The sequence below is a fragment of the Synergistaceae bacterium genome, assembly GCA_021372895.1.
Lineage (GTDB): Bacteria > Synergistota > Synergistia > Synergistales > Synergistaceae > JAJFTP01.
Genome location: JAJFTP010000054.1, coordinates 1 through 45,481, shown reverse-complemented (window position 1 = coordinate 45,481; position 45,481 = coordinate 1). Strand labels below are relative to the sequence as shown.

49 protein-coding genes are annotated in these 45,481 nt (G+C 50.5%); 27 read left to right on the top strand and 22 right to left on the bottom strand.

Features of this window, described 5'->3' with window-relative positions; all coding sequences use genetic code 11:
- Positions 1–500 (bottom strand): 1-acyl-sn-glycerol-3-phosphate acyltransferase (locus LLF78_04950; protein ID MCE5201842.1); only part of this gene is annotated, 500 nt, incomplete at its 3' end.
- Positions 501–581: 81 nt separating this feature from the next.
- On the opposite strand from LLF78_04950, the gene LLF78_04945 reads away from it, so the two are divergent.
- The 4 genes from LLF78_04945 to LLF78_04930 all read left to right on the top strand — a co-directional run bounded on the left by LLF78_04945 (position 582) and on the right by LLF78_04930 (position 4,311).
- The gene (locus LLF78_04945; protein ID MCE5201841.1) at positions 582–1,199 is read left to right on the top strand and encodes a DUF502 domain-containing protein; all 618 of its coding nucleotides are present in this window, start codon (positions 582–584) and stop codon (positions 1,197–1,199) included.
- Between the two features lie 70 nt (positions 1,200–1,269).
- Complete coding sequence (locus LLF78_04940; protein MCE5201840.1) at positions 1,270–1,518, top strand: iron-only hydrogenase system regulator; 249 nt, start codon at positions 1,270–1,272, stop codon at positions 1,516–1,518.
- 135 nt (positions 1,519–1,653) lie between these two features.
- A complete protein-coding gene (hydF, locus tag LLF78_04935; GenBank protein ID MCE5201839.1) occupies positions 1,654–2,880 on the top strand; it encodes a [FeFe] hydrogenase H-cluster maturation GTPase HydF in 1,227 nt (408 codons plus the stop codon).
- A 144-nt stretch (positions 2,881–3,024) separates the two neighbouring features.
- On the top strand, positions 3,025–4,311 hold the full coding sequence (locus LLF78_04930) for a hemolysin family protein (protein MCE5201838.1): 1,287 nt from the start codon (positions 3,025–3,027) through the stop codon (positions 4,309–4,311).
- Positions 4,312–4,373: 62 nt separating this feature from the next.
- On the opposite strand, the gene LLF78_04925 is transcribed toward LLF78_04930, so the two are convergent.
- The 10 genes from LLF78_04925 to LLF78_04880 all read right to left on the bottom strand — a co-directional run bounded on the left by LLF78_04925 (position 4,374) and on the right by LLF78_04880 (position 14,272).
- Complete coding sequence (locus tag LLF78_04925; GenBank protein ID MCE5201837.1) at positions 4,374–5,441, bottom strand: ATP-binding cassette domain-containing protein; 1,068 nt, start codon at positions 5,439–5,441, stop codon at positions 4,374–4,376.
- Between the two features lie 12 nt (positions 5,442–5,453).
- A complete protein-coding gene (gene modB / locus LLF78_04920; protein ID MCE5201836.1) occupies positions 5,454–6,242 on the bottom strand; it encodes a molybdate ABC transporter permease subunit in 789 nt (262 codons plus the stop codon).
- A 41-nt stretch (positions 6,243–6,283) separates the two neighbouring features.
- A complete protein-coding gene (modA, locus tag LLF78_04915) occupies positions 6,284–7,108 on the bottom strand; it encodes a molybdate ABC transporter substrate-binding protein (protein ID MCE5201835.1) in 825 nt (274 codons plus the stop codon).
- 287 nt (positions 7,109–7,395) lie between these two features.
- Positions 7,396–8,331 carry a DUF4115 domain-containing protein gene (locus LLF78_04910; GenBank protein ID MCE5201834.1) on the bottom strand — a complete coding sequence of 312 codons (936 nt, stop codon included), beginning with the start codon at positions 8,329–8,331 and terminating at the stop codon, positions 7,396–7,398.
- Between the two features lie 6 nt (positions 8,332–8,337).
- The gene (gene rpe / locus LLF78_04905; GenBank protein ID MCE5201833.1) at positions 8,338–9,039 is read right to left on the bottom strand and encodes a ribulose-phosphate 3-epimerase; all 702 of its coding nucleotides are present in this window, start codon (positions 9,037–9,039) and stop codon (positions 8,338–8,340) included.
- Positions 9,018–10,202: a PASTA domain-containing protein gene (locus LLF78_04900; protein MCE5201832.1), complete on the bottom strand. Its 1,185-nt coding sequence runs from the start codon at positions 10,200–10,202 to the stop codon at positions 9,018–9,020. Before LLF78_04900 ends, rpe begins: the two co-directional genes overlap by 22 nt.
- A gap of 18 nt (positions 10,203–10,220) precedes the next feature.
- Positions 10,221–11,540 carry a methyltransferase domain-containing protein gene (locus LLF78_04895; protein MCE5201831.1) on the bottom strand — a complete coding sequence of 440 codons (1,320 nt, stop codon included), beginning with the start codon at positions 11,538–11,540 and terminating at the stop codon, positions 10,221–10,223.
- 106 nt (positions 11,541–11,646) lie between these two features.
- On the bottom strand, positions 11,647–12,336 hold the full coding sequence (locus tag LLF78_04890) for a zinc metallopeptidase (protein MCE5201830.1): 690 nt from the start codon (positions 12,334–12,336) through the stop codon (positions 11,647–11,649).
- A 41-nt stretch (positions 12,337–12,377) separates the two neighbouring features.
- Positions 12,378–13,535 carry a DegT/DnrJ/EryC1/StrS family aminotransferase gene (locus tag LLF78_04885; GenBank protein MCE5201829.1) on the bottom strand — a complete coding sequence of 386 codons (1,158 nt, stop codon included), beginning with the start codon at positions 13,533–13,535 and terminating at the stop codon, positions 12,378–12,380.
- A gap of 41 nt (positions 13,536–13,576) precedes the next feature.
- On the bottom strand, positions 13,577–14,272 hold the full coding sequence (locus LLF78_04880) for a GntR family transcriptional regulator (protein MCE5201828.1): 696 nt from the start codon (positions 14,270–14,272) through the stop codon (positions 13,577–13,579).
- Between the two features lie 201 nt (positions 14,273–14,473).
- Here LLF78_04880 and LLF78_04875 point away from each other — a divergent pair, with 201 nt between their 5' ends.
- On the top strand, positions 14,474–14,734 hold the full coding sequence (locus LLF78_04875) for a hypothetical protein (protein ID MCE5201827.1): 261 nt from the start codon (positions 14,474–14,476) through the stop codon (positions 14,732–14,734).
- Here the strand turns inward: LLF78_04875 and LLF78_04870 are convergent.
- Entirely contained in the window at positions 14,731–15,921 is a 1,191-nt protein-coding gene (locus LLF78_04870) for a hypothetical protein (GenBank protein MCE5201826.1), read from the bottom strand. The two genes, LLF78_04875 and LLF78_04870, sit on opposite strands and share 4 nt — an antisense overlap.
- Positions 15,922–16,024: 103 nt before the next feature.
- On the opposite strand from LLF78_04870, the gene LLF78_04865 reads away from it, so the two are divergent.
- The 6 genes from LLF78_04865 to LLF78_04840 all read left to right on the top strand — a co-directional run bounded on the left by LLF78_04865 (position 16,025) and on the right by LLF78_04840 (position 21,365).
- The gene (locus tag LLF78_04865) at positions 16,025–16,216 is read left to right on the top strand and encodes a hypothetical protein (protein MCE5201825.1); all 192 of its coding nucleotides are present in this window, start codon (positions 16,025–16,027) and stop codon (positions 16,214–16,216) included.
- 5 nt (positions 16,217–16,221) lie between these two features.
- Entirely contained in the window at positions 16,222–18,165 is a 1,944-nt protein-coding gene (gene gyrB, locus LLF78_04860) for a DNA topoisomerase (ATP-hydrolyzing) subunit B (protein MCE5201824.1), read from the top strand.
- Positions 18,166–18,284: 119 nt separating this feature from the next.
- The gene (gene gpmA, locus LLF78_04855; GenBank protein MCE5201823.1) at positions 18,285–19,034 is read left to right on the top strand and encodes a 2,3-diphosphoglycerate-dependent phosphoglycerate mutase; all 750 of its coding nucleotides are present in this window, start codon (positions 18,285–18,287) and stop codon (positions 19,032–19,034) included.
- A gap of 194 nt (positions 19,035–19,228) precedes the next feature.
- The gene (gene yqeC / locus LLF78_04850; protein MCE5201822.1) at positions 19,229–20,005 is read left to right on the top strand and encodes a putative selenium-dependent hydroxylase accessory protein YqeC; all 777 of its coding nucleotides are present in this window, start codon (positions 19,229–19,231) and stop codon (positions 20,003–20,005) included.
- A 4-nt stretch (positions 20,006–20,009) separates the two neighbouring features.
- Positions 20,010–20,591 carry a nucleotidyltransferase family protein gene (locus LLF78_04845; GenBank protein ID MCE5201821.1) on the top strand — a complete coding sequence of 194 codons (582 nt, stop codon included), beginning with the start codon at positions 20,010–20,012 and terminating at the stop codon, positions 20,589–20,591.
- Between the two features lie 24 nt (positions 20,592–20,615).
- On the top strand, positions 20,616–21,365 hold the full coding sequence (locus LLF78_04840; GenBank protein ID MCE5201820.1) for a gamma-glutamyl-gamma-aminobutyrate hydrolase family protein: 750 nt from the start codon (positions 20,616–20,618) through the stop codon (positions 21,363–21,365).
- A gap of 128 nt (positions 21,366–21,493) precedes the next feature.
- Here LLF78_04840 and LLF78_04835 read toward each other — a convergent pair whose 3' ends face one another.
- Positions 21,494–22,183: a GntR family transcriptional regulator gene (locus LLF78_04835; protein ID MCE5201819.1), complete on the bottom strand. Its 690-nt coding sequence runs from the start codon at positions 22,181–22,183 to the stop codon at positions 21,494–21,496.
- Positions 22,184–22,378: 195 nt separating this feature from the next.
- On the opposite strand from LLF78_04835, the gene LLF78_04830 reads away from it, so the two are divergent.
- From LLF78_04830 to LLF78_04765, 14 genes are all read left to right on the top strand, one after another.
- On the top strand, positions 22,379–22,648 hold the full coding sequence (locus tag LLF78_04830; GenBank protein ID MCE5201818.1) for a citrate lyase acyl carrier protein: 270 nt from the start codon (positions 22,379–22,381) through the stop codon (positions 22,646–22,648).
- Positions 22,645–23,538 carry a CoA ester lyase gene (locus LLF78_04825; protein ID MCE5201817.1) on the top strand — a complete coding sequence of 298 codons (894 nt, stop codon included), beginning with the start codon at positions 22,645–22,647 and terminating at the stop codon, positions 23,536–23,538. The genes LLF78_04830 and LLF78_04825 overlap by 4 nt, the downstream gene beginning before the upstream one ends.
- Position 23,539: 1 nt before the next feature.
- A complete protein-coding gene (gene citF / locus LLF78_04820) occupies positions 23,540–25,099 on the top strand; it encodes a citrate lyase subunit alpha (protein ID MCE5201816.1) in 1,560 nt (519 codons plus the stop codon).
- Positions 25,100–25,137: 38 nt separating this feature from the next.
- The gene (locus tag LLF78_04815) at positions 25,138–26,124 is read left to right on the top strand and encodes a tripartite tricarboxylate transporter substrate binding protein (GenBank protein ID MCE5201815.1); all 987 of its coding nucleotides are present in this window, start codon (positions 25,138–25,140) and stop codon (positions 26,122–26,124) included.
- Between the two features lie 73 nt (positions 26,125–26,197).
- Entirely contained in the window at positions 26,198–26,638 is a 441-nt protein-coding gene (locus tag LLF78_04810) for a tripartite tricarboxylate transporter TctB family protein (protein ID MCE5201814.1), read from the top strand.
- 14 nt (positions 26,639–26,652) lie between these two features.
- Entirely contained in the window at positions 26,653–28,155 is a 1,503-nt protein-coding gene (locus tag LLF78_04805; GenBank protein MCE5201813.1) for a tripartite tricarboxylate transporter permease, read from the top strand.
- 244 nt (positions 28,156–28,399) lie between these two features.
- Positions 28,400–30,064: a glycosyltransferase family 39 protein gene (locus LLF78_04800; GenBank protein MCE5201812.1), complete on the top strand. Its 1,665-nt coding sequence runs from the start codon at positions 28,400–28,402 to the stop codon at positions 30,062–30,064.
- Positions 30,061–31,230 (top strand): DegT/DnrJ/EryC1/StrS family aminotransferase, encoded by a 1,170-nt coding sequence (locus tag LLF78_04795; GenBank protein ID MCE5201811.1) that lies wholly within the window; start codon positions 30,061–30,063, stop codon positions 31,228–31,230. Before LLF78_04800 ends, LLF78_04795 begins: the two co-directional genes overlap by 4 nt.
- Positions 31,231–31,233: 3 nt before the next feature.
- Positions 31,234–32,166: a glycosyltransferase gene (locus LLF78_04790; GenBank protein MCE5201810.1), complete on the top strand. Its 933-nt coding sequence runs from the start codon at positions 31,234–31,236 to the stop codon at positions 32,164–32,166.
- Positions 32,156–33,031 (top strand): formyltransferase, encoded by an 876-nt coding sequence (locus LLF78_04785; GenBank protein ID MCE5201809.1) that lies wholly within the window; start codon positions 32,156–32,158, stop codon positions 33,029–33,031. The genes LLF78_04790 and LLF78_04785 overlap by 11 nt, the downstream gene beginning before the upstream one ends.
- A gap of 3 nt (positions 33,032–33,034) precedes the next feature.
- Entirely contained in the window at positions 33,035–34,063 is a 1,029-nt protein-coding gene (locus tag LLF78_04780; GenBank protein MCE5201808.1) for a bifunctional UDP-4-keto-pentose/UDP-xylose synthase, read from the top strand.
- The gene (locus LLF78_04775) at positions 34,056–34,940 is read left to right on the top strand and encodes a 4-deoxy-4-formamido-L-arabinose-phosphoundecaprenol deformylase (GenBank protein MCE5201807.1); all 885 of its coding nucleotides are present in this window, start codon (positions 34,056–34,058) and stop codon (positions 34,938–34,940) included. The genes LLF78_04780 and LLF78_04775 overlap by 8 nt, the downstream gene beginning before the upstream one ends.
- Before the next feature lies 1 nt (position 34,941).
- Entirely contained in the window at positions 34,942–35,313 is a 372-nt protein-coding gene (locus LLF78_04770) for a hypothetical protein (protein ID MCE5201806.1), read from the top strand.
- A gap of 14 nt (positions 35,314–35,327) precedes the next feature.
- The gene (locus tag LLF78_04765; protein ID MCE5201805.1) at positions 35,328–36,659 is read left to right on the top strand and encodes a UDP-glucose/GDP-mannose dehydrogenase family protein; all 1,332 of its coding nucleotides are present in this window, start codon (positions 35,328–35,330) and stop codon (positions 36,657–36,659) included.
- Positions 36,660–36,857: 198 nt separating this feature from the next.
- Here the strand turns inward: LLF78_04765 and LLF78_04760 are convergent, their stop codons facing one another.
- Entirely contained in the window at positions 36,858–37,250 is a 393-nt protein-coding gene (locus tag LLF78_04760) for a ribonuclease HI family protein (GenBank protein MCE5201804.1), read from the bottom strand.
- Between the two features lie 77 nt (positions 37,251–37,327).
- On the opposite strand from LLF78_04760, the gene ybaK reads away from it, so the two are divergent.
- Together ybaK and LLF78_04750 are read left to right on the top strand one after the other, a co-directional pair.
- The gene (gene ybaK, locus LLF78_04755; GenBank protein ID MCE5201803.1) at positions 37,328–37,813 is read left to right on the top strand and encodes a Cys-tRNA(Pro) deacylase; all 486 of its coding nucleotides are present in this window, start codon (positions 37,328–37,330) and stop codon (positions 37,811–37,813) included.
- A gap of 109 nt (positions 37,814–37,922) precedes the next feature.
- The gene (locus LLF78_04750) at positions 37,923–38,846 is read left to right on the top strand and encodes an EamA family transporter (protein ID MCE5201802.1); all 924 of its coding nucleotides are present in this window, start codon (positions 37,923–37,925) and stop codon (positions 38,844–38,846) included.
- 165 nt (positions 38,847–39,011) lie between these two features.
- On the opposite strand, the gene LLF78_04745 is transcribed toward LLF78_04750, so the two are convergent.
- From LLF78_04745 to LLF78_04710, 8 genes are all read right to left on the bottom strand, one after another.
- Positions 39,012–39,968 (bottom strand): magnesium transporter CorA family protein, encoded by a 957-nt coding sequence (locus tag LLF78_04745; GenBank protein ID MCE5201801.1) that lies wholly within the window; start codon positions 39,966–39,968, stop codon positions 39,012–39,014.
- A gap of 804 nt (positions 39,969–40,772) precedes the next feature.
- Positions 40,773–41,189, bottom strand: coding sequence for a 30S ribosomal protein S9 (gene rpsI, locus LLF78_04740; GenBank protein MCE5201800.1), 417 nt, complete (start codon positions 41,187–41,189; stop codon positions 40,773–40,775).
- A gap of 18 nt (positions 41,190–41,207) precedes the next feature.
- Positions 41,208–41,642 (bottom strand): 50S ribosomal protein L13, encoded by a 435-nt coding sequence (rplM, locus tag LLF78_04735; protein MCE5201799.1) that lies wholly within the window; start codon positions 41,640–41,642, stop codon positions 41,208–41,210.
- A gap of 154 nt (positions 41,643–41,796) precedes the next feature.
- Complete coding sequence (locus LLF78_04730; GenBank protein ID MCE5201798.1) at positions 41,797–42,840, bottom strand: nicotinate phosphoribosyltransferase; 1,044 nt, start codon at positions 42,838–42,840, stop codon at positions 41,797–41,799.
- Positions 42,841–42,855: 15 nt separating this feature from the next.
- Positions 42,856–43,083 (bottom strand): preprotein translocase subunit SecG, encoded by a 228-nt coding sequence (secG, locus tag LLF78_04725; GenBank protein ID MCE5201797.1) that lies wholly within the window; start codon positions 43,081–43,083, stop codon positions 42,856–42,858.
- 27 nt (positions 43,084–43,110) lie between these two features.
- Positions 43,111–43,758: an RdgB/HAM1 family non-canonical purine NTP pyrophosphatase gene (gene rdgB, locus LLF78_04720; protein MCE5201796.1), complete on the bottom strand. Its 648-nt coding sequence runs from the start codon at positions 43,756–43,758 to the stop codon at positions 43,111–43,113.
- Positions 43,755–44,501 carry a ribonuclease PH gene (gene rph, locus LLF78_04715; protein MCE5201795.1) on the bottom strand — a complete coding sequence of 249 codons (747 nt, stop codon included), beginning with the start codon at positions 44,499–44,501 and terminating at the stop codon, positions 43,755–43,757. Before rph ends, rdgB begins: the two co-directional genes overlap by 4 nt.
- 10 nt (positions 44,502–44,511) lie before the next feature.
- Positions 44,512–45,390, bottom strand: a complete 879-nt coding sequence (locus LLF78_04710; protein ID MCE5201794.1) for a GerMN domain-containing protein — start codon at positions 45,388–45,390, stop codon at positions 44,512–44,514.
- Positions 45,391–45,481 lie beyond the last annotated feature (91 nt).

Below are 45,481 nucleotides of genomic sequence, written 5' to 3'. Positions count from 1 at the left end.
ACGTAAAGCTTGCGCGGACGCGGGAATTTCATATGCGGGGCAAGTGCCCGGAATGTACCTCCGACCCAGGTAGGGATGACAGGGGCTCCTGTCTTGAGGGACATTATTGCAACACCGCCCTCCAGCGGCTGGAGGGTCCCGTCTTCGGTGCGATGACCCTCTGGACAGATAAATACGCTGAAGCCCTGTTCAAGAAATCCCATGACTATTCTGAGGAGAGCTGCAGAGCTGTTCTTGTTATCAGGGGAAACAGGCACTGAACCCATCGCTCGAAGATAAGTGCCAAAGACGGGGACTCGGAAAAGTTTTTCCCATGCCACAAACTTCAGGTGTCCGGGATAAAATGCATAGCCGACAACCGGCGGGTCAAGGTAGCTTGCGTGATTTGACGCAACAATTACAGCCCTGTTTCTTGGAATTTTCTCTTTTCCCGTTACCGTTAAACGATGGTAGAGGTTAAAATATATCATGACAATGTACAAGGTCAGATAATAAAGCAACAAGCATTCCTCCATCTCGGAAGTATCGTGCTTTAAGCATAGCGAAATGTAGTGAAATTGACAAGTTGTGAGGTGTTATTTATGGCTTCGGAAAAAATGAAAAACAACGGCACGGAGGCTGAAAGGAGGACATTCAGATCACTGGCCGGCAGGGTCGGGCGCGATTTCTGCCTCGGCTGTATAACGCTGATACCACTTGCTGTCTTGATCTTCGTCTTCTACTACATAACGCTTCTGTTGGAGTCTGTCGGCGGAATGATATTCGGGCTTACAAAATCTATCCGTTCGACATTTATAATATCTGTAATTATTGTATTCTTGCTCATCTACACAGGAAGAAAACTCAGGCGGCGGGAAAAATGGCTGTTCAGCGTAATCGAACAGTGGATCTCAAGAATACCTGTCGTCGGCGGATGGTATATGACATTCCGCGACATGGTGCAGACCTTTACTTCTGGCGGAGGCGAGCTCGGATACCTCGGAACGGCAAAAGTTCCGTGCGGCAAGGGCTATATAATCGGTTTCGTCACACACAGAGAGATGCGGGACGACGGCATACTCACTACTATCTTTGTGCCCACATCACCAAATCCTACGACAGGCCTGGTCTTCTTCTTTCCCGAAGAATCTGTGGAGTACATAGATATGACACCTGAAAAAGCATTCACGACTATAATATCTCTGGGCATGAAGGGATAGGGATAAGATCGGCAACGGGAATGGTTTATTCGTGGACTCCGCTGTTGAATGGAGAGGGGCGGTATTCTCAATGGAAGATAAGAAGATCGGTGTCGCAGCAATTATCATTGAGGACGCGGCATCAGCTCATGAAGTCAATGATGTGCTGCATAAGTTTGGCAGGCTGATCGTCGGAAGGCTCGGCATCCCGTACAGGGAGCGAGGTGTTAACGTCATCTCTGTCGTGCTCGACGGCACTCCTGATGAGATCAGCGCTCTGACCGGACAGTTGGGGAAAATTGCCGATGTTACAGTTAAGGCAGCTGTATCAAAAAAATAACTGCGCATACATAAAATATAATCTCGATTTAAACAGCCGATCATCCGGACGGGCTGCTTAAAAAAACCGGTGCCGAAACCGCGCAAAGGACTTACAGGCGGCAATCGGTCAAAGTTACATTAAAAGGAGGACAACATGCAGGACACTCCACGTGCAAACAGACTTCACATAGGTTTCTACGGAAGACGCAACGCCGGTAAATCCAGCCTTATCAACCTTGTGACGGGGCAGAACACAGCTCTTGTTTCCGAGCATGCAGGAACCACTACAGATCCTGTCATCAAGAGCATGGAGCTTTTTCCGATAGGCCCCATTGCAGTTATCGATACCGCGGGGCTTGACGATACGGGAGACCTTGGCAAGCTGCGTGTCTCACGCACAAAAGAGATGATGGACAGGACGGACCTTGCCCTGCTGGTAATACCGGCACAGGATGCGGCCGATATAAAAGAAGAAAAGGCATGGCTTGAGGAACTGAGGATCCGAAAGATAGTCACTATAGGTGTCCTGAACCAGACTGACAGGATCGCAGAAGAGATAATCGAGCCGCTGCGCACACGTCTGTCCGACGAGCTTTCTGTCCCGTTTGTCGCCGTGTCCGCTATGGACAGGTCATGCCGTGCGGAACTTCTTTCGGCTATAGTCCGGAGCGCACCGACTGACTTCGAAAGCCCCACTCTTGTGGGGGACCTCTTCAAACCAGGGGCAGCAATTGTTCTCGTTGCACCGCAGGATATACAGGCACCCAAGGGCAGGCTTATTCTGCCGCAGGTGCAGGTCATCCGTGACATTCTGGACAACAGCGGGCTTGCCCTGACAGCTACTGCAGATCAGCTACCGCGCCTGCTCGACTCTTTAAAAGAACCTCCGTCTCTGGTAATAACGGACTCACAGGTCTTTAAGCAGGTAAACGATCTGCTTCCTTCCTCCGTCCCGCTCACTTCGTTTTCTATAATAATGGCTCGCAGCAAGGGAGATCTCACAACTTTTGTGCGGGGCGCACGTGCTATAGAAAATCTTAAGGAGAGCGACAAAGTCCTTATAGCCGAGGCATGCACACACGCGCCTCTCCGCGAGGACATAGGACGCGAGAAACTTCCCAGATGGCTGCGTCAGAAGGTGGGGCCGGGATTGACGGTTGACATTGCAACAGGGCTGGACTTCTCTTCGAATCTCCGGGATTACGCACTGATAATTCACTGCGGCGGCTGCATGTTCACACGTAAACAGCTTATGTCAAGGCTTATCAAGGCTGAAGCCGAGGGTGTGCCGATATCGAACTACGGCATAGCAATCGCACAGTTGAACGGTATATTGGACAGGGTCATAGCGATATTCCCCGATATAGAGAAAAAAGACTAGTTACTTCATATCTTTGCGGTAGTTAAAAATACTTTGGCAATCACCAGTTATATGCATAATACATCAAATTATGCTATGCTACGCTTGCTTGGGTGGATGTATATTTTTGTGGCAGCGCCCAAAAACCAAGGAGGATGATTGTTGGTGAGTTCCGACATAACCGGCAGTATTGTTCTGCTGGCTGTTTTGCTGATCCTGTCCATATATTTCAGCGCGACTGAGACGTCGATAACAGCGGCAGGCAAGGGAAAGTTACGTGCATTATCTGATGAATACCCACATCGCAAGAAAGGTTTCATGTGGCTGGCGAACAACACAGCCAGGGCGGTCAATGTGACCCTTATAGGAAATAATCTTGTAAATATTGCGGCAAGTGCCGTTGCAACATCTGTGGCTATAAAGCTCTTCGGCTCTCTGGGTCCCATGCTGGCTGTAGCGGTCATGAGCATACTTATCGTTGTTTTCTGTGAAATCCTTCCAAAAAATGTAGCAATAGCAAAAAAAGAGAGCGTCCTTCTTTTCAGTCTGCCATTTCTGCAGTTTTTCAGTTTCATAATCGCACCTATAACATGGATTCTGCTTGTGACCCTTCGCGTCATCGGAAAGGTTATCGGAATGGATCTTGTCTCATACAGTTCTCTGATCTCACGGGAAGAAATAGAACAGATCGTCGCGGAAAGCGGCGCGGCAGGGGCACTTGAAGAAGATGAACGCAGGATGATACACAGCGTAATAGCATTTGAGGAGAAGCGGGTATGCGAGGTCATGGAGCCCCGCATAGATATATCTGCGATCGAGGAAAACGGCACTGCGGAGGAAGCTGTCAGGATATTTCTCAAAAGCGGCCATTCACGCATACCGGTTTACAAAGAAGACCTTGACAATATCATAGGCATACTTTACGCAAAAGACCTTCTGGGGCCGCTTTTGAGCGGCGAGCAAAAAATCTCAATACTCAAACTGATGCGCAGCCCGCTATTTGTCCCGGAAACGATGAAAACTGACGAAGCCCTGGACACAATGAAGAAATACAAGACACATCTCGCCATCGTAGTGGACGAGTACGGCGGAACAGCCGGACTTATTACCCTCGAGGACCTGATCGAAGAGATAGTAGGGGATATACAGGACGAATACGACACGGAAACTCCGGAGATAATGAAGGAATCGGAAAACACATACATTGTACAGGGGCAAGTAAATATAGAAGAGCTGTCCGAAGCGCTGGAATATCCCTTCGACACGACTTTCGAGGATGTTGACACTCTGGCCGGAATGGTCCTTGAGCTGTCAGGCAACTTCCCTAAGCAGGGTCAGGTCATTTCTTATGGCTCATGGGACATACAGGTCCTTGAGGTACATAAACACAGGATCCTGCAGGTGCGTATGAAGTATATAAAGGAACGCCAAGAAGAGGCTATAGCGGATTGACGGAAGACCGCTCCAAGGTGTGTAAGCCAAAACAGACTGTATATAGCAGTACGGTCAGCTGCTCAGAAAGACCTCTTCAATAATAATATGTCTTGAGGCGGAATCTTTACAAATATATTATCCCCGGCACAGATATTCTCTGACTGCCGTTTTGGCGTTTCTATGCGGATGTGGGAGAAATTGCAGGAAGGATTTGTATTCTCCGGCTGAAGAATGAATATTGATGAAAAGACATCCTGCGTCACACGCAGTACCCGGCAACGGATGACATTTTCATCCCGACCGTCACAAGGAACGATAAAATGGGAACGCACACCGATGTAACGGATATCATCCGCGACTCTGTCACATTTCAGTTCAACATTCCAGTCAATGGCGCGAACTCTGTTTTCATTAAGACGCTCTATCCTCGAATAGTTCTTACAGCCGGAGAGGATCGCTGCTGCGAGTGTCTGCGGGGCCTCGAAGAGATCCCTTACCGGGCATACGCGCTCCGAATGTCCCATGTTCATGACACAGACCTTCCCGCAAATGCGGTAGACTTCGTCGCGGTTATGCGAGACATAAAGCGTTGTGCCTCTGAAGCTTTCGAGCAACTGCACAAGCTCTTGTTCAAGCTGCCAGCGCAGGTAACTGTCAAGTGCCGAGAGAGGTTCGTCAAGCATTATTATCGACGGATCGCTTGCTAAGATACGCGCCAGTGCGACGCGCTGCTGCTGACCGCCGGATAACTGCACAGGATAGTGGTGTTCCAGTCCGTTTATGTAGAAACTCTCCATAAGTGAGCGCAGACGTTCGCCTTTGTTCCTGCATTTTTTCCCGCGCGCAAGTACCGACATGATATTCTGTTCGACTGTCATGTTCGGAAAGAGCGCATAGTTCTGGAAAAGCAAGCCGACATGCCGGTCCTGCGGAGGTATGTTTATTTTCTTTTTGGAATCGAAGAGAATGGCTCCGTCTACAATGATCCTACCCTCATCAGGGCGCACGACGCCGGATATGCATTTAAGCGTCATACTCTTGCCGCAGCCGGAGGCGCCAAACAGAGCAAGGACATCATTTTCTGCCTCAAATTCCACGTCGAGCGCAAAATCTCCGAATGATTTTTTTATCTTTACATATATCGACATATCTTGTGACTCCTATATCTCTTCCGTGAGGACGTCTTTTACTGTGCCCTTCGGCTGGCGGTAACGGCTCTCAAGCATGTTTACCGCTATAAGCACTATGAAGGATATCACGAGGTTTATGGCGACCCACTTGTAAGCAAGCGCGTCATTGCCCTCGCGCCAGAGCTGATAGACTGTCGTGGATATAGTTGCCGTTCTGCCGGGTATATAACCTGTTACCATGCTCGTTGCCCCATACTCCCCGAGAGCTCGCGCAAAAGCCAGGACTGTACCTGCAAGGATCCCCTGTTTGCAGTTGGGCATGATTACGCGCCAGAAAAGGAAAGTATTGGAGAGGCCCAGTGTCTGCCCGGAATAGAGAAGGGTTTCATCAAACGACTCGAACGCACCGCGGACAGTGCGGTACATGAGCGGGAATGCGACAATAGTGGTAGCGAATATAGCAGAGTACCACGTCATTGTCATTTTAAAGCCATACATCTCAAGTATCCGTGAGCCTATAGGTCCAAGCGGGCCGATGGTCTTGAGCAGAAAGAAACCGACCACGGTGGGAGGCAGTACCATAGGAAGCGTCAGTATACAGTCAAGCACACCCTTAATGAGACGGGGCGTCTTTGCAATGTAGTAAGCTGCGCATATTCCCATAAAGAACGTAATAAACGTCGAGATAGCGGCAACGCGCAGAGAGTTATAAAGCGGGAACCAGTCCATATCCATCATTCCCTTGCCAGTCAGATCGAGCAGGAGACCTCCCATTATTTCACATGCCAGATAGGAAGAGGGACCACGCAGGAAAGCCAAGTGCTCTGCGTCCGGCTTCCCTGCGTGATGAACGGAAAATTTTATTTTGCAGGGATCGCAAAACCAATGCTCTTAAAAATTTTGACACTGGCATCACCCTTTAAGTATTCTATAAATGCCTTGGCCGCTTTTTCATTCTTTGTCCCCTTGAGTATCGCTGCGGGATATGTTATCGGCTTATAGCTGCCTTTCGGTGCTTCGGCCGCTATATCGACACCATTCGAAGTTGCGGCATCAGTACTGTAGACTATACCGCAGTCAACCGCTCCTGCCGCTACCTGTGAAAGGACTTCCTTGACATTGCCGGCATAGCTTATTTTGTTCATTTCCTTGAGTTTGTCCCACAGACCAAGGTTCGTATATACCTCTGCCGCATACTGTCCGGCAGGAACGTCTGAATTGCCGAGTGCGATAAGGCGCACCTTGTCCGTCATAACATCCTTGAAATCATTGATGCCCTTTAAGTTGTGCCCCTTTGGGACAACCATGACGACTTTGTTGGAGACAATGTTGAAACGCGTTCCGTCCATGACAAAGTCAAGCTTCTGCGTATTGACCTTCGGGTCTGCCTTTATATCGATCTGATCCATCTGCTTCTGGCCTGCCGAGATGAAGATGTCACAGTCCGCACCCTGTTCTATCTGCGTCTTAAGCGTTCCGCTTGAGTCAAAATTGTAGATGATCTTAACATCGGGGGCCACCTTTTTATACTGCTCGGCGATCTGTTTCATCGCCTCAGTCATCGATGCCGCGGCAAAAACAGTGAGTTCTGTATCCGCAAAGCCGGCAACCGGATGAGCAATAACAACTGGGGTGCAGAACAGTATAGCAGCAAGGATAAATGCAATACGTTTCATCATTTTCATAATCTGACCACTTCTCCCTTTTATGCAACTGTGTCGCAAATGGGCATATTATAAAACATGGCTAATATTTATGCAACCAAGTTGTATTTTAAAACAGCTGCCTTTTGTACAAAATTTTGCGTGCGGATCGCATGAATTTCGTAAGTTGAGGATCCCGGGCTTCTACGAATGAGTAATGGTACGCGGTGATTTTTCAGCTGATACCCAAAGAACCGCAATTTCAGGGCAGCACAAAAAATGCCCCGAAATGATCGGGGCGTTCCGATATATTCTTCGGATTTTACATCTTATAGCTTATCCGTTACGCGGCCATCAGGCCAGTAATACTTTGTCACAGGTTTACTGCCGCCTGCCACCGGCGCCGTTTCTTTCCCCTGCCACTGGACGGCAGTCTTTCCGGGATTGCCAAATCTCACTCGTATAGGAGTGTTATCTCCGACATCATACTCTTTGACCTCTCCCTGCTTGAGGAGACCCTCAAAAAAAACCGTAGTCCCCTGGCTTACTTTGACCCAGACAATTCCCGAAGGGATGATCCTGAGCATTTTGGAGCCGGCAGCCGTCGGCTTCTGCTGCGCCGGATCTATATTCTTCATGGCTGTCTTGTCAGTTACAGTCCCGCCATCCATCCATGAGAGGTCGACAGATGCCGCGGTATCAGCCGACTTAGCGGCAACTGGGGCTGCATCACTGGAAGCAGCCGGAACCTGGGCAACACCAGAAACAGATGCTTCCTTAGCGGCGGTTATCGGCGCAGTCCCTCCGTCATTAGGGCTGGTAGCAACTCTGCTGAGGTCGCCCCTGTACTGCCATGTGATCCATGCAGCCGCACCAAGCGATATTATGACAAGAAAATAAAGCCATAGATAGGATCTTGGCCTGAACACCTTAGGAGCGCCGCTGTAATTCCGCTCCGTCTCACGAGCTTTGATGACATCCGAAGTAATTTTCTGGCCTTTCGTGAGATTATCGTATATATTCCAGATATCCTCGGCACTTAGGTACTCGCAGTATTGCCTAAGAAAACTTCGGACATAGAGCCCTGTGGGAAGGGCTTCGAGACGGCCTTCTTCTATTGCGGTCAAATAACGTTTATTGATCTTTGTCTTCTGTGAGATGTCCTCAATTGCAAGACCCTGTGCCTCTCTAAGGCTCTTTAGTTTTGAGCCTAGATCTATGAACTGTGTTTTTTTATCATCAACAGCGTTATTTCCTGGTTCCATGAAGGGTTACCCCCTTTCAGCCTTTTCTCTCATCTGCTTTATAACTTGATTTGGATCCGGCTGTCCAAATACCGCGTTTCCCGCAACAACGACGTCGCACCCATATCCGACGGCTGCAGCAATGTTTTCGGGCCCCAGTCCGCCATCCATCTCAATTAGAAAATCCCATCCATGTTCGCCGCGCCACTTTGAAAGCATAGAGACCTTTCCGAGTACCTCAGGTATAAACGACTGACCCCCATATCCTGGATTGACAGACATTACAAGAACAAGATCCGCCATGTGCAGTATCGGCAAGAGTATCTCAGCCGGGGTCCCCGGGTTGATGGAAACGCCGGCTCTACATCCTGCGGACCGGATCTTCTGCAACACCCTATGTATGTGCGGAGTGGCTTCCGAGTGCACAGTCAGAACGGAGGGCTTTTCTGCCAGAAATATATCGACGAAAGATTCGGGAGGCTCGACCATGATATGCACGTCAATGAACGCTGAGGGGTATCTCTTTCTCAGTGCCCTGACCAGAGACGGCCCGTAAGAAAGATTCGGCACGAAATGCCCGTCCATTATATCTACATGAAGCCAGTCAGCCTCCCCCTCAAGGCTCTCAATATGGCGCTCCATGTTAAGTGCATCTGCGGAGAGAAGAGACGGAGCTATCAGCACAGGTTTGTCTCTTTTCAATTCTATCATTTGAAACGATCCTGCCATACAAAGTCGCCTCCAAGATAAATTGTTATCATCGCTTCACCGGTGTATGGGGCATTGATCGAAATATACTCGCCGCTGTTGGCCATGGAGTCTTTCAGTACTCTGGTCCCAGACGAATCCGTGATCTCTATCTTCAGCGATAAAGGTTTGCTGAGAGGCGGTACCTGATAGCGGATCCTTGCAGTCTTTTTAGGCACTTCCGGAACCTTTGCCGTTTCAGGCTTTATCTCCGTCGGTTGTGTCACCGGCTCCTTTACAGGTTCTTTCACCGGTTCTTTCACCGGTTCTTTCTTTACTTCCGCCGGCTTCACCGCCACTGCAGGATCCTCAGATATCTTTGACGGGATCTGGGACGGCTCCAGATCTTTTACGACGACGGTCCTGATGGCATCCGCCCTCTGCTTGTCCTGGTCGTTTGCCGGCGGAGCGTCAGGAGTGACCTCTCCGGCAACGGGCGTTCTTGCGAGAGTTATATTTATCTGAGTGCCTGCCGGTACCTTAGCACCGCTCTTCGGCATAGTGTAGAGGACAGTTCCGGCCGGGACTGCTGAGGACGGCGAATCGACGACAGCGGCTGCGACAAGACCTATCTGTTCAAGCACCTGCCGTACAACATCAATATTCTGGCCCCTGAGGTCGGGAACTTCAACAAAAGAACTGCTCCCTGTGCTTCCGGCGCTGACCAGCAGGCTGACCATGCAGTTAGCCGCAACCTGCTGCGGCGCAGCCGGATTCTGCGCGATAATGGAACCGGCAGGCTTGAGCTTGTCAGTAACCCGCAGGATCTTACTTACCTTGAAACCGGCCTCACTGAGCCGTTTTACGCCATCTTCAAACTTGAGACCGCGCACATCGGGCATCGGCATAATCGCACCGCCCTTGCTTACTCTGAGAAGGATGACCTTCCCACTGGAAACCTTTTCTCCGGCTGGGATGTTCTGGGAGACTACCGTATCAATTCTCTGCGGGGAGTCGACTTTATCGACCTTGACAAGAAGCCCTTGACTCTGCAGCAAATCTACCGCATTGACAAATTCCATACCGACTACGGAGGGAACCGATATCTCCTTATCTTCCATAAAAATAGTTTTGATGCCTATAAACGCGCAGATCACTATCACAAGAAATGCTGTGATCATTCCCCAACGGTGAAGTTTGCTCATTTTAAGTTCACCTCCGCACTATTTGCGCTTTGAAAGAAGCGCCAGATAGAATCCGTCGATCCACGGCAGTCCGGGCCATATAACTGTTCCAAATGGCCTGCCTTTTATCATGAGTTTGTGGGCCCTTTCAACCGGCAGCTCCGCAAGTTCGGGATGCTGCGCCAGAACGGCGGCAACGACTTTTTCATTTTCCTCTCTGAAAAGACTGCATGTGCTGTAAGCTATTATGCCGCCGGGCCTTACAAGGGTAACCGCACGTTCAAGGAGTCTGCGCTGTAGTTCCGCAGTCTGCGTTACCATCTCAGGCGTAGAGCGCCACTTGCCCTCCGGATGCCTTCCCCACGTGCCGCTGCCGGAGCATGGTGCGTCAACCAGAACGGCGGACGGCTGTTTCTGCGGTTCAAGCTTAAGCGCGTCTCCGACGATGAACTTTACCCTGTCCCCGGCATGTACCCTGATCATCTCAAACCGAGCTGATTTTATCCTCGGTTCGGACAGATCCCACGCCTCAATTTCTGCATCCGGCACAAGGTCAGCCAGCTGTCCTGTCTTTATTCCGCGTCCGCAGCACATATCAAGCAACGGCCCGCCCTTCCAGCGTTTGCAGAGGGCCTCTGCTATAAACATCGACGATTCGCTCTGGGGCGTTACCTTCCCCTCGCCGAACCCGGGGATATCAAGAGGATACGGGTTTGAAGAAGTACGTATGGAATATTTAAGGAACGGCGATGCCCAGCCTTTTTGCCCCGAAGCATTATACTCTTCAAGCCATTCATCCCTGTCCACTCCGCTTGAAAGCCTCAGAGAGAGGTATGTCTTCATCCCACTCAAACGTACCAGATGCTTTGCGTCCGGTATGGACAAGTCCTTTGACCACTGGGCGGCCACCCAGCCGGGAACACCCCAAAATAGGGCCTGATCCCTCAGCGCGCTGCTCTTTTTCAATTCGGCAAGATACGGCTTTGCCTCGTCAGCCACAGTGTGGAGCACCGCATTGACAAGAGCGATATCCCTTTCCTCTCCTGCTGTCTTTATCGCCTGGACAAGTCCGTTTATTAAGACCGGAAGCGCAAAATATCGCAACTCGATGATCCCGGCAATACCAACTATCAGAGCGCTGTTGGTCAGTGTCGGGATGTCTTTGGGGCTGCGCTTGCAATAGCGCATGAGCAGATGCTTCCACAATCCCTGCCTGCGCAGCGAACAGTAGATAAGCGTCGCGGCAAGGGTCCTGTCCGATGGAGCAATGTTTGTATATATTTTTCTAAGCGCTTCAGCGGCAAACGCACCGTTGCATACCTCGCCGTAAACCTGAAGGGCGGCCTCTATGCCTCTCATCGATAGAAATCACCTCTATACGCGGACAATACCCGCTGTTTCATGGAAAACAACAAAAAAATTAGGAGGCAGCATTTACGCCACCTCCTATAGTTTACACTATTTTTTAGTCTCTGCGCATTCCTCGAAGAGCAAGAAGCCTCACCAGCTGCAAAATAGTCATGACAAGAGCCGCGACGTAGGTCAGTGCGGCTGCGTCCAGCACTGATTTAGCTCCGCCTATTTCTCCCTGTGTGAGCAAGCCTGTCCCTGAGAGCAGTTTTAGCGCCCGTGCGCTGGCATCAAACTCGACCGGGAGCGTAACAAGATGGAACACAAGAACCCCGCAGAACAGCAAAATCCCCAGGTTCAGCAAATTCAACGAGCCCATTATGAGCCCGATGAAAAAGAGCGGCATGGAAAGAGTAGAGCCGATATTCACGGCAGGAACGATGGCATTTCGAATTCTCAGAAACGCATAGCCCTCCTTGTCCTGTATAGCATGTCCGACTTCATGGGCCGCTACGCCGATAGCAGCTATGCTGGAGTTGCCGGAGACAGAGTCCGAGAGACGCAGCACCTTTGCCGACGGGTCATAATGGTCGGTCAGTTGTCCCGGTATCCTTTCAACTCTGACACCGCCAAGCCCAAACCTGTCAAGCAGTATCCGCGACACCTGATCCGCTGTGACGCCGCGCTGCGCGGTTATTTCGCTGTATTTTGAAAACGTAGTCTTTACTCTGAACTGCGCCCATAACGAAAGGATAAGCGCCGGGATCAGAAGGACCATTGTAGGATCCAAAAACGGATATATCATTTTTATTGCACCTCCATCCAAAGTGATAATAATAGTCTACATTAGTCAGAGCACTTTTGTCCTCCGTAAAATTCCGCAATCCCTTCCACAACTCTTTCCTGCTCCTCCATGAGAAGCTCAGGGAACATCGGAAGCGCTATAACTTCATTGGAAAGCATCTCTGCGACAGGGAAATCTCCCTCTTTGAAGCCAAGATAAGCAAAGCAGTGCTGGAGGTGCAGAGCAAGAGGATAATAGACCCTCGTCACAATACCGCGCTCGGCCAGAAACTTCTGAAGCTTATCCCTGTCCTTTGCACGGGCTACATACTGGTGATAAACATGTCTGTTGCCAGGCTGCTCCACGGGAGGCACCACCAAGTCCAGGATCCCCTTCTCACCAAGGAGCATCATATAGCGTTCCGCAACTATGCGGCGCTCCTCATTCCACTCCTCAAGATGGCGGAGGCGGACACGAAGTATAGCTGCCTGTATGGCGTCAAGACGGCTGTTGATGCCGATCTCGTCGTGGTAATACATCCTGCCCGAACCGTGCACCCTCAGGCTTTTGATCCGTTCCGCACGAGCCTCGTTGTTTGGGACTGAGACCATCCCTCCGTCGCCGTAGCATCCCAGGTTCTTAGTCGGGAAGAAGGAGAAGCAGCCCATGTCTCCTATCGAACCGGCGTGGCAGACCTTTCCGTAGATAATGCGATGTGAACCGATGGCCTGCGCGCAGTCTTCGACCAGAGTGATGTTTCTCTTTTTCAGTTCGTCTTTTATGAGTTCAAGCCTGCATGTCTGTCCAAAGAGGTGAACGGGAAGGACGGCCTTTGTGCGCGGAGTTATTTTTTCCAGTACCGACTCCATAGACAGGTTGTAGCTGTCCGGTTCAACATCAGCAAAGACAGGGGTCGCGCCGCACCTGGTGATGCAGCTCGCCGTGGAAAAAAATGTGAACGGCGTCGTTATGACCTCATCCCCCTCTTTCAGGTCAAGCGACATAAGAGCAAGGACAAGCGCATCTGTTCCGGATGCACAGCCCACCGTGCTCCCCACTCCGAGATATGCGGCTATCTCTTTCTCAAGCGCCTCGACCTCAGGACCGAGTATAAAATGCTGTGATTCAAGAACTCTGTCTACTGCTACTTTGATTTCTTCTTTGACTCGTGCGTAATTTCTCGTAAGGTCAAAAGAAGGTATGTTTTTCTGTTCCGTCATATTTACTTCCTCCCTAATTATTACGATAAATACGGATGATTTTAACGTATGGCGCCTGTTTTTGCTCTGATGCCTTCATGCCTGTTTTCAGGTATGGCAAGTGCCTTGTGCGAATGACGAAGGTGTTCCTTCATCAGTTCTTCCGCACATTCCATATCTCTTGCGGCAATCGCCTTCAGGATGCCTCTGTGCTCTTCGGTGCTGTAATTTGTATCTTCGTCGAAAGGGTCATAGAAAAGGATATAAACATTCGTGCGAAGAATTATGTTTTCTATGTACTCGCGGAGTATAACATTCTTGCTGGACTCCGCAACAAGCCTGTGAAATGTGTTATTTACCTCCAGATATGCATCTAGGTCATGAGCCGCAAAAGCATCCTCCTCGGCGGAGAGGACAGCCTCCATCTTATCCATCGCCCTGCTGTCTATGCCGTTGATACATGCGAGATGAACGCTGAGAGCTTCAAGATATTCACGGACGGCATATGCACTTTCCATCTCCCTGGCTGTAGGGGCGGCAACCCTCGCGCCGCTGTTAGGTATAATCACCACAAGCCCCTCTGCAGCAAGGCGGCGAAGCGCTTCCCTGACAGGCGTCCTGCTGACGCCCATGCCATTTGCGATCTTGACTTCAGGCAATCTTTCTCCCGGCAAGAGACTCTTGCTTACTATCCTGCCCCTGAGCTCAAGATAGACAAAATCCGATGAAGTGCTATAAAATCTTGAATGGTGGATCATTACAAAAAACCTCCTGTGAATGGTACGGGAAACGTATACGCAGCCTAATGTAGAACAAGAACGCCTAATCTTAGCATAAATCTACTCATTGGCAAGAAGGACAAGGCTTCGGATATTTTAACACTTATCTAAAAATTCAAACTTAGTTTTTATCCCGCATAAATACTTTGACATAATTTTTTTTCAGAATAGAATTGATGCATGAATAGACGAATATTGGTTTTGTGTCTCTCCTTCGGCACCATTATTGCTTACGGCTATGCGCTCGGCGGCCTCGGCGGATACATGTTCGGCAGGGGCCGGCCTTTTCTTGTCGCAGCCGGCTTGATTGGCGGTACGCTCTGTGCGTGGCTTGCACTGCACATCTGGAGGGTTTACCTTGATGAAATAGCGGCCGAGGACGCTGAGATCGAACGCCTTGACTGCAAAAAAGAGAACAAAAACGACGACGGCAACTACTAATTTTTGTAATACGCGGCAACTTTTGACGCAATTTTAGCAGCGGCGCCACGCTCAAACGGTATGTCCGCATAACCCTCGACTATCCTGTTTAAAGCATCGGGAGAACATAGAAGATCGCCAACGAGATCGGCGACCATGGAAGGTGTCATTATGCCTCGATGTTCTGGGACTATCATTTTCCCTGCCAGCCTGTTGGGCAGGGAAACAAGCTTTTCCCTGCCGCTGTACCATAGGACGAGCCTCTTTTTAAGCCCTTTTGCACCGGGAACGGACAGAGGTATCATTCCTGCTATCCCGTCAAGCGGAATATTCTCCGCCTCATTAAGAGGAGCAACCATCAGCAGGGGAACTCCAAGCGACGCGATCTGCAGGTTATTCGTACCAGGCAGAGCTACGGCGAGCTTTGATGCCTTAATTGCCTCAAACGTATTCTTCCTTATAAGCTTTATTTTCCCGGCACCGTTCCATGCAATTTCCTCCACACACCCGTCGCCATACCACTCTATGCCGGCCCTGTTAAGCCCTTCCTGCAGACGCTCCTCGTCAACGGTCGGAGCAACCGGCATAAATACTCTGCATTGGGGAAACCTGCAGAGGACCTCCCTGGCTGCGAGACTGAAAAAAGCAAATCCATTCTGATACTCAAACGGCCTGCTGCCTGGGAGAAACGAAATGGCGTCCTCCCCTTCAGCGATGCCAAACTTGGCCTTCATCTCAGACATAGATCCGCATTTGGGTACACTGTCAAGGATAAGATCTCCTACCGGCGTGTATTTATCATTTTTGATCCCGCGCTTTTTGAAACGTGCCTCAGCCCTTGCGTCGGGTATAAAATAATGGCTGACCCGCGTACCCCACTTTGGCCTCGCTGTGTAAATCATCCAGCTGCCGCGCAGTTTCATAGAGAGTATCGCACCAAAAAGGGGGTCTCCTCCGAGCTGCAGCACAAGGTTTTTCCCTGAGTCATCACGCACCGCGTTCTTCCATAATCCCTTAAACGCCACCGTATCATCCACGCCGCCGATTACAGAGCCGTACTCCATTTCCCTGCCGCTTGCGTACTGGCACGGAAGCACAACCAGCGTGACCTTTGCGGAGATGTCTTCATTCTGAAGAGCGGCCGCGACAGGCTTGACCCAGCCGGAAATCTCCCCGGGAGAATTAGACAATATATAAAGATTATCCATAATGCTGTTCCTGCCCTTCAAAGGTATCTCACGCTGTCTTTTGAATGTATGCGCGTGATGGTATAATTATAAGGTTAAAAGAGGAAGATAGGAGAGTTTTTTTATGTTTATTCCACTTGAAGGTGACAACATCGTCTGCCTCGCAAATATCATTGCAATATACCGCGGCACAGAGGGGACAGAGATACTGCGCTTGGACGGAACTGTAGAAAAAACGGTATTTTCGCCTCCTACCCTCAAAAAAAGACTAATTGCCCTGAGAGAACAATCCACAGTTCAAGGAAGGAGTTTTTAATAAAAATGGATAAAATGGATATACCAAACAACGCCCCCGTGACATCAGCTTCAGATTCAGCTTACTCGGCAAAGGACATACACGTTCTTGAGGGACTGGAAGCGGTACGCAAACGCCCCGGCATGTATATAGGAGATCAGGGATCGCGCGGCCTTCATCACCTTGTCTACGAGGTCATCGACAACTCAATTGACGAATCACTGGCCGGTTTCTGCGACACTATCAATGTAACTATAAATCCTGACGGCAGCGTTACAGTTGTCGACAATGGGCGCGGGATCCCGACAGAGATGCACGAATCAGGCAGGTGTGCAGCGGAAGTCGTAATGACGATCCTCCACGCGGGAGGCAAGTTCGATAAGAGCGCCTATCAGGTCTCGGGTGGGCTGCACGGTGTCGGGGTCTCAGTAGTGAACGCTCTGTCGGCATGGCTCGAGCTTACGATATGGCGCAACGGCAAGGAATATCATCAGCGCTACGAGCGCGGCAACCCCGTCACGGAACTCGAGGTCGTCGGTAACACCGATATACGCGGCACAAGAGTACAGTTCATGCCGGACGATGAAATTTTCTCAAATACCGAGTATCAGGCTGATATACTCAAATCACGCATGCGCGAGCTTGCTTTCCTCAACTCGCACATAACGATAAATTTTGAGGACTTACGGAGTGATAAACTCCAACAGCGCACTTACCATTATCCGGGAGGTATCTCTTCTTTTGTGGAATACCTCAACAAGGGCAAGGAAGTCCTCTTCAAAGAACCGATCCTTATAAAGGGTGAAAAGGACAAAACAGAGATAGAACTAGCGATACAGTACAACGACTCATATATGGAACGTCTGTACGGCTTCGTGAACCTCATCAACACAATAGAGGGCGGCACACACGTCGCCGGCTTCCGCACGGCGCTCACACGCGCGGTCAACGATGAGGCACGGAAACTTAAGATACTCAAGGAAAAAGACGTGAATCTCAGCGGCGACGACCTCAAAGAGGGGCTTACCGCCGTTATCTCAGTCAAAGTCATGGAACCTCAGTTTGAGGGGCAAACAAAGACAAAACTCGGCAACAGCGACGTGAAGGGCATCGTTGATTCACTCGTCTACGAAGGCCTCAAGAACGCCCTCGACGAACGCCCTGAAATATTGAAACCAATAGTCGAGAGCGCAATACGTGCAAGGCAGGCGCGCGAAGCCGCAAAGAAGGCAAAGGAACTCGTCCGCCGTAAATCCATAATGAGCGGCCTTACTTTGCCCGGGAAGCTCTCCGACTGCTCAAACAGAAACCCTGCGGACTGCGAGATATATATAGTAGAGGGAGACAGCGCAGGAGGCAGCGCAAAACAGGGACGCAACCGTGAGTTCCAGGCGATACTGCCGCTTCGCGGAAAGATACTGAACGTCGAAAAAGCACGCCTCGAAAAAATCCTGAGCAGCGAAACAATACGCAACATCATACTTGCGCTGGGCTGTGGCGTAGGCGATGACTTCAACGAAGACAAACTTCGCTACCACAAGATATTCATTATGGCAGATGCCGACGTAGACGGTGCGCATATCCGGACCCTGCTCCTCACGCTCTTCTTCCGCTACATGCCGCAGATAATAGACAACGGCTACCTCTACGTAGCGCAGCCGCCGCTCTTCCGCGTACAGTGCGGCAAGGATATCAACTACTGCTTCTCCGAAAAAGAGATGAAGGAAATCCAGTCCAAGTCCATGGGCAAAAAGATTGACGTCCAGCGATACAAGGGACTTGGCGAAATGAACGCCGAACAGCTATGGGAGACAACTATGAATCCTGAGAACCGCATAATAAATCGGGTCGAGGTACAGGATGCAGTAGAAGCCGATGAACTCTTCGGCATATTGATGGGCGATGTGGTCGAACCGCGCCGCAAGTTCATCGAAATGTATGGGCATGAGGTAAGGAACCTGGATATATAAAAACGCTCCTCAATAAATATCTCAAGCATGGAAAGAGCCTTAACGATGGCGACAATGTCATAATTCAGGGTGACAGCAGCAACTTGACTCAAAATTTTGCCGAGGGGGCGGGAACTGTAATGTATGAAATAGTTTTAGTGCGGCATGGAGAGAGCACCTGGAACAACGAGAACCGATTCACGGGATGGACAGATGTCCCGCTTTCAGACAAGGGAATTTCTGAGGCAATATCCGCCGGCAGACTGCTGAAAGCAGATGGATACGTCTTCGACAAGGCTTACACGTCGGTGCTTAAGCGCGCAATCAAGACTCTCTGGATCGTACTTGAAGAGATGGATCTCATGTGGATACCTGTCGAGCATTCATGGAGGCTCAATGAGAGGCACTACGGAGCACTCCAGGGGCTCAATAAAGCGGAGACAGCGGCACAGTACGGAGATGAACAGGTCAAGATATGGCGCCGAAGTTACAGCACCCGCCCCCCGCTGCTGGAAAAAACAGACGAGCGCTATCCTGGCAGCGACCCTCGCTATGCCGGGCTCTCGGAAGCTGAGATACCTGTCGGTGAATGTCTGGCCGATACTGTAGCGAGGGCTGTGCCCTACTGGGAGACCGTCATCGCACCGGACATAAAGGCCGGAAAGAGGCTGATCATAGCGGCCCACGGCAACAGCATAAGGGCCCTCGTTAAATATCTTGACGATATTTCAGAAGAAGAGATTCTTGAGCTGAATATTCCGACAGGTATACCGCTGGTCTATGCGCTTGACAAATCACTCAAGCCTCTCAGCCATTACTACCTTGGCGACGCAGACGCTATCGCAAAAGCCGAAGCCGCAGTGGCAAATCAGGGCAGGGCAAAAAAATAAAGATCAAGATATTCTTCAGCCACGCTGAGAGCACATACTGCAAATACTGACTCTGAAGCAAGTATAGTGTTATTGGACAGCAATTGTCAGTATTAAAAATTCGAATAATCAGAATTAAGCGGGAAGTGAGATCCTATTTTCACTCCCGCCTTTTGTCTGCTATGATTCCATAAGTAAGAAAGGAAGGCATCTGAATGGCAGAATATGACATGATAAAAATCCTTGATAAAGAGCTGGGGCTTGGCTGCTTTTCTCTTTTCGCTATAACCGGAGGCGGAGGAAAGACATCAATGATGTATGCACTTGGAGAGTTTTTCTCCGGAACCGAAAAAACTCTTATCACTACTACCGCAAAGATATTTCCTCCATCAAAAAACTGCTCCGCGGCATTCATCGGCTCAATCAATGAATGTAAGGAAAGAGTTATGGCGCTCCCTCCGAATTCATTCATAACTGCGGCAAAAGAACAGACAGAGGAAAAACTTATCGGCTATGACCCGGAAGAGATAGATGAACTTGCCAAAAGCGGAGCTGCGGATAAGATAATCGTTGAGGCAGACGGTTCGCGCGGCCTTTCGATCAAGGCCTATGAATCATGGGAACCGCCTGTGCCACATTCGGCACAATGTCAGATAGTTGTTGCCGGAGCCGATGCGTTTACTGGGCCAATGTCCGGTGCAGTAGCATTCCGGCTCGACCTGCTCGGTGAAAGATACGGCATAAAAAAGGGGGAACATCTTTCTGCGGTAAATTTTGCTGCGATCCTTTCAAGCCCATGCGAATACCTGAAAAATTCACCGAAAGAAGCTTACCGCATGCTATTGATAAACAAGGGAGAACTGCTCTCTGATACAGAGCTGAAGGCGATTTCCAAGTGCCTCGGGATCTCACTGAGAGGCTATGATGCGCTGGCAATAGCCTCTCTGAAAGAAGACACAGTCTATGACATAATAAAACTGGGGAGGCGCTGAGGTTATGAACGCTATACTTCTCGCGGCAGGACTTTCGACAAGAATGGGGACTCAGAAACTCCTGATGCCATTTGGCAGCTCCACAGTGATTGAGACAGTGCTATACAACCTTCACAGCGCCGGCCTCTTGCCTGTATACGCAGTTTTCTCAAATGAAGTCGCAGAAAAGGTCACAGCCCGTCCCGATTGGCTCCATGCCGGTATAAATCCGGAGCCTGAGCTCGGTCAGTCGAGCTCGCTCATAGTAGGCCTTGATATGCTGCCAGAAGGAGAAGACTTCTGCATAATGCTCGGAGATCTTCCCCTGGCAAAACCTGGGGATATGGCTGAGCTTGCCAGAAAATTTCAGGCCATGCCTGAAGATAAAACGGTCCTGACTCCATGCAGGAACGGAGGCTTCGGCCATCCGATGTTCTACCGCCCGATATGGAAGGAGCGCTTCAAATCAGCCCGTGGCGACGGCGGCGGGAAAAAAATCCTGTTCGGATTTGAAGACGAGATCGTAAGTGTGGCAGCCCCTGACGGACATTTCCTGGACATCGACACTCCGGAGGATTATAAAAAAATAGTCAAGGTCGAAATTTAACAGCCACAGGACGGAGGCATAAAAATGAAACCGCTAATTGGAGTGCCGACAGACCCTTTCAGCCGCGGATACGCAAACGTGGCGCTGGAGAACATGGCAAGAGAGTCACTTGTTTATTACTGGCTGCTTGCGCGGCTGACCGAAAAAATATGTTCGTCGATCCGCGCTGCAGGAGGATTACCCGTTGTTCTGTCTGCAACAAACGACGAAGAAGAAATGGAGACTATCCTGTCCAAAATAGATGGATTCGTATTCGCCGGCGGCAACGACATATCTCCGTCCTTCTACGGAGAAACCGATAAAGGCTCGATATCTCCTAACCTCGAACGTGACCGCTTTGAATTCGCACTGCTTGGAAAAGCCGTCAAAAATGAAAAGCCGGTACTGGGTATATGCCGCGGATGTCAGATGATCAATGTTGCACTTGGCGGGACTCTCTGCCAGCATATCCCTGACATCAGGCCCGAATGGATCCTGCACAGACGCCCTGATGTCACGGAAGGTTACGTCCACACCGTCGAGATGTTGAAACATGAACTATTTCCCATGCAAAACGGCGGCATAATGAAGGTCAACTCGATGCACCATCAGGCTGTAGACAAACCGGCAGAAGGCCTGGAAATCATAGCGGCAACAACCGACGGATTGACTGAGGGGGTCTCTATGTCCGGATACCGATACTTAGTCGGAGTGCAGTGGCATCCGGAATGTCTCGCTGCGAGCGACCCCGTACAGGCGGACCTGTTCAGCTCTCTCGTAAAGGCCTCTCGATAAAACATTATACAAGCTGCTACTCGGTACCGGCGGGTTATTGTCCAGTATATGCCATTAAAGAAAACGCCGGGATCCTGTCCGGTTTTTCCCGTGTAATGTCTGAATTACGGTGCGGCGCATTCTCGTAATTATTTCTTTGCGTTGCGCTCTTTCCAGGATTCAATATACGACGTCATTGCGCCGTAAAGATGCTTTTCTGTTGCCCTGGCCGCACCTTCGCGGTCCTTTGCCTCTACAAGACGTATTATGTCTTCATGTTCATTCAATGCCTGCTCCGTCCTTTCAGAGGTTCTGAATGAAAGGAGCCTGAATGTCCGAAGGTAATTCTGTGTGTTTTTTATCTCTTCCTTGAAACGCGGCATTCCGCAGCTGTTATATATCTCCTCGTTGAACTTCGCGGTCCAGAGACAGACTTCATTTATATCATGCCTGCCAAAGGCTTCGCGGGCCTTTTTACAGTAATCTTTAAGCGCCGCAAGCTCTTCCGGCGTTATCCTGTCTATGACGATCTTGATCGCGCAAACCTCGAGGGCCCCGCGAATGGTGTAGAATTCCCTTATATCGTCCTCGGTAAATGCGGTGACAAAAAGGCCTCTGCGCGGGATCTGCTGAATGAGACCCTCGCTCTCCAAAATCCTCAGTGCCTCCCGTACGGGCATACGGCTCACGTCAAGCTGCGCAGCGATCTCCATTTCAATAATACGTTCGCCGCTTGGTATCTGCCCGTCGAGAATAAGTTTACGCAAAAGGTTTGCAACTTCAACTCTTAGAGGGTTTGCCGGAGATAAAACTAATCCTTCTTCCAATTTGATCGTCACTGCCGTTTAACACCCCTTTCAAGCAAGTTGAACAGATCAGTCTCTCTTTTAAAAAATAGTATCATATTTTACGAATTTCTCATTACATAAAATCTCGCAATAATATTTATGTCGCAAACTATTGACATCTTCTAAGTTGCTTATATGATTATATCATATCGTATCCTTGGATACATGGATACATGGAGGTGGGCCATGATCAGAAAATCAGCTACATCTGGGACTGATGGAAAGTGTGACTGTATCGTGACAGTTGAACCGGCTGAGTCTGTCACTCTGGAGTATGTGAGCAAGAACAGATCGATCTATGCCAAGAGGACCGAGGATCTGGTTCAAAAGACAGCCATGCGTTATGGACTGAATGGGGTTAAAGTCAAAATTGAGGACTTTGGGGCACTTGGCTTTGTTATACAGGCAAGGCTTGAGACAGCAATTGAAAGAGCTCTCGGAGGTGCCGCAAGATGAACGTTGTGAGACCCCGTCGTTCTATGCTCTATATGCCCGGCAACAATCCCAACATGCTCCAAAATTGCTGTTGCCTGGGTGCTGACGGGCTGCTTCTGGATTTGGAGGATGCGGTAAGCCCGGACTGCAAAGACGAGGCACGCAGACTGCTGGCATATTTCTTGCGTAAACTTGATTTTGGGAATACAGAGGTCACGGTCAGAATAAACGGGACCGACACCCCTTGGTGGCGCGACGACCTTAAAGAAATTATTCCGACCCGTCCGCATGCGGTGAGGCTCCCGAAATGCGAAGATCCTGCAGATATCAGAGAGCTGGATTCCGCGATCTTGGAGATAGAAACAGCCGAGGGTATCCCTTCCGGTTCCATTGAAATACATGCGATGATAGAAACTGCGGCGGCAGTCGAGAGAGCTTCGGAGATCGCGCGCGCATGTCCCAGGGTATCAGCCATTACTCTTGGCGGTCAGGACCTGGCCGCTGATATCGGCGTACGCAGGAGCAAAGAGGGAGTAGAGATACTTTATGCAAGAAGCAGGGTCGTCATAGCCGCAAGAGCAGCAGGTATCGCATGTTTCGACACCGTCTTCACCGACATCAACGACACGGAGGGCCTTTACAGGGAAGCGTCACTTGCCGCACAGCTGGGTTTTACGGGAAAGGCCGCGATACATCCCTCACAGGTACGCGTGATCAACGAGGCCTTCCGTCCGGAGGAACAGGCTATCCGACATGCCGAAAAAGTTGTCGCTGCAGCTAAAGATGCAAAAATAAAATCTATCGGAGTCTATGCGGTCGACGGCAATATGGTCGACGGCCCTGTCGTAAGGCAGGCGCTTGCCGTGCTTGCTCAGGCGGGAATATCCTGCGACCCGGCGGAGGTGCTTTAATATGGATATGGTAAAAAATTCTCTTGGCCGTTTGGTTCCGACAGAGGTCCCCGGACTCGGCAATTTCAGGCCGTTTGAGGGCGCTTTTGCTATGGCGGGGACAAAAGCAAAGTACTGTGCTTTTGAGGCAGACACTGTTCCCCGCGGCAAAAGCAAAATAACGGCTGATATTAGAACCGCGATCATCAACTCGGGGCTCAGCGATGGGATGACGATATCTTTTCACCACCACCTGCGCAATGGGGACAAGGTGCTTGAGATGGTTCTTAAGGAGATAGGATCCCTGGGCATAAGGGACCTTACTCTTGCGCCAAGCTCCCTATCCGACAGCCATGAATTCGTAGCAGACTACGTCAGAAGCGGCGTCGTATCCAGAATATACACATCGGGGATCAGGGGCCGCATAGGGAACCTGGTCTCGCGCGGTGAGATGGAGATACCGATAGTTGTAAGGAGCCACGGCGGCCGCGCCCGTGCGATAGAAGAGGGATCTATCTCCATTGACGTAGCATTTCTGGCCGCATCAGCATGCGACGACAGAGGCAACATGACAGGGTCTTTCGGTCCCTCTATGTTCGGTTCGATCGGTTACGGGATGCAGGACTCAAGAAGCGCAAGGCATGTGGTGGCGATAACGGACAACCTTGTTCCGTTCCCGCTTGCCCCAAAAATTTCCATACATCAGCATCTGGTCCACCAGGTAGTAGTGGTTGATTCCATAGGGGATCCCGATAAGCTTGCCACAGGCGCCGTGCGTATAACCAGAAGCCCGCAGCAGCTTGAGATCGCACACAATGCCTATGAACTTATAAAAGCCGTCGGGATCATAAGGCCAGGGTTTTCATATCAGGCAGGCGCAGGCGGAGTCTCTATCGCCGTGACTCAGTACATAAAGAAACATATGACAGACAAAGGCATACAGGGCAGCTTCGCACTCGGGGGCATCACAGGCGACATGATCAAACTCCTTGAGGAGGGGCTTTTTAAGGCAGTTTACGACGTCCAGAGCTTCGACCCTAAAATGGGGGACTCGATGCTGCGCAACCCGACTCACTATGAGATCGACCCTTCGTGCTACGCAAACCCGATGAACTGCGGCTGCATGACTCATGAACTTGATGTCTGCGTGCTGGGGGCACTGGATCTTGACGTTGACTTCAACGTGAATGTACTGACCGGACACGACGGATATCTGCGCGGAGCTTCCGGCGGGCACTGTGACGCATCAGCGGGAGCAAAACTTGCAATAATGGTAGCGCCATCGTTCCGCAACGGGGTCTCTTCGATAAAAAAACAGGTCCAAACCGTTGTGACACCAGGCGAGAGCGTGGATGCCATCGTCACAGAACGAGGAATATCCATAAACCCAAGACGGCAGGACATCCTCGAAATGGCCCTCAAGGCTGATCTGCCGGTAAAGGACATTGAAGACCTGCGCAAAGAAATCATCTCACTCACAGGTGAGACTGAACCCATAGATTTCGACGGATCCAAGCCTGTCGCCCTCGTGGAATACAGGGACGGAACATTGATAGATACCGTCTACAAAGTACGGAGTTAGCCTCTGTGCCGATTAAAAAATACAAGGAGGTTTTTTTAATGAAACGGACATCTGCAGTTATCGCACTAACGACACTTATCATCGCAGTATTTGCATGCGCGGCGCTTGCCGCATCCTATCCCTCCAAGCCCTTTGAATTTCTGGCTCCGGCCGGTGCCGGCGGCGGCTGGGATACAACGATCCGTATGGTGGGAAGAGTGCTTGCCGAGGAAAAGATCATTACCCAGCCGATGCCAGTAACCAACAAACCGGGAGGCGGCGGAGCGGTCAACCTTGCCTACATGCAGAAGAAAAAAGGTAATCCGTACACCATCACCGTCTATTCACCACCTCTCCTCCTTATTAATCTGACCGGACAGACGGAACTCGGTTACAAGGACCTCACACCGATAGCAATGCTGATCAATGATTTTGGAGCTTTTGCTGTGCCAAAAGACTCAAAGTTTAAGAACATCAAAGAGGTAATGGAAGCACTGAAGAAAGACCCCAAGAGCGTCAAGGTCGGAGGAATGAGCTCCGCGGGCAGCATGGACCACATCCAGTTCCTGCAGGCAGCAAGGGCAGCCGGAGTCAAGAACCTTAAGGAAATACCATATATTTCACTTCAGGAGGGCGCCATGGCTGCATTGATGGGCGGGCATATCGATCTTCTCTCCACAGGAATGGCTGAGACGGTCGGCGCATTTGAATCAGGGGACATCAAAGTTCTTGCCGTAAGCTCCCCGTCACGCATCAAGAGCGGAGTTCTCAAGGCAGTTCCTACACTCAAGGAATCCGGTATTGATACAGTTTTCATCAACTGGCGCGGGCTCTTCGGCACCCCCGGAATGGGCAAGGCGGAACGTAATTTCATGGCCGGAGCTCTGAAAAAAATGAGCGAGACTAAAGCATGGAAGGATATCTGCGTCAAGAACGGCTGGGAACCAGTCTACATGGGATCTGATGAATTCACGAAGTTCCTTGATAAAACTAATGAGGAATATAAGGTCATTCTCGGTGAGATAGGATTCCTCAAAAAGCAGTAAATGACAGACCAGTTAATTGCGGCGCGGCAGGGTCGACCTGCCGTGCCGTCACTAAATAAGGGAGTGAAATTCTATGAATCCTGACGTCATAGTGGGTTCCTTCGCAGCCGTATTCAGCATAGCATACACAATAGCCGCATGGGAACTGCCTAGTGCTGCGATAGGCAACCCCATGGCTCCAAAATATTTTCCGCTCGTTGTCGGAGCGATGGCCATAATTTTTTCTGTAGCACTGCTCATAAGAGGCGTGAAAAAAGGACCTGTGGCAAAGAAGGCAAAGACCTCGGACAAGGGCTACTGGATCCTGATTGCAGGACTCATAGTCCTATGCCTTGTTTATGCGGCAATACTTGAAAAAATCGGTTTTATCATTAGCACGATACTCTTTTTGGGCGCGATGCTCTTTCTTGTCAACGGCGTCAAAGGATGGAAGGCCAATATACTCACGGCCATCTGTTTCACGCTCGGCATCTGGTACATATTCGAAAAAGTTTTTGTTATAACACTGCCCTAGGAAGGGGGATCATTATGGAAGTTTTACATCTGCTCTCTATCGGATTCATAAACGCACTCACCCCCCTGAACATCATCTGGCTCTGTGCAGGTTCAGCTCTAGGGACAGTGCTCGGCATGCTCCCCGGCCTAGGCCCCACGACAGGGATAGCGCTTCTCATGCCGCTGACGTTTACAATGGCTCCAGACACCGCGCTGGTAACGATGTGTGCGATATACTACGGGGCCATGTTCGGCGGCTCAAGAAGCTCAATACTTCTGAATGTTCCCGGCGACGGGGCAGCGGTCGCCTCGTGCTTCGACGGCTATCCCATGTCCCAGAACGGGCAGGCGGAGGCAGCCCTCGCGATATCAGCGATCGCATCGTTCATCGGCGGACTTATCGCAACGATAGCGTTCGTCGCAATTGCCGTACCAATAGCACGTTTCGCGCTTAAGTTCGGCCCCCCGGAATATTTTATGCTGATGTGTTTCGCTCTGGCGGCTACTGCAGCAATATCGAAAGAGGCTCTGCTGAAGGGGCTTCTCTCCATGTGCCTTGGACTTATGATAGCAACAGTCGGGATCGACCCTCAGTCAGGCGCCATCCGTTTCACTTTCGGAATTACCGCACTGCAGACCGGCATTGATTTTGTAATCGTGATCATTGGCGTATACGGTCTCGGCGAGGTCTTCCATAACATGGAGCACATTAAATCCGAGCTCAATGTAAAAGTACAGAAAAAGTTCGGCAGGATATGGGTCACAATGGCACAGTTCAAACGCTGCTGGTGGCCTATGATACGCCAGACCCCGGTAGGTTTCTTTATCGGGGTACTTCCCGGCGCAGGAGGAACGATCGCCTGTCTTATGGCTTACAACAATGAAAAACAGCTTGCAAAGAACCCTGAGGATTTTGGAAAAGGCGAGATCGTCGGCCTTGCCGCACCTGAAGCAGCCAACAACGCCTGCTCCGTAGGCGCCCTCATTCCGATGATGACTCTGGGCGTTCCCGGTTCCGGCACTACAGCCGTTATGCTTGGTGCGCTCATGATCCTGGGCCTTCAGCCCGGGCCGCTGCTCTTCCAGCAGCATGCGGATATTGCGTGGACCGTCATAGCAAGTATGTTTATAGGCAATGTGATCTGCGCGATAATAAACATACCCCTTGCAAGTCTGCTGGTGCGTGTCCTTGCCGTTCCTGCCAAGATACTCTACCCCCTTATAGTCATTATGGCCCTTATCGGGGTCTACACTATAAATTTCAGCACCCTTGATTTTGTACTGCTTGTGATATTCGGGCTTTTCGGATATTTCATGAAGAGATATAAGGTGCCGACATCCCCCTTGATCCTTGCCGTTGTCGTCGGGGCCTCAATGGAACAGTCACTGCGCCAGTCGCTCATGCTCTCTGACGGCAGCGTGTCCATCCTCTTCCGTTCGCCAATTTGCCTGGTTCTGTTTGCCCTTACGGTCATCTCTATCGCATGGCCGTTCATCAGCGATTGGAGAAAAAAGAAAAAGACATATACAGCGTGATGCTTTTGCAAAAAAAAATTGTTATAGCACCGAAACATGACGCAGACATCACACTCATTGTCTGTGTCATGTTTTATAATTTACAGCGGGATAACATTACAGAAATGTTACATGATAATTATGTGTTGATCCGACTTTATATAGTAAACTAAGCAGGAAAAGTTTAATTTTATACAAACAGATCGTTTTATATGCGGCAATACTCAATCAGACTTTGGAGGTAAAGAAAGGTGCTGTTTTCATAATGGATCCATCCCTGTCAAAAAGGAATATGCTGCTTTTGGCAGTCATTGCGGCAATACTGGTGATATATTTCATCCCCATAGGCTCGCACCCCCTGCTGGAACCTGACGAAGGACGCTACGCTGAAATACCGCGGGAGATGATAGAGTCGGGAAATTATATAACTCCTATGCTGAACTATGTCAAATATTTTGAAAAGCCGGTGCTTCTCTACTGGATGAACGCAGGCAGCTTCAAACTCTTCGGAGAGACGGATTTTGCCGCGCGTTTCGCCTCCGCCTCATGTGCTGTGCTGGGCACGGCCGCTGTGGGACTGTTGGGCGCGTTCATGTTCGGAAACAGCGTCGGGATCTTATCCGCTTTGGTAACAGCCACATCCCTGCTTTACTTCGTCATAGGAACGATAAATGTGACGGACATGCCGCTCTCGTTCTTTATGACCCTGGCACTTGCCGCTTTTTATGTCGGGCAAATAAAAAAAGACCGGCGATGGTTCCTGCTTTTCTACGCGGCTATGGCGCTTGGTCTGCTTACAAAGGGACTCGTGGCTATCGTCCTGCCAGGCGGGATAATTTTCTGGTATATCGTATTGTCCCGCAAATGGCGGCTTGTACCGGATGTTCTCTATATTCCGGGTATCATTTTATTCCTGGCTATCTCTGTGCCCTGGTTCTATCTCGTGTGCCGCGACAACCCTGACTTTTTCCATTTCTTTTTTATTCAGGAACATTTTCTTCGCTATACTACAAAGATACATCACCGCTATGAACCATTCTGGTATTTTTTGCCTATCATACCCGCCGCGCTGGTGCCGTGGACCGGTTTTTTCCTCGCATTGTTCAGCAGGAAAAGTATCGTCAGGACACCGGACAATAGTGCAGCCAAGGATGCGACCCTTTTTCTGCTTCTCTGGTCCGGCGTCATTCTGCTATTTTACTCGCTATCGGATTCTAAGCTCATCCCCTACATAGTGCCATGCCTGCCCCCTCTTGCGATTTTGATAGCCGCGGACATTGACCGCATGGTCAGGCAGAGACAATGGCACGGGTGGGCGCTTATATGGTCGGCAGGTATCGCGCTGGTTTTTTCTGCGGGGCTGTTTTTTTACGCAGCCACCGGTGATGTGATTGCCCATTCAAGAGCTCTCACCATAGCTATAAAGCTGTCGGCGGGACTTCTGACAGGCCCTTTTTGCGCCTTCTGGATCACACGCGGACGACGAAAGGATTTCAGAACTGCTGCGGTAATCCTATGCGTTTCAGCGTGCTTCTTTATAGCCGGGATGCAGGACATTTATAAAATAATGGGACAGACACGCTCCTCTTATCAAGTCTCAAGCGTGATAATAAATAATGCGGCTGAAGATGATACAATTGCCGTTTACGGCGAGGTCCTTCAGGGTATACCCTTCTATACGAAGCGGCGTGTCATGCTGATAGATTATTCAGGTGAACTGAGGTTCGGGGCAAATCAGAGAGAAGGCAAAGGGTGGTTCCCTTCCGCAGAGGAATTCCGCGTGGAATGGCAGGCAAGGAAGAAGCCCTATGTCCTTATTATAAGAAAAGACCGCCTAGGGGAACTTTTCCCGGGGGGAAATGCCGGTGAGACAAAAAAGATAGAAGTGGACAGATACTTGATCCTCTTCAACAGGGAGGGCACTAAATGAGAAAAGAATTTCTTCCTTTTGCAAAACCGTCCATAAGCGAGGAAGCGATAGCGGACGTAGCTGATTCTATCAGATCGGGCTGGCTCTCGATGGGGCCGAAGACGATACGTTTTGAAGAGAATTTCGCAAACTACACCGGAGCATCATGGGCTCTTTCCGTGAATTCCGCTACCGCTGGCCTGCATACTGCGCTCATGGCGCTTGGCATAGGCCGCGGCGACGAAGTGATAACCACCCCGATGACGTTTGCTGCAACAGTAAATGCAATACTTTTTGCCGGCGCAAAACCTGTCTTCGTAGATATAGACAGAGACACACTAAACATTGATCCTGATAAAATAGAAGCTGCCGTAACACCGGCAACCCGCGCCATGATCCCTGTCCACTTTGCAGGCATGCCCTGTGACATGGACCGGATAGAGGCGATAGCTGACAAATATGGGCTGGCGATAGTCGAGGATGCGGCACATGCTCTGGGTGCATCCTATAAAGGACGCAGGATAGGCGCCGACAGAGGCATTCGCCGGGCATCAGTTTTCAGTTTCCACCCGACAAAGAATATAACAACAGGAGAAGGCGGGATGGTATGCACCGGTGATGCGGAGATCGCAGAGAAGGTCTCTGTGCTCAGGCAAAACGGCATGTCAAAAGGGGCATGGAACAGGTACGCGGCAAAGGGCAGCGCAAACTACGACATCTTCTTCCCCGGACTAAAATACACCATGATGGACATTCAGGCGGCAATAGGGGATTCTCAGCTGCGCGAGCTCGATAGCTTCAATGCGAGGCGGCGCTGGATCGTCTCCTTCTACATGAAAGAACTCGCCGATGTTGAGGGCCTCATACTTCCAAAGGCCGCACCATGGGAGTACACCCACAGCTGGCATATTTTTACGCCATTCGTGGATATAGACAGGCTTGGCATCACGAGAGACGAATTCATGGCAGGCATGAAGGATCTCAACATTGGAACAGCCCTACACTATCAGGCGCTGCATCTCTTCACCTGCTACGGGGAAGTAACCGGCCTTCGAAGGGGCAGTCTGCCGGAGGCCGAATATGTGTCCGACCGCATAGTCTCCCTTCCGCTCTTCCCAGCGATGAATGACGAGGACGCGTATGACGTTGTCGAAGCAGTACGCAAAGTCTGTGGGAACGAAAGGTAGAGAATGAAACCCGAGATTTCGATCGTCATACCCGCATATAACGAAGAAGAGTCGCTGCATGCGCTTTTTGACAGCCTATATCCCGTTATGACGAAGATGGGACGCTCTTTCGAGATAATATTCATAAACGACGGCAGCAAGGATTCGACCCTTGGGATCCTGTATGATTTTTACAAAGCCCATCGCGAGGTAAGGGTAATAGACCTCAATGGCAACTTTGGACAGCACATGGCAATAATGGCAGGCTTCGATCATGCGCTCGGCAGCATTGTGATCACGCTTGACGCCGACCTACAGAATCCGCCGGAGGAGATACCGAACATAGTCGCGAAGATGGACGAAGGATATGACGTCGTAGGGACTTATCGTATCGGACGTAAAGACCCTGCGTTCAGAAAGATCGCGTCTAAACTTGTCAACAAACTCACAAACCGCATTGCAAAGCTGAACATCCGAGACTACGGCTGCATGCTCCGGGGGTACAGCCGCAGGATCATAGACATAATCAACGAGAGCCGTGAATCTACTACCTTTATTCCTGCTCTTGCGCAGAAATTCGCGGCAAAACCGATAGAAATACCGGTAGCCCATAGGGAACGCGAGATGGGCGTTTCAAAATACGGGCTCTTCCAGCTCATCCGCCTCAACTTTGACCTCATGACCAGCTTTTCTCTCGTCCCGCTTCAGATGGTCACGATGGCGGGCATGGTGATATCAGCGCTCTCCTTCCTTCTGGTATGCTATATGTTCCTCCGTCGACTCATCCTGGGACCAGAGGTCGAGGGGGTATTCACCCTTATGGCGATACAGTTCCTTCTGACCGGCATAACGCTCTTCAGCCTTGGAATTACCGGCGAATACCTTGGGCGCATATACAGAGAGGTCAGCAGGCGTCCCAGATATTCGGTAAAGAAAATGTTCCAGCATGATGAATAAAAGGCCAAGGATAGTCCTTTTCGCATACAGCGAGGTTGGCAGTGCCTGCCTTGAGAAACTTATAAACGATGGGGCAAACGTCGTACTTGTATTTACTCATGAAGACGACCCGGGAGAGAAGATATGGTTCCGCTCCGTCAAAGAGCTCGCACTTGAGAACGGGATACCAGTCAGGACCCCGGCTGAGATCGATGCCGCGGAGATCGAGGAAGTGCGTAAGGCTGAGCCTGAACTGATATTCTCCTTCTACTACAGAGCTATGATACCGAAGAAAGTACTTGAGCTCCCGCGTCTAGGCGCTTACAACATCCACGGGGCGCTGCTCCCGAAATATCGCGGCAGGGCCTGCGTGAACTGGGCAGTGCTGAACGGCGAGACGGAGACAGGAGCCACTCTGCATGTTATGACTGAGTTCGCGGACAGGGGAGATATAATAGCACAGAAGCCTGTTGCAATACTCTTTGAGGATACGGCGTATGACGTATTTCTTAAAGTAGTGGATGCGGCTTGTGATATACTTGCCTCATCCCTGCATTCCCTCGAGGACGGGACAGCCAAGAGGATCCCGCAGGACGAATCAAAAGCGACAAAGTTCGGACGCCGCAGACCTGCGGACGGAGAGATAGACTGGAATAAACCTGCAGTCGAGATATATAACCTTGTGCGAGCCGTCACACATCCTTTCCCCGGCGCATTCACACACTGGGGCGGCAAAAAAGTCTTTATATGGAAGGCAGTCCCTGTCGAAGGCAGAGCGGCTCCGGGAGAGATCGTATCAAAAAAACCGCTGATGGTCGGCACGGGCAGCGGGGTTTTGAATGTGCTGAAAATGCAGCCGGAAGGCGAACCTGAAAGGGATGTATAGATTATGAAAATACTGATTACCGGGGTAAACGGCTTTATTGGCACACACCTGATGGAGGGTATAATTGCCTCTACCGACTGGAATGTGCGGGGGTTTGACATAGCGTCTGATAACCTCGCCCCTTTTGCCGGAAATCCACGCTTCAAATTCCGTCAGGGAAACATCTTCAAAGATACAGGCTGGCTTGAAGAACAGGTCAAAGGATCGGACATTGTAATTCCTTTGGCCGGAATAGCCAAGCCCGCCTACTATCTTCAGAAGCCGTTGTGGACATTCGAGCTTGACTTCGAGCAGAACCTGAAGATCGTGCGCTTCTGCGCAAAACACAAGACGCGAATAATATTTCCGTCTACATCGGAAGTTTATGGGATGAGCGGCGACACGATACTCAAGGAAGACGAGAGTCAGCTTATAACGGGGCCTATCAGGAAGATGCGCTGGATATACAGCTGCAGCAAACAGATGATGGACAGAATGATATTTGCCTACGGGCAGGAGACGGGCCTTGATTTCACGATCTTCCGCCCTTTCAACTGGGTCGGCCCCAGGCTTGACACGTTCAAGGACGCTGAGGAATGTACGGCTCGCTCCGGGACACAGATGATCTACGATGTGCTCCATCGCGGGAGAATATCACTGGTCAACGGCGGAGAGCAAAGGCGCAGCTTCACATGGATCGGGGACGGCATAGAGGGGTTGATGGCTATAATAGAAAACCGCGGGAGGAAGGCGGCAGGGGAGATATTCAACATTGGCAACCCGACGAACAACTACTCCATAAGGGAATTCGCCGAAATGCTCATCGAAGAGATGAAACAGTTCCCCTGCTTCCGCGAAAAGGCAGAGGCGGCTGTGCTTGAAACGGTAACATCCGAATCTTACTACGGAAAGACGTATGAGGATGTGCAATACCGCATGCCGTCCATAGAAAAAATGGAGTCTCTTCTCGGTTGGAAGCCTAAAACAAATATACGGGATATCCGGCACAAAACGCTTCAGTGGCATGCGGAACAAGGAGAAAAAATTGGCTAAACTCGCTGTAAAAGTAGACGTCGATACTCTGCGCGGATACAAAGAAGGCGTGCCGCGGATGCTTGACCTTTTCAAAAGACATTCCCTGCATGCCTCTATTTTCTTCTCGTTCGGCCCAGACAACTCGGGCAAAGCAATAAGGAGGATATTCCGCAGAGGCTTCATATCAAAGATGCTCCGAACAAAAGCTCCATCGACATATGGACTCAGAACGCTTATGTATGGCACGCTGCTGCCCGCCCCGCTCATTGTCCCATCCGCACCGGATATATTCGTACGAGCAATAAAAGATGGACACGACTGCGGCGTTCACGCCTGGGACCACGTGTATGTACAGGATAGGCTATCCAAAATTTCAAAGGAGGAATTTAAATCCCTCTTTGATAAAGCGGCCTCGATGTTCGAAACCCTCTCGGGGACAAAACCGCGAAGCTGCGCTGCTCCGGGGTGGCAGATATCAAAAGCGAGCCTTGATGTACAGCAGGAGATGATGCTTGACTACTGCAGCGACGTCAGGGGGTATTTCCCTTTTATTCCGGTATTTGAAGGCAGTAAGTTTTCCCCTGTGCAGATCCCGACGACGCTCCCTACAATGGATGAGATATACGGCCTTCCGGGCATCAACGATGAGACTATCCCTTCTTTCTGGCTCAAAGGCATGGACAAAGAATGGAACGTGCTTACAGTACATGCCGAGATGGAGGGGATGTCCAAGCTGGGGGTTTTCGAAAAATTTATTACTATGGCAGAAGAACACGGCACGGAATTCTTTACGCTGCTCGACTATGCAAAAAATTCAAATCCCGTGTGCTGTAATATAAATATGGGCACGCTGACGGGACGCGCAGGCAGGCTTGCGATACAGGAGGTCGGATAAAGTGGACAAGGCAGGGCTTTTGCTTATTATCGCCTCGGCTGTCACAAACGCAATGGGGAGCACTGTCATGAAACACGCATACGGCGGAGACGCGTCGATGGTATCATCCGGTATCGTCGGTGCTTTTCTGCGGATACTTCTCAACCCCTGGATAATAGTGGGGCTGGGTTTCTTCGGGATCTCCTTCTTCTTCATGGCCGCATCGCTCTCGCGCACGGATCTCACTCTGGCCTATCCTCTGATGTCCGGCCTTGTATACCTCATACTGCTGTTTATAGGATTTTTCATATTTAAAGAGAAGATAACCGTTATCAGAATAATAGGCATGGGATTGATATTATTCGGCATTACGCTGCTGACGATAAAAAGCTGAGGGGGATTTACAGCATGAAGATATGCGTTGTTGGAACCGGCTATGTCGGGCTCGTGACCGGGACGTGCTTTGCCGAAAAAGGCAATGAGGTCTGCTGCATTGACATAGACAGAAACCGTATAGAAAAACTTAAGCAGGGAATAATACCGATATATGAACCCGGCCTCGCCGAACTGGTGGAGAAAAACCTGCACACCGGCAGACTCTGTTTTTCGACAGATATAAAGGACGGGCTCAAAGGGGCACAGCTCTGCTTCATAGCAGTGGGCACGCCCCCTGCGGAAGATGGGAGCGCCGATCTTGCGCAGGTCCTCGCGGCAATTGACGATATCGGCGCAAACATCGACCATTCCTGCTACATCGTCGTCAAATCGACAGTGCCGGTGGGGACCGGGACCCTCCTCTGGAAGCGGATAAAAGCTTACCTTAACAAGCGCGGACTTGAGAAAATCGATCTTGAGATAATCTCCAATCCTGAATTTTTGAAAGAGGGCATGGCAATAGAGGACTGCCTCAATCCTGACCGTGTCGTCATAGGTATCACATCTGAGGCGGCAAAGTCCGTCATGCGCGAACTGTACGGATCATTCGTCAATGAGGACAAGCTTTTATTCATGGACCCATCGTCTGCGGAGATAACAAAATATGCGGCTAACGCCATGCTGGCATCGCGCATAAGCTTCATGAACGAGATTGCCCTGCTCTGCGACAAGGTAGGGGCGGATGTCACCTCAGTAAAAAAAGGGATCGCCTCAGACGGACGCATAGGCACACACTTCCTCAATGCCGGCTGTGGATACGGCGGCTCATGTTTTCCCAAAGACGTGCAGGCTCTCTGCCATATAGGCGAGGGACAGGGACTGGACATGACTATGGCATCTGCAATAATCAAGGTCAACCGGAAACAGAAAGAACTGCTCCACATAATGATGAGGGAGAGGTTCGGCAGCGACATGGAGGGGCTCAGGGTCTCGGTTATGGGACTCGCGTTCAAGCCCAACACCGATGACATGCGCGAAGCTCCCGCAATAACTCTGATACGAGGGCTCCTCGACTGCGGAAGCTCCGTCACCGCATTCGACCCCATAGCCATGCCTCAGGCAGCATCCTTACTGCCAAAAGAAGTAAAATACGTTCAAGACGTAAAAACACTTCTCACAGGAGCGGACTGCGCCGTCCTGGTTACGGAGTGGCCGGAGTTCAAGGAACTTGACTGGGAAAAGCTGGCGCCTCTCATGAGATATAAAATAATCTTCGATGGACGCAACGTCTACGATCCCGCGGAAATGCAAAAATTAGGATTTGAGTACTACTGCATCGGAAGAAACTGCCGTCCGTCTCGATAATGCCTTAAGGGAACGCGGATCAAAAACACCGGCAATAAGCCGGGCAAGCGGCACAGACATGCAATAGTTTTACCTGTTCCTTTGTGCGTTCCATTATTCAGCGCTCCTTTATTAACACCGCCATTTTATGGACAGTTTTCAAAAATGCCCTGCCGTTTTTATGCAGGGCATTTTATATTTACGGCGGGCGGTTATCTGTTATTCAGCCCCGTCGATGCCTTGATTTGAAAGCTCGTCGGCGCGCCTGTTCTGCTCCCGCGGGATCCACCCAAGTATGACCTGCATGCCCTCCATAAGTTCCCATGCCTCCTGAGCAAGTGCCCGCAGATGCGGAAGGTTTATCTTCCATTGCTTTGAGACCTGGCTTATGACAAGTTTGCTGTCTCCGTATATCTTGAGTTTTGTCACATTACGTTCGCGTGCAGCATTCAGAAGAAGTATCAGAGCCATGTATTCCGCCTCGTTGTTGGTCTTCTTACCTAAAAAACGAGCCGTTTCCCAGACGACAGTACCGTCATCATCTACAAGCAGAGCCCCTGCACCGGCTATTCCCGGATTCCCGCGCGACGCCCCGTCAAAATATCCTTCCATTAAAACCCCTCTTTCATAACGCTTATGTATAAATAATTGCGCTATACTCTATTATATACTGCATGGGAGGTATAGAGATGGCATCTGTGAAAAAAACTAACGCGGTGAGGATAATGGAGAGCGCCGGAGTCCCGTTTGAGCTTCTTGAGTACGAGATAGATGAAGAGGAACTCTCCGCCGAGGACGCGGCGGCAAAGACAAACATACCGGAAGAACAGACTTTCAAGACTCTATGCGCAAGGGGAGATAAGACAGGCGTTATGATGGTATGCGTTCCTGCGTGCCGGGAACTTGACTTCAAGGCGCTGGCAGCGGCAAGCGGCAACAAAAGCGCGGAACTCGTCCGCCTTAAGGAGGTCCAGCCATTGACCGGATATATCCGCGGCGGATGTTCCCCTCTCGGCACAAAGAAAAAGTACCCGGTCTACATTGACGAGACGGCGATGTTATATGACTTTATAACAGTAAACGCGGGGCAGAGGGGACTGCTCTTCAAACTCAGCCCTGATGACCTTATAAAGGTAACCGAGGCAACCGTGGCCGATATCATCCGTCCCGTTTGAAACTGCGGAACAGGTACGGCAAGAACAGTACGGCATCTGCACAGGACTCATTGTTTGTGCATGCATATACTTACCCGTAAAACAACTTTAAATCAAGGAGCATCCAAATATGCCAGATGCATCCGGCAAAAGACCATCCAGAGCCGCGCTGGTTATTGCGTATCTAATCGTCTATATAATATGGGGATCCACGTACCTCGCGATACGCTTCTCTGTCGAAACGATACCGCCATTGCTTTCGGGCGGGATACGTTTTCTTATGGCCGGACTTATCCTTCTCGCGGTCCGCACCGCACAATCAGGATACAAGACTACTATCGAAGGATGGAAATACGCCTTCGCAGCATCTATCCTTCCGTTCGCCGTCTCTTATGGGCTCATCACGACAGCGGAAATCATCGTCCCTTCGTCAGTGGCGGGTCTCCTGGTAGCCCTTGAACCGCTTTGGTTCTGTGTAATCGGCTGGCTGCTGTTTAAAGGGACAAAACCGACAAAGCTGCACTATCTAGGGATAGCTTTCGGCTTCCTGGGCGTCTACTTCCTCGTCTCAGGCAGCCGGAACACTGATTTTTCAATGGATCCAAGCTATACTTTCTGGGTGTTCATGCTTCTTTTAAGCGGTCTGGCGTGGGTCCTGGGCGCTTTCATCTCAAAAAACCCCAAAATTCACGACGACCCTTTTATGTCCTCCGGTATGCAGATGTTCTGCGGCGGTATCATATTGATAGTCACACAGTTTGTGCTTTCTATATGCACCGGTCGCTATCCGTCGCTTGGGACTTTTTCATCCCGCTCGGCGTTTGCACTGGTCTACCTTATCATATTCGGCTCACTCATCGCCTATACGTCATTCCTATGGCTCATGCGCGTTGAACCGGCAAACCGCGTCGCGACACACGCCTTCGTCAACCCGGTCATCGCGGTATTCCTAGGCTGGCTCATCGGAGACGAATCGCTGCATCTCAATATGCTTATTGCAACTCCATTAGTGGCACTCTCCGTTTTGTTGATGGTATGGGAACCCAGAAAGTAGCGCGGTCCCGAGTATGCAATAATCTCTATTTATGCTCTCACCACTTAAAGACACCTGACATTTTCACCATGATTGTTCCAATTTAAGACGCGCAACTACCCTATATTTACAATACCTGCTGCCAATAAAAAGCCCCATACAGGATAGGCCTTGATGCGCAATTTTCTAGAAAAGACGCTTCTTCCAGAGAACTCCGATTGCAACGACAGTCAATGCCAATGCAAGGAGCCCCACTATATAGAAACCCAACGGGTGGCCGGACCACGGCACAGGCACATTCATGCCGAAGAAGCTCGCGATCATTGTAGGGATCGCCATCACAATCGTGACCGAGGCGAGAAATTTCATGACTATGTTAAGGTTGTTAGAAATAACCGAGGCAAACGCATCCATCATACCAGCCAGAACATCAGTCTGGATCTGAGCCATCTCTATCGACTGGTCATATTCGACCCTGACGTCATCAAGCAGCTCTTCGTCCTCCTCGCGGAACTTTATCAGATGGTTTACCTGCGGGTTCGAGCAAAGGCGAAGCAAGCGCTCGACGACCACCCTGTTGGAACGCAAAGACATGGAATAGTAAGTAAGCCCCTTCTGAAGGTCAAGGAGCTGGAATAGCTCCTGATTCTTCATAGACTGCCTGAGATCCTGTTCTATCTTATCCGACTTCCTCGTCATCTGGCGCAGGTCTTTCAGAAAGAGGATCGCGGAATGGTAAAGAAGCTGAAAAAGGAACCTTGTCCTTTTGAACGTGCAGAAATATTTATATTTGCTTGCCGTGAAATTCTGCAGTACATCGTTATGTTCCTGACAGACAGTTACCAAATAATCAGGTGTGACAATAATACCGAGAGGCAATGTGTCGTACTCGCCCGGGCGGTCCTCGTGATTCAGAGGGACGTTGATAAGTACAAGGATCTGGTTATCCTCGATTTCAATACGGGAAGATTCCTCAAGGTCAAGTGCGGCACGGACAAAATCCTGCGGGGCTTCGGTTATTTTTTCAACGGCAAGAAGCTCTTCAACGGTAGGCCTGATCAGACTGATCCATGCGCCGGATTCTATCCCGTCCAGCGTAAGTTCGATCAAGCCTTCATCATATGTCTTTGTGATTTTAAGCATTTCATTTCCCCTTTCCCAATATGTCCGGCAAAAATCAATGGATATCCGCAAAAGCTGCGGAACTGCACAAAAATGCCCGTATATTCCTACATATAGACAAATTTGCAGCAAAACATCCGCCGTACATATTCATGATATAAATTTGAGATCGGGAGTGAAGTCAGATATGACAATATAAATCGGAAGAAAATCCTCCACACCCGGCAAGCGCCGGGCGCAGCAAGCTGCAGTCCGGGCTTAAACTATAAATACTCTGCGTTCCAGAGGTTCAGGACTGGGACTGCTACTGTCCATGGATTACTCCCTTCCCCGGATCGTTTCCGGATTTTTAAAGACGGCGGAACAGAAAGGTGTCGGCTCATTCTTAGAAAGTTTAGACCGCAACTGCAATAAGGTCAAGCAAAAAAACAAATTATTCCCTCTTTAATTTCATACGTTCTGTAATATTCGATACACCGGATCCCGCCATCCATTGTATGTATGAAGAGGACGCTGCTGTCTCAGCCTCACAAAACGGATCGGCCATCCTACGCTTAGATATGAAGAAAACCGCGGTACGGTCTTAATTACAAAGATCATACCGCGGTTCCGCTTTTAGGCTGTAAGTTATCTTATCTGCCGTTCTTAATTTTCATTACAAAATAGATAACCGCCATTTACATTTCAAACGAGAATCCTATCTGGGCACCCCAAGGCTGTGTACGGCCGTCTCCATCCGCATACTGGAATCTTGCGTTGAGATAACGCCCTTTGGAAACCTCCCAGTTTAGACCTATTCCGTAAACGTGTCTAACCCGCAATTTACTAACGTTTGGAGAACTGCTTGTTAGCCCTTGCTCCCTTGAGTCCGACCTTCTTACGCTCAACCATACGTGAGTCGCGGGTAAGGAATCCTGCCCTCTTAAGTGCGGGACGCATTGCAGGGTACATTTTGAGGATCGCCCTAGCTACACCGAGACGGACCGCTCCGGCCTGACCAGTGAGGCCACCGCCGTGCGCGTTGACAAACACGTCAATTTTGCCCTCTACCGCCGCTACCTTAAGCGGCTCTGTCGCCTGTAATGCCCAGTAGATGCGCGGCAGGTAATCCTTTACTTCGCGGTTATTGATAAGGAACTTGCCGCTGCCCTCGCAAATGCGTACGCGTGCGATCGCGTTCTTCCTCCTGCCGGTACCCCAGATGAAGGTCGCAGGGGCCGCTGCTGCTGTTTTAGTTGCCATTTTATTCCACCCCTATCCTTAATCTATCTGCTCCGGCTGCTGAGCCGCATGCGGATGGCTCGGGCCGGCATATACTTTAAGCTTGCGGTACATATCGCGTCCGAGTTTTGTCTTGGGAAGCATTCCCCAGACGACCCTCTCAATAAGACGCTGCGGCCGGCGTTCAATAACCTGCTCGTATGTGAGTGTCTTAAGTCCGCCTGGATATCCGCTATAGGTGCTGATGGTCGACTGCAGACGTTTTTTGCCTGTCAGTCCGACCTTATCGGCATTGATGACTATGACGAAATCCCCGCAGTCAACATGCGGCGTGTATGTGGGTTTGTGCTTTCCCGCAAGAATGCGGGCTATCTTTACTGCCATGCGGCCAAGGTGCTTGTCTGTTGCGTCTATGACATACCATTTACGCTCTACCGATTCACCTTTGGCCATGAACGAACGTGTGCCGATCATGGATCTTCCTCCTTAGAAAACATGGGGCTATAATTTTTAATTTTATTTTTCTTAAAGCGATCCGTCCGGTTCCCGACCGGCGTGGCATTGTGCGCTGCGACGCACCGTCATTCGGGACGCTGTCTGTAAACGTGGGGGAGAACAGACAACGGGATCAGAATACGCGTTCAAGCCTTGGGTTTGGAATTATGCCCGGCAGACGTCCCCTTTTCGCTATGGGTTTGCCATCCACCATTTTTATATCCATCGTCATATCCCTCGGCGTACCGTGGGTTATATAGCTGCCTACGCCATAAACGTTTGCCCCTGCCTCGTTCATTATCTTTATGCGATCCGGTGTCAGTCCGCCGGTCGCTATGACCTGGACTTTTTCAAAGCCTGCGGCATCGAGGCGCCAGCGGATCTCGCGGACGAGATCGGGAGTTACTCCGCCGCGCTCTCCCGGAGTATCGAGCCTGATGCCGGAGAGTTTTTCTCCGAGACATTCCGCAACTCTCATCGTTTCTTCGGCCTCATCTTTAAACGTGTCCACAAGCACAATGCGCGGTTCCTCAGCGGGTATCTGCGCATCATATACTTTTGCAAGCTTGACGGTATCGCCCATCAGCAGTATCGCAGCATGGGGTATCGTACCCCTGGGCTCTTCGCCGCAGAGTTTTGCGGCAAGTATGCAGCTCATAGCGCTGCAGCCTGCTATCTTGGCGGCTCTCTCCATTACAGGGGCGACCGCGGGATGCACATGGCGCGCCCCGAAACAGAGGACGTCACGGCCTTCCGCCGCCTCCACACACTGCCCGGCAGCCGTGGCCCATCCTGTAGATGAGGCGAGCATACCCAGCAGAACTGTCTCATAGAGGCCAAATGATTTGTATGAGCCCGTAAACCTCATGACAACTTCCTTTGCCTCAAATGCGCTGCCCTCAGGCAGAGATTCGATCTCGGGCGGGTTCGGGAGAGTACGAAAGAGGCGGATGACTTCTTCACTGCCGGCATATATACCGCCCTGACGCGCAAAAACTTCCGCAACGACCGGAACGTCGAGTCTCCCCGCAGCACTTAGCACATCCCTGGTCTTGAGAAAGTAGATATCCGTTGTCCAACCCGCAAGTATCTCCTCATGTGTTGCGGAGAAGAGACGGCCTTCGATTTCCTTGTAAGAAGCTATGTCCTTCTGGCTGTCCAGGCGTTTAAGAGGCATCTCAGCTCTCCGGGCCTATCTTATGACAACCTGCAATATTGAAAATATCATAAATGCAACGATCAGCCCCGAAGTGATCTTAGTCAGAGACGACATCCGCTGCCATGTGCCCCCGCTATCGGCCTGCGTGCCGCCGCCTCCGAAGGAACCGGTAAAACCGCCGCTCTTTCTGCGCTGCATCATAATAACGCCGATGAGACCTGCACAAACAAGTATGTGAAGTATTCCGATAAGAATTTTCACAAACTACACCTCCAAGTATTGTCAAACTCATCCGGCACCGGACAAATCTGCCTGGCCGGTAGGATAATTATCCATAGTGCGTACAGCGTAGTATTGTACCACAGGTAACAGCATTTCGGCTATACCTTTTATAGCCAAAGCCCTGTGCGATATTTTTGTTTTTATCGAATCACCGAGCTCGGCGAATGTCATGTCATAACCATCCGGTATAAATATCGGGTCGTAGCCGAAACCGGACTTACCGGCTGGAACTTTTGCAAGACTGCCGTCACAGTATCTCTGGCAGACTACAGGCTCTCCGTTCCATGGAAATACCGCTGCGATACAGGAGACGAACCTTGCGCGCCTGTCCTCTTTGCCATCCATCTGTCCCAGCAGCCATAAGATCCTGTCCATGTCGCTCCCCGGCACAATACGGGCCGAATGTATTCCCGGCGCTCCGTCCAGCGCCGCGGCCTCAAGCCCGCTGTCGTCTGATATAGCAGGAAGGCCCGTCGCCTCCATCCAGGCACGTGCCTTGAGGAGCGCATTCTCCAAATAGGTCGCTCCGCTCTCCTCAATTTCCTTCGGACCGTCAATGTCTCCGCCAAAGAGAAGCTCGATCCCGATAGGCTTGAAGGCATCCTTCATTTCGCGGTATTTGTTTCTGTTGCCGCTTGCAAGTACGATCTTCATAAAACAAAAAGTTTCCGTTCGTCTTCTGTAAGCATAAGGCATTCGATCTGTTTTGCATGGATATATTTTATACCGGCCCAGCCAAGCGCGATTATCTCATCCAGCTCGGGACGCGAAAAAGTTCCGCTCTCTCCCGTACCCTGCAGCTCTACGAAATCACCGCTTCCGGTCATTACAAGATTTGCATCCACTTCGGCGGCTGAATCCTCTTCATAGCACAGATCGAGCATCGGAACACCGCCGACCTTGCCCACGCTCACTGCGCCTATCTGCGTCCTCAACGGAATTTTTGTTATTTTATCATTCGCACAGAGCCAGCGCATAGATTCAAAAAGCGCAATAAAACCGGCGGATATCGACGCGGTCCTGGTGCCTCCGTCAGCCTGGATGACATCACAGTCTATCCATATCGTCCTCTCTCCGAGTTCCGACATATCGACCGCCGCGCGCAGGGAGCGGCCGATGAGCCTCTGTATCTCACTGCCCCGTCCGCTCAGCTTTCCTCTGTTGATATCACGCTGCATCCTCTGGTGCGTCGAACGCGGGAGCATCGAATATTCCGCACTTACCCAGCCGCTGCCTGAACCGCGCATAAAGGGAGGGACCCTGTCCTCAACCGAGGCAGTACAGAAAACATGAGTGTTGCCCCATTTGACGAAAACCGAACCCTCGGCATAACGGCTGCACGCGCGATCAAACGTTATCTCCCTGAGCTCCGACGGATGCCTGCCGTCAATCCTTATGCCGGACATGCTATTGTGTTATCTCCCATGGTTTTGTGAGATCAACCGTGCTCTTATCATTGGACTCTTTGCCTTCGATGTAGAATTTTACTTTTTTGATCGGCGGGAAGTTCTCCTGCATCGTCTTCACAAGCCCTGTGATAACAAGAGCCGCCTTGTCCTTTCCTATCTTCTTCAATGATGACTGGAAAGCGCCGGTCATATCAAGGTAAAGCCAGTCGCCGCTGCGGAAAATATTCTTTACATAGACGCCGTTATCGAGCATGTTTGTCTCTTTCAGTCCGTCGATATATACGGCAAGCACCTTTTCTATGTCTTCCTCAGGGAGCCCCTTGTTGATATCTACCTTGCGCTCCGTGAACTTTCCATTATCCGGTATATAGAGCGTATAGGCCTCACTGCCGGATGCTGAAGGTGCGCCTCCTCCTGCCGGCTGAGACTGTTCGACTTCAGCACCGCTGCCATAGACACCGCCCAGGCGCGGACTGCCTTTTTTATCTGCCCAGTTGAAGAAATAGTTGGTACCGAGATAGCCTATGGCAAACAGGACCGCGAGCAGCGCGAACCAGGCAAAGATCCTGACTAGAATCGGGGCTTTTCTGCACTCGTCATTTCCATCGTCATAATCGTCATAATCATCGGTCTTGGCTGTTTTCGTCCTTGGATTACGGATATCTTCCTCATCTTCAAGCTCGCGTTTCCTGAGATCACGGCGCGAAAAGAGGGCGGAATATGCCGATTTCCCCACGTCTTCAGCCGGCAAGGCACCTCTGCGCGATTCTTCCTCCCCGGCCATAGGCTTTCTGCGGCGGACTGCAGGCTCATCGTAGTCAGCATCTCTTTTTTCTCTGATTACGAAATGTCGGGTTCTCTCTTCGGGGTCCCTCATTATATGCATTCCTCCTGCTACCCTACCGGACTACGACAGGGTGTTCTTTTATATAACTGACTATGCCATTAGCAAAACTCCTGCACAGAGA

Bases quoted from the DNA above. Each gene is read 5' to 3' on its own strand.
- LLF78_04945 (MCE5201841.1), top strand. From the start codon at position 582: ATGGCTTCGGAAAAAATGAAAAACAACGGCACGGAGGCTGAAAGGAGG.
- LLF78_04940 (MCE5201840.1), top strand. From the start codon at position 1,270: ATGGAAGATAAGAAGATCGGTGTCGCAGCAATTATCATTGAGGACGCG.
- hydF (MCE5201839.1), top strand. From the start codon at position 1,654: ATGCAGGACACTCCACGTGCAAACAGACTTCACATAGGTTTCTACGGA.
- LLF78_04925 (MCE5201837.1), bottom strand. From the start codon at position 5,441: ATGTCGATATATGTAAAGATAAAAAAATCATTCGGAGATTTTGCGCTC.
- modA (MCE5201835.1), bottom strand. From the start codon at position 7,108: ATGAAAATGATGAAACGTATTGCATTTATCCTTGCTGCTATACTGTTC.
- LLF78_04910 (MCE5201834.1), bottom strand. From the start codon at position 8,331: ATGGAACCAGGAAATAACGCTGTTGATGATAAAAAAACACAGTTCATA.
- rpe (MCE5201833.1), bottom strand. From the start codon at position 9,039: ATGGCAGGATCGTTTCAAATGATAGAATTGAAAAGAGACAAACCTGTG.
- LLF78_04900 (MCE5201832.1), bottom strand. From the start codon at position 10,202: ATGAGCAAACTTCACCGTTGGGGAATGATCACAGCATTTCTTGTGATA.
- LLF78_04895 (MCE5201831.1), bottom strand. From the start codon at position 11,540: ATGAGAGGCATAGAGGCCGCCCTTCAGGTTTACGGCGAGGTATGCAAC.
- LLF78_04890 (MCE5201830.1), bottom strand. From the start codon at position 12,336: ATGATATATCCGTTTTTGGATCCTACAATGGTCCTTCTGATCCCGGCG.
- LLF78_04885 (MCE5201829.1), bottom strand. From the start codon at position 13,535: ATGACGGAACAGAAAAACATACCTTCTTTTGACCTTACGAGAAATTAC.
- LLF78_04880 (MCE5201828.1), bottom strand. From the start codon at position 14,272: ATGATCCACCATTCAAGATTTTATAGCACTTCATCGGATTTTGTCTAT.
- LLF78_04875 (MCE5201827.1), top strand. From the start codon at position 14,474: ATGAATAGACGAATATTGGTTTTGTGTCTCTCCTTCGGCACCATTATT.
- LLF78_04870 (MCE5201826.1), bottom strand. From the start codon at position 15,921: ATGGATAATCTTTATATATTGTCTAATTCTCCCGGGGAGATTTCCGGC.
- LLF78_04865 (MCE5201825.1), top strand. From the start codon at position 16,025: ATGTTTATTCCACTTGAAGGTGACAACATCGTCTGCCTCGCAAATATC.
- gyrB (MCE5201824.1), top strand. From the start codon at position 16,222: ATGGATAAAATGGATATACCAAACAACGCCCCCGTGACATCAGCTTCA.
- gpmA (MCE5201823.1), top strand. From the start codon at position 18,285: ATGTATGAAATAGTTTTAGTGCGGCATGGAGAGAGCACCTGGAACAAC.
- yqeC (MCE5201822.1), top strand. From the start codon at position 19,229: ATGGCAGAATATGACATGATAAAAATCCTTGATAAAGAGCTGGGGCTT.
- LLF78_04845 (MCE5201821.1), top strand. From the start codon at position 20,010: ATGAACGCTATACTTCTCGCGGCAGGACTTTCGACAAGAATGGGGACT.
- LLF78_04840 (MCE5201820.1), top strand. From the start codon at position 20,616: ATGAAACCGCTAATTGGAGTGCCGACAGACCCTTTCAGCCGCGGATAC.
- LLF78_04830 (MCE5201818.1), top strand. From the start codon at position 22,379: ATGATCAGAAAATCAGCTACATCTGGGACTGATGGAAAGTGTGACTGT.
- LLF78_04825 (MCE5201817.1), top strand. From the start codon at position 22,645: ATGAACGTTGTGAGACCCCGTCGTTCTATGCTCTATATGCCCGGCAAC.
- citF (MCE5201816.1), top strand. From the start codon at position 23,540: ATGGATATGGTAAAAAATTCTCTTGGCCGTTTGGTTCCGACAGAGGTC.
- LLF78_04815 (MCE5201815.1), top strand. From the start codon at position 25,138: ATGAAACGGACATCTGCAGTTATCGCACTAACGACACTTATCATCGCA.
- LLF78_04810 (MCE5201814.1), top strand. From the start codon at position 26,198: ATGAATCCTGACGTCATAGTGGGTTCCTTCGCAGCCGTATTCAGCATA.
- LLF78_04805 (MCE5201813.1), top strand. From the start codon at position 26,653: ATGGAAGTTTTACATCTGCTCTCTATCGGATTCATAAACGCACTCACC.
- LLF78_04800 (MCE5201812.1), top strand. From the start codon at position 28,400: ATGGATCCATCCCTGTCAAAAAGGAATATGCTGCTTTTGGCAGTCATT.
- LLF78_04795 (MCE5201811.1), top strand. From the start codon at position 30,061: ATGAGAAAAGAATTTCTTCCTTTTGCAAAACCGTCCATAAGCGAGGAA.
- LLF78_04790 (MCE5201810.1), top strand. From the start codon at position 31,234: ATGAAACCCGAGATTTCGATCGTCATACCCGCATATAACGAAGAAGAG.
- LLF78_04785 (MCE5201809.1), top strand. From the start codon at position 32,156: ATGATGAATAAAAGGCCAAGGATAGTCCTTTTCGCATACAGCGAGGTT.
- LLF78_04780 (MCE5201808.1), top strand. From the start codon at position 33,035: ATGAAAATACTGATTACCGGGGTAAACGGCTTTATTGGCACACACCTG.
- LLF78_04765 (MCE5201805.1), top strand. From the start codon at position 35,328: ATGAAGATATGCGTTGTTGGAACCGGCTATGTCGGGCTCGTGACCGGG.
- LLF78_04760 (MCE5201804.1), bottom strand. From the start codon at position 37,250: ATGGAAGGATATTTTGACGGGGCGTCGCGCGGGAATCCGGGAATAGCC.
- ybaK (MCE5201803.1), top strand. From the start codon at position 37,328: ATGGCATCTGTGAAAAAAACTAACGCGGTGAGGATAATGGAGAGCGCC.
- LLF78_04750 (MCE5201802.1), top strand. From the start codon at position 37,923: ATGCCAGATGCATCCGGCAAAAGACCATCCAGAGCCGCGCTGGTTATT.
- LLF78_04745 (MCE5201801.1), bottom strand. From the start codon at position 39,968: ATGCTTAAAATCACAAAGACATATGATGAAGGCTTGATCGAACTTACG.
- rpsI (MCE5201800.1), bottom strand. From the start codon at position 41,189: ATGGCAACTAAAACAGCAGCAGCGGCCCCTGCGACCTTCATCTGGGGT.
- rplM (MCE5201799.1), bottom strand. From the start codon at position 41,642: ATGATCGGCACACGTTCGTTCATGGCCAAAGGTGAATCGGTAGAGCGT.
- LLF78_04730 (MCE5201798.1), bottom strand. From the start codon at position 42,840: ATGCCTCTTAAACGCCTGGACAGCCAGAAGGACATAGCTTCTTACAAG.
- rdgB (MCE5201796.1), bottom strand. From the start codon at position 43,758: ATGAAGATCGTACTTGCAAGCGGCAACAGAAACAAATACCGCGAAATG.
- LLF78_04710 (MCE5201794.1), bottom strand. From the start codon at position 45,390: ATGAGGGACCCCGAAGAGAGAACCCGACATTTCGTAATCAGAGAAAAA.